The organism is Deefgea chitinilytica, assembly GCF_016881405.1.
In the GTDB taxonomy this organism is placed as follows: domain Bacteria; phylum Pseudomonadota; class Gammaproteobacteria; order Burkholderiales; family Chitinibacteraceae; genus Deefgea; species Deefgea chitinilytica.
Window position 1 is genome coordinate 1 of the sequence record NZ_WOFE01000009.1, and the last position, 57,671, is coordinate 57,671.

General features: G+C 49.3%; 47 protein-coding genes and 3 tRNA genes (1 of these 50 running past the window's edge). 22 read left to right on the top strand and 28 right to left on the bottom strand.

Annotation, left to right across the window (positions count from 1 at the left end):
• Window positions 1-215 precede the first annotated feature (215 nt).
• Window positions 216-1,064 (top strand): 23S rRNA (adenine(2030)-N(6))-methyltransferase RlmJ, encoded by an 849-nt coding sequence (locus GM173_RS13595; RefSeq protein WP_203571934.1) that lies wholly within the window; start codon window positions 216-218, stop codon window positions 1,062-1,064.
• A gap of 75 nt (window positions 1,065-1,139) precedes the next feature.
• On the opposite strand, the gene GM173_RS13600 is transcribed toward GM173_RS13595, so the two are convergent.
• From GM173_RS13600 to gloA, 5 genes are all read right to left on the bottom strand, one after another.
• Window positions 1,140-1,940 (bottom strand): inositol monophosphatase family protein, encoded by an 801-nt coding sequence (locus GM173_RS13600; RefSeq protein WP_203571935.1) that lies wholly within the window; start codon window positions 1,938-1,940, stop codon window positions 1,140-1,142.
• Between the two features lie 206 nt (window positions 1,941-2,146).
• Window positions 2,147-4,549 carry a phosphoketolase family protein gene (locus GM173_RS13605; RefSeq protein ID WP_308439603.1) on the bottom strand — a complete coding sequence of 801 codons (2,403 nt, stop codon included), beginning with the start codon at window positions 4,547-4,549 and terminating at the stop codon, window positions 2,147-2,149.
• Window positions 4,550-4,828: 279 nt separating this feature from the next.
• On the bottom strand, window positions 4,829-7,261 hold the full coding sequence (locus GM173_RS13610) for a response regulator (RefSeq protein ID WP_203571936.1): 2,433 nt from the start codon (window positions 7,259-7,261) through the stop codon (window positions 4,829-4,831).
• A 177-nt stretch (window positions 7,262-7,438) separates the two neighbouring features.
• Window positions 7,439-8,830, bottom strand: coding sequence for a sodium:proton antiporter (locus tag GM173_RS13615; protein WP_203571937.1), 1,392 nt, complete (start codon window positions 8,828-8,830; stop codon window positions 7,439-7,441).
• An 80-nt stretch (window positions 8,831-8,910) separates the two neighbouring features.
• The gene (gloA, locus tag GM173_RS13620; RefSeq protein WP_203571938.1) at window positions 8,911-9,291 is read right to left on the bottom strand and encodes a lactoylglutathione lyase; all 381 of its coding nucleotides are present in this window, start codon (window positions 9,289-9,291) and stop codon (window positions 8,911-8,913) included.
• 158 nt (window positions 9,292-9,449) lie between these two features.
• Between gloA and GM173_RS13625 the strand changes: the two genes are divergently transcribed.
• The 3 genes from GM173_RS13625 (at window position 9,450) to GM173_RS13635 (ending at window position 9,708) form a co-directional block, all read left to right on the top strand.
• A tRNA-Lys gene (locus GM173_RS13625) sits at window positions 9,450-9,525 on the top strand.
• Between the two features lie 11 nt (window positions 9,526-9,536).
• Window positions 9,537-9,612 (top strand) — tRNA-Lys (locus GM173_RS13630).
• Between the two features lie 23 nt (window positions 9,613-9,635).
• Window positions 9,636-9,708: transfer RNA gene (locus GM173_RS13635), tRNA-Lys, on the top strand.
• A 155-nt stretch (window positions 9,709-9,863) separates the two neighbouring features.
• Here GM173_RS13635 and GM173_RS13640 read toward each other — a convergent pair.
• Together GM173_RS13640 and GM173_RS13645 are read right to left on the bottom strand one after the other, a co-directional pair.
• A complete protein-coding gene (locus GM173_RS13640; protein ID WP_203571939.1) occupies window positions 9,864-10,862 on the bottom strand; it encodes a patatin-like phospholipase family protein in 999 nt (332 codons plus the stop codon).
• A gap of 75 nt (window positions 10,863-10,937) precedes the next feature.
• The gene (locus GM173_RS13645; RefSeq protein WP_203571940.1) at window positions 10,938-11,321 is read right to left on the bottom strand and encodes a hypothetical protein; all 384 of its coding nucleotides are present in this window, start codon (window positions 11,319-11,321) and stop codon (window positions 10,938-10,940) included.
• A 253-nt stretch (window positions 11,322-11,574) separates the two neighbouring features.
• Here GM173_RS13645 and GM173_RS13650 point away from each other — a divergent pair, with 253 nt between their 5' ends.
• On the top strand, window positions 11,575-12,558 hold the full coding sequence (locus GM173_RS13650) for a glycosyltransferase family 2 protein (RefSeq protein WP_203571941.1): 984 nt from the start codon (window positions 11,575-11,577) through the stop codon (window positions 12,556-12,558).
• Window positions 12,559-12,660: 102 nt separating this feature from the next.
• Here GM173_RS13650 and GM173_RS13655 read toward each other — a convergent pair whose 3' ends face one another.
• From GM173_RS13655 to GM173_RS16070, 4 genes are read right to left on the bottom strand one after another with little or no spacing between them, the layout of a single operon-like run.
• Window positions 12,661-13,101 carry a PilV family protein gene (locus GM173_RS13655; protein WP_203571942.1) on the bottom strand — a complete coding sequence of 147 codons (441 nt, stop codon included), beginning with the start codon at window positions 13,099-13,101 and terminating at the stop codon, window positions 12,661-12,663.
• On the bottom strand, window positions 13,091-14,557 hold the full coding sequence (locus GM173_RS13660) for a pilus assembly PilX N-terminal domain-containing protein (protein WP_203571943.1): 1,467 nt from the start codon (window positions 14,555-14,557) through the stop codon (window positions 13,091-13,093). The genes GM173_RS13655 and GM173_RS13660 overlap by 11 nt, the downstream gene beginning before the upstream one ends.
• The gene (locus GM173_RS13665) at window positions 14,554-15,303 is read right to left on the bottom strand and encodes a prepilin-type N-terminal cleavage/methylation domain-containing protein (protein ID WP_203571944.1); all 750 of its coding nucleotides are present in this window, start codon (window positions 15,301-15,303) and stop codon (window positions 14,554-14,556) included. Before GM173_RS13665 ends, GM173_RS13660 begins: the two co-directional genes overlap by 4 nt.
• Window positions 15,294-15,860, bottom strand: a complete 567-nt coding sequence (locus GM173_RS16070; RefSeq protein ID WP_239078530.1) for a GspH/FimT family pseudopilin — start codon at window positions 15,858-15,860, stop codon at window positions 15,294-15,296. The genes GM173_RS13665 and GM173_RS16070 overlap by 10 nt, the downstream gene beginning before the upstream one ends.
• A gap of 322 nt (window positions 15,861-16,182) precedes the next feature.
• On the opposite strand from GM173_RS16070, the gene GM173_RS16325 reads away from it, so the two are divergent.
• Window positions 16,183-17,850 carry an LTA synthase family protein gene (locus GM173_RS16325; protein ID WP_203571945.1) on the top strand — a complete coding sequence of 556 codons (1,668 nt, stop codon included), beginning with the start codon at window positions 16,183-16,185 and terminating at the stop codon, window positions 17,848-17,850.
• Window positions 17,851-17,971: 121 nt separating this feature from the next.
• Here GM173_RS16325 and GM173_RS13680 read toward each other — a convergent pair whose 3' ends face one another.
• Genes GM173_RS13680 through GM173_RS13690 form a run of 3 tightly spaced genes read right to left on the bottom strand, consistent with a single transcriptional unit; the run spans window position 17,972 to window position 20,467 of the window.
• Entirely contained in the window at window positions 17,972-18,898 is a 927-nt protein-coding gene (locus tag GM173_RS13680; RefSeq protein ID WP_203571946.1) for a Dyp-type peroxidase, read from the bottom strand.
• Between the two features lie 10 nt (window positions 18,899-18,908).
• Window positions 18,909-19,496 (bottom strand): YqiA/YcfP family alpha/beta fold hydrolase, encoded by a 588-nt coding sequence (locus tag GM173_RS13685; protein WP_203571947.1) that lies wholly within the window; start codon window positions 19,494-19,496, stop codon window positions 18,909-18,911.
• Window positions 19,493-20,467 carry a quinone oxidoreductase family protein gene (locus GM173_RS13690; protein WP_203571948.1) on the bottom strand — a complete coding sequence of 325 codons (975 nt, stop codon included), beginning with the start codon at window positions 20,465-20,467 and terminating at the stop codon, window positions 19,493-19,495. The genes GM173_RS13685 and GM173_RS13690 overlap by 4 nt, the downstream gene beginning before the upstream one ends.
• A gap of 235 nt (window positions 20,468-20,702) precedes the next feature.
• Here GM173_RS13690 and pta point away from each other — a divergent pair, with 235 nt between their 5' ends.
• From pta to GM173_RS13710, 4 genes are all read left to right on the top strand, one after another.
• Window positions 20,703-22,757, top strand: coding sequence for a phosphate acetyltransferase (gene pta, locus GM173_RS13695; protein WP_203571949.1), 2,055 nt, complete (start codon window positions 20,703-20,705; stop codon window positions 22,755-22,757).
• Window positions 22,758-22,931: 174 nt separating this feature from the next.
• On the top strand, window positions 22,932-23,747 hold the full coding sequence (locus tag GM173_RS13700; RefSeq protein WP_203571950.1) for a substrate-binding periplasmic protein: 816 nt from the start codon (window positions 22,932-22,934) through the stop codon (window positions 23,745-23,747).
• A 233-nt stretch (window positions 23,748-23,980) separates the two neighbouring features.
• Window positions 23,981-24,919, top strand: a complete 939-nt coding sequence (locus tag GM173_RS13705) for a sodium-dependent bicarbonate transport family permease (RefSeq protein WP_203571951.1) — start codon at window positions 23,981-23,983, stop codon at window positions 24,917-24,919.
• 9 nt (window positions 24,920-24,928) lie between these two features.
• Window positions 24,929-25,231: a P-II family nitrogen regulator gene (locus GM173_RS13710; RefSeq protein WP_203571952.1), complete on the top strand. Its 303-nt coding sequence runs from the start codon at window positions 24,929-24,931 to the stop codon at window positions 25,229-25,231.
• Between the two features lie 103 nt (window positions 25,232-25,334).
• Here GM173_RS13710 and GM173_RS13715 read toward each other — a convergent pair whose 3' ends face one another.
• A complete protein-coding gene (locus GM173_RS13715; protein WP_308439604.1) occupies window positions 25,335-26,075 on the bottom strand; it encodes an NAD(P)H-dependent oxidoreductase in 741 nt (246 codons plus the stop codon).
• Window positions 26,076-26,125: 50 nt separating this feature from the next.
• Between GM173_RS13715 and GM173_RS13720 the strand changes: the two genes are divergently transcribed.
• The 3 genes from GM173_RS13720 to GM173_RS13730 all read left to right on the top strand — a co-directional run bounded on the left by GM173_RS13720 (window position 26,126) and on the right by GM173_RS13730 (window position 29,410).
• Window positions 26,126-26,959: a substrate-binding periplasmic protein gene (locus tag GM173_RS13720; protein ID WP_203571953.1), complete on the top strand. Its 834-nt coding sequence runs from the start codon at window positions 26,126-26,128 to the stop codon at window positions 26,957-26,959.
• Between the two features lie 161 nt (window positions 26,960-27,120).
• Complete coding sequence (locus tag GM173_RS13725) at window positions 27,121-28,599, top strand: alpha-amylase (protein ID WP_203571954.1); 1,479 nt, start codon at window positions 27,121-27,123, stop codon at window positions 28,597-28,599.
• A gap of 73 nt (window positions 28,600-28,672) precedes the next feature.
• A complete protein-coding gene (locus GM173_RS13730) occupies window positions 28,673-29,410 on the top strand; it encodes a substrate-binding periplasmic protein (protein ID WP_203571955.1) in 738 nt (245 codons plus the stop codon).
• Between the two features lie 131 nt (window positions 29,411-29,541).
• On the opposite strand, the gene GM173_RS13735 is transcribed toward GM173_RS13730, so the two are convergent.
• Window positions 29,542-30,147 carry a LysE family translocator gene (locus GM173_RS13735; RefSeq protein ID WP_308439605.1) on the bottom strand — a complete coding sequence of 202 codons (606 nt, stop codon included), beginning with the start codon at window positions 30,145-30,147 and terminating at the stop codon, window positions 29,542-29,544.
• Between the two features lie 195 nt (window positions 30,148-30,342).
• Between GM173_RS13735 and GM173_RS13740 the strand changes: the two genes are divergently transcribed.
• Window positions 30,343-31,308: a YcjF family protein gene (locus tag GM173_RS13740; RefSeq protein WP_203571956.1), complete on the top strand. Its 966-nt coding sequence runs from the start codon at window positions 30,343-30,345 to the stop codon at window positions 31,306-31,308.
• A 57-nt stretch (window positions 31,309-31,365) separates the two neighbouring features.
• Here GM173_RS13740 and GM173_RS13745 read toward each other — a convergent pair whose 3' ends face one another.
• On the bottom strand, window positions 31,366-32,877 hold the full coding sequence (locus GM173_RS13745; protein WP_203571957.1) for a sensor domain-containing diguanylate cyclase: 1,512 nt from the start codon (window positions 32,875-32,877) through the stop codon (window positions 31,366-31,368).
• Window positions 32,878-33,243: 366 nt separating this feature from the next.
• Between GM173_RS13745 and GM173_RS13750 the strand changes: the two genes are divergently transcribed.
• The 5 genes from GM173_RS13750 to GM173_RS13770 all read left to right on the top strand — a co-directional run bounded on the left by GM173_RS13750 (window position 33,244) and on the right by GM173_RS13770 (window position 38,831).
• Window positions 33,244-33,891, top strand: a complete 648-nt coding sequence (locus tag GM173_RS13750) for a YiaD family glycine zipper/OmpA-like lipoprotein (protein WP_203571958.1) — start codon at window positions 33,244-33,246, stop codon at window positions 33,889-33,891.
• Between the two features lie 230 nt (window positions 33,892-34,121).
• Entirely contained in the window at window positions 34,122-34,652 is a 531-nt protein-coding gene (locus tag GM173_RS13755) for a DUF3302 domain-containing protein (protein ID WP_203571959.1), read from the top strand.
• Window positions 34,645-35,787 carry an HlyD family secretion protein gene (locus GM173_RS13760; RefSeq protein ID WP_203571960.1) on the top strand — a complete coding sequence of 381 codons (1,143 nt, stop codon included), beginning with the start codon at window positions 34,645-34,647 and terminating at the stop codon, window positions 35,785-35,787. Before GM173_RS13755 ends, GM173_RS13760 begins: the two co-directional genes overlap by 8 nt.
• Before the next feature lie 13 nt (window positions 35,788-35,800).
• Entirely contained in the window at window positions 35,801-37,198 is a 1,398-nt protein-coding gene (locus tag GM173_RS13765; protein ID WP_203571961.1) for a TolC family protein, read from the top strand.
• Window positions 37,199-37,487: 289 nt separating this feature from the next.
• Window positions 37,488-38,831: a GGDEF domain-containing protein gene (locus GM173_RS13770; RefSeq protein ID WP_203571962.1), complete on the top strand. Its 1,344-nt coding sequence runs from the start codon at window positions 37,488-37,490 to the stop codon at window positions 38,829-38,831.
• 73 nt (window positions 38,832-38,904) lie between these two features.
• Here GM173_RS13770 and fabI read toward each other — a convergent pair whose 3' ends face one another.
• From fabI to GM173_RS13785, 3 genes are all read right to left on the bottom strand, one after another.
• Window positions 38,905-39,672, bottom strand: coding sequence for an enoyl-ACP reductase FabI (gene fabI / locus GM173_RS13775; protein WP_203571963.1), 768 nt, complete (start codon window positions 39,670-39,672; stop codon window positions 38,905-38,907).
• Window positions 39,673-39,855: 183 nt separating this feature from the next.
• On the bottom strand, window positions 39,856-40,296 hold the full coding sequence (locus GM173_RS13780) for a hypothetical protein (RefSeq protein ID WP_203571964.1): 441 nt from the start codon (window positions 40,294-40,296) through the stop codon (window positions 39,856-39,858).
• Window positions 40,297-40,383: 87 nt separating this feature from the next.
• Window positions 40,384-40,728, bottom strand: a complete 345-nt coding sequence (locus GM173_RS13785; protein ID WP_203571965.1) for a hypothetical protein — start codon at window positions 40,726-40,728, stop codon at window positions 40,384-40,386.
• Between the two features lie 197 nt (window positions 40,729-40,925).
• Here GM173_RS13785 and metH point away from each other — a divergent pair, with 197 nt between their 5' ends.
• Window positions 40,926-44,660: a methionine synthase gene (gene metH, locus GM173_RS13790; RefSeq protein WP_203571966.1), complete on the top strand. Its 3,735-nt coding sequence runs from the start codon at window positions 40,926-40,928 to the stop codon at window positions 44,658-44,660.
• A 213-nt stretch (window positions 44,661-44,873) separates the two neighbouring features.
• Here metH and GM173_RS13795 read toward each other — a convergent pair whose 3' ends face one another.
• The 5 genes from GM173_RS13795 to GM173_RS13815 all read right to left on the bottom strand — a co-directional run bounded on the left by GM173_RS13795 (window position 44,874) and on the right by GM173_RS13815 (window position 53,632).
• Complete coding sequence (locus GM173_RS13795; protein ID WP_203571967.1) at window positions 44,874-47,513, bottom strand: NACHT domain-containing protein; 2,640 nt, start codon at window positions 47,511-47,513, stop codon at window positions 44,874-44,876.
• 1,054 nt (window positions 47,514-48,567) lie between these two features.
• Window positions 48,568-50,460 carry a chitinase gene (locus GM173_RS16255; RefSeq protein WP_275412357.1) on the bottom strand — a complete coding sequence of 631 codons (1,893 nt, stop codon included), beginning with the start codon at window positions 50,458-50,460 and terminating at the stop codon, window positions 48,568-48,570.
• 556 nt (window positions 50,461-51,016) lie between these two features.
• Window positions 51,017-52,138 carry a carbohydrate-binding protein gene (locus GM173_RS13805; RefSeq protein ID WP_203571969.1) on the bottom strand — a complete coding sequence of 374 codons (1,122 nt, stop codon included), beginning with the start codon at window positions 52,136-52,138 and terminating at the stop codon, window positions 51,017-51,019.
• Between the two features lie 228 nt (window positions 52,139-52,366).
• Window positions 52,367-53,071 (bottom strand): glutathione S-transferase family protein, encoded by a 705-nt coding sequence (locus GM173_RS13810; protein ID WP_203571970.1) that lies wholly within the window; start codon window positions 53,069-53,071, stop codon window positions 52,367-52,369.
• A 111-nt stretch (window positions 53,072-53,182) separates the two neighbouring features.
• A complete protein-coding gene (locus tag GM173_RS13815) occupies window positions 53,183-53,632 on the bottom strand; it encodes a hypothetical protein (RefSeq protein ID WP_203571971.1) in 450 nt (149 codons plus the stop codon).
• A gap of 230 nt (window positions 53,633-53,862) precedes the next feature.
• Here GM173_RS13815 and GM173_RS13820 point away from each other — a divergent pair, with 230 nt between their 5' ends.
• Window positions 53,863-54,132: a hypothetical protein gene (locus GM173_RS13820; RefSeq protein WP_203571972.1), complete on the top strand. Its 270-nt coding sequence runs from the start codon at window positions 53,863-53,865 to the stop codon at window positions 54,130-54,132.
• A gap of 50 nt (window positions 54,133-54,182) precedes the next feature.
• Here GM173_RS13820 and GM173_RS13825 read toward each other — a convergent pair whose 3' ends face one another.
• Window positions 54,183-54,782, bottom strand: coding sequence for an FMN-dependent NADH-azoreductase (locus GM173_RS13825; protein WP_203571973.1), 600 nt, complete (start codon window positions 54,780-54,782; stop codon window positions 54,183-54,185).
• Window positions 54,783-54,878: 96 nt separating this feature from the next.
• On the opposite strand from GM173_RS13825, the gene GM173_RS13830 reads away from it, so the two are divergent.
• Entirely contained in the window at window positions 54,879-55,778 is a 900-nt protein-coding gene (locus tag GM173_RS13830; RefSeq protein ID WP_203571974.1) for a LysR substrate-binding domain-containing protein, read from the top strand.
• Window positions 55,779-55,868: 90 nt separating this feature from the next.
• On the opposite strand, the gene sstT is transcribed toward GM173_RS13830, so the two are convergent.
• On the bottom strand, window positions 55,869-57,113 hold the full coding sequence (gene sstT, locus GM173_RS13835; RefSeq protein WP_203571975.1) for a serine/threonine transporter SstT: 1,245 nt from the start codon (window positions 57,111-57,113) through the stop codon (window positions 55,869-55,871).
• Window positions 57,114-57,421: 308 nt separating this feature from the next.
• Window positions 57,422-57,671, bottom strand: the 3' portion of a protein-coding gene (locus GM173_RS13840) for a transporter substrate-binding domain-containing protein (RefSeq protein ID WP_203571976.1). Its footprint extends 557 nt past the window's final position; 250 of the gene's 807 nt are visible here — the last part of the coding sequence; the start codon falls outside the window, past its right edge; its stop codon occupies window positions 57,422-57,424.

Consider the following 57,671-nt stretch of genomic DNA (forward strand, 5'->3'; position numbering starts at 1 on the left):
CACGTCAACACCTGAGTGCAAAGAAAACCCAAGCAAGATGATAAGTTGTTGATTTAAATAACACTCAAGATTAGCAACTAAACTTCAAAAAACTAACAACGAATACCAAAAAGCCCGATTAGCGGTTTTAATTCGCTACTAGGGCAATCAAAACCATAAGGAAAACGCATGAAAGAGTACAATTAGTGCATTCAAGCTCTTTTTATGACGTATATATGCTTAGTTATCGCCACGCCTTTCACGCCGGCAACCATGCCGACGTTCTCAAACACTGCATTGAAGTGATGCTGCTCGATTATATGAACCAAAAAGACAAGCCTTGGTGGTATATCGATACGCATGCGGGTGCGGGCGTGTATTCGCTGACGCAAGGCTATGCGACCAAAAACGCCGAATTTGAAACGGGTATCGCGCGACTATGGCAGCGCAATGATTTGCCGACTGCGTTGCAACTTTATGTGAATATCGTGAAAGATTTAAACGCTGGCAATGCACAGCTACAGTTATACCCTGGCTCGCCATACGTAGCGCAAGCACTCCAGCGTAGCGACGATAAATTGCGCTTATTTGAGTTACACCCAAGCGACAGTAAATTATTGGCGGAGAACTTCCTCGATGCTGGCCGAGCTGCAAAAGTAATGCAGGCCGATGGCTTTGCTAGCATTAAGAGCGTACTACCACCGCCGCCGCGCCGTGGCCTGACACTGATCGATCCGCCTTATGAAGAAAAACACGATTATGTGCGCGTCGTTGATACCCTAAAAGCAGCACTAGAGCGCTTTCCAACCGGAAGCTACGCAGTGTGGTATCCGCAGCTTAGCCGCGAAGAAAGCAAACAACTGCCAGAAAAATTAAAGAAACTAGGGGCAAAAAGCTGGGTACACGCTGCACTCACCGTGCATGCGCCGCGCGCTGATGGTTTTGGTATGCACGGTAGTGGGATGTTTATTTTAAATCCGCCGTGGACTTTGGCGAACGAGCTCAAAGAAATCATGCCGTATTTGGTACAACACTTAGGTATTGATAAAGGCGCGAAATACATATTAGAGCAACTCGCCGCCTAAGTTCAGACTCGCCAAATAAATAATGGCTAGGTATATTCATCCAGCCATTATTTTATCTTTGCTTCAATTAAATACCTATTTATTTGCTTGTACCCAAGCTTGCCACGCTGCATAAAGTGACGGCGTTCGCGCGGCAACAGCGCTGCGATGCCAAGGATTTTCTTGCCAATAGTCGGCATGAAAAATAGCACCAACCTGACCGCCAGACTCCAACAAGATCAATACACCAGCAGCGTAATCCCACAGTTTTTGCGCACCATGCAGCATGACATCGGTGCGTCCTGCTGCGAGCCAGCACCAATCAATAGTGGAAGCGCCATAGTTACGGTGACTGTGATAAGGATTGACGGTGACAATTCGCGTCGCCAAATGACCAGAAAGCCATTTGGTTTCCACCGCGGCCATCGCGTGCTTTAATTGTTTATCGTCGCCCAAAAATGGTAACCGTTGCTGATTCAGCCAAGCGCCCTGTCCAGCTTCGGCGGCAAAGCATTCATCCAAAACGGGAACATACACCACGCCGAGCACAGGACGATGCGCCCGAAACAAGGCAATCGAAACCGCAAAGTAGGGCAAACCATGCGCGAAATTACTAGTGCCATCGATGGGGTCAACAATCCACAAGCCATCGGTGCAGGTCTCCCACAGCATTTCTTGCTCGTCCTGCGCCATCTCCTCACCCAATACCGGGCAATCGACCAATGCAGGCAACAGCTTTTGCAATGCTCTTTGTGCAGCTAAATCAGCCTCAGTAAACAAGCTACCGTCGTGCTTTATTTCGGCGACTACTTTTTGGTAGCGCGGCATCACTTCGGTGGCAGCCACTTGGCGGGCGATGGCACATAAAGCGTGTAGTGTTTCGCTAGGCTGGGACACGGATCAGTCTCTTTCTTCAAAATATCTGGGCAGCATTTTTTGCTTTGCAGCATTGTATCGGAGAGCGCTGCTCTCTGCTGCGGGGGATTTACTTTAGTACTTATATTTACACTTCATTTTATCCAAGACACCTAAGAAGAAAAAGCCCGTGCAGATTGCACGGGCTTTGTTCAACTTAGCGAACACCCATTACTGGGTGAGATTGCTTAGTAAGTCCATTTCCATTCTTTCACTTCTGGCATGTCATCGCCGTATTGAGCAATGTATTCTGCATGCTCAACCAACTTGCCAACCAATTTCTGACGTACATGCGCACCAATTTTTTGCAGTGCAGGTACACGGTCAATCACGTCGATGGCCAAGTTGAAACGATCCAACTGATTCACCACAACCATGTCGAACGGAGTCGAAGTCGAACCTTCTTCAATGTAACCACGAGCATGGATATTGCTGTGGCCGTTACGACGGTAAGTCAGACGGTGAATCAACCATGGGTAGCCATGGAAGGCAAACATCACTGGTTTGTCAGTTGTGAAGATCGCGTCAAATTCGCGGTCAGACAAGCCGTGTGGATGCTCTTCTTCGGGTTGCAAGGTCATCAAATCGCAAACGTTAACGAAGCGGATTTTCAGATCTGGGAAGTGCTGACGGAGCAAATCAGTTGCTGCCAATGCTTCCATCGTCGGGATTTCACCAGCACACGCCATCACTACGTCTGGCTCGCCACCTTGGTCGTTCGATGCCCAGTCCCAGATACCCAAACCAGTCGTAGCGTGTTTAATCGCTTGGTCCATAGTGAGGTATTGCAGCGCAGGTTGTTTACCCGCAACGATCACGTTCACATAGTGGCGTGAGCGCAATACATGGTCAGTTACTGACAACAAGGTATTGGCATCAGCTGGCAAGTAAACGCGGATCACTTCAGCTTTCTTATTGATCACGTGATCCAAGAAGCCTGGATCTTGGTGCGAGAAGCCGTTGTGGTCTTGACGCCAAACGTGTGAAGTCAACAAGTAATTCAATGACGGAATTGGTTTACGCCAGTTGATGTGTTTCGTTGTTTTCAACCATTTTGCGTGTTGGTTAAACATTGAATCAATCACGTGGATAAACGCTTCGTAGCAGCTAAAGAAGCCGTGACGACCGGTCAAGTTGTACGCTTCGAGCCAACCTTGGCAAGTGTGCTCAGACAAGATTTCCATCACGCGGCCATCTTGGCGCAGCTTGTCGTTATTGTTTACATTGTCCACTTCAAAGTGGTTGGCCAACCAAGTTTTACCAGAGTACTCAATCGTTGCGTTCCAACGGTTAGATGCAGTTTCATCTGGACCGAAGATACGGAAGTTTTTCTCTGCTTCATTTTCTTTCATGACGTCGGCAAGGAAATTGCCCATTACACGTGTCATTTCAGCGTTTTCAGTACCTGGTTTCGCAAATTTAACTTCGTAGTTGCGGAAGTCTGGCATTTTCAAGTCTTTCGATACTTGACCATGTACGATTGGGTTAGAACCAAAACGGCGGATGCCTTTCGGTGCCAAATCAACCAACTCTTGTTTCACGCTACCATCATCGTTAAACAAGGTTTCGATTTGGTATGAACGCATCCAGTTTTCCAAGTTGGTCACATTCTCGCCGTCGATATCAGAGAATGGCACTTGGTGGCTGCGCCAGTAGTCTTCTACTTTTTTGCCTTTAATTTCTTTCGGACCAGTCCAGCCTTTTGGCGTGCGCATTACAATCATTGGCCAACGTGGGCGAGTGATTTCTTGACCTGCGGCTTGCTCTGCAATCGCTTTTGCGCGGATGGCGGCGAATTTATCCATACACAAGTCCATCGCTGCTGCCATGTCTTGGTGGATGGTGTCGAAGCTTTCTGGTTGGTCGTTGAAGGTTTCTGTTTTCAATTCAACAAAAATTGGCTCGTAACCGTAACCTGTAAACAGTGCAGTTACTTCTTCTTTGTCCATACGGGCAAGCAGCGTTGGGTTTGCAATTTTGTAACCGTTCAGGTGCAAGATTGGCAATACAAAACCGTCATTGATCGGGTGAATGTATTTAGTTGAGTGCCAAGATGCTGCCAATGGGCCAGTTTCTGCTTCACCGTCACCCACCACTGCGATGACCACTTGGTCTGGATTATCCAACGCCGCACCGTAAGCATGTGAAACGCTGTAACCCAATTCGCCGCCTTCGTGCATAGAACCTGGAGTTTCAGGTGCAACGTGTGAAGGTATGCCGCGTGGGAAGCTGAATTGCTTAAATAAGCGCTGCATACCTGCTTCAGTGCGGTCGATCGCAGGATAGAATTCTTCGTAAGAACCTTCAATCCAAGTATTCGCAACAAAACCAGGACCACCATGGCCAGGGCCAGTGATGTAAATCATAGAAACATCGCGCTCAACAATAACGCGGTTGGCGTGAACGAAGATAAAGTTCAAACCCGGAGTCGTACCCCAGTGACCCAACAGACGTGGCTTAATGTGCTCACGTTTCAGCGGTTGTTTCAACATTGGGTTGTCGAGCAAATAAATCTGACCAACAGACAGGTAGTTCGCTGCCTGGAAGTAACGATGCATTTTACCAATTTGTTCTTTTGATAGTTGAGCCACGGTTAAACCTCTTCTGGGTTGTGATAGTGTAATTGCTCGGTGATTGGCTGAATCAGTAAATCACCTTATGTAATGCAGTATACGGAGACAGCCAAACTGGCTACTGATACAAATCAAAGTTGCGACAGGACAGATAGATTTCGGCTATTTCTATTTGATGCAAAGCAAAAAAAACCAAAATCAGCACCATCTGAGGCCGCCATCGGCAATGTCCAAATAAATACTAACAGAAGAAGTAAAATATGCTAATGACAAATCAGTGATAATTTACGGCAAAAATTACACTGACTTGATGAACTTAGAAACAACCAGACTCAATCGCTCAAAATTGACGGGTTTGCTCAGATAATCATTCATTCCGGCCAGACGACACGCCTCCTCATCACCTGACATCGCATTGGCCGTCATCGCGACAATCGGAATCTGGCGCTGCCTGACTCGGCTCTGCGGACTGCGAATCGCACGCGTTGCCGACAAACCATCCATCTCTGGCATATTGATATCCATTAACACCAGATCGTAATCGGCATTTTCCAGCATATGCAGTGCTTCCAGCCCGTTCTCGGCACTTTCAACCTCGCAGGCTAAACGACCCAACATGGCGCGCGCCACTTTACGATTGACGGGGTTATCTTCAACCAATAAAACCCGAAGCAACGCTGGCGGTTGTGGCAACACCACACGCGATTCTTGTGACGCACGAGGTATCGGACTCAATAACACCTGACAAATGCATTCCTGCAAGCGTCCTAACTTAATCGGCTTCGTCAAACTGGCGTGATATTGCGAAGAGCTAGGCAGCGGAAACTGATGCGTGGTCATGATCACAATCGGAGGCAACTGAATCGTCACGGCGTTCATTTGCTGAACAAAGTCGCCTTCTCCCACCAAAGGTAAATCGCGTTTAAGTAATATCAACCGAATCGCCTGCTCACTGCGCTCAGAGCGCTGCAAGGCCATTTGTGCCTCAGCCACATTGGCCGCCAAATTGGCTTTTGCGCCCAAATGCCCCAACAACACGGCCAATTGAGCACGGCTATATGCGCCGTCATCGACCACCAAAATTTCAACGCCGAGCAATGACTCAGGCAGCTGTAAAGGTGGATATAAAGCGGCGGTCACGCCGACCTGCACCGTAAAGGTAAACCACGCCCCCTCACCCAACTGACTCGCCGCGTGTAACTCCCCCCCCATCATTTGCACCAAGCGTCGGGAAATCGACAAGCCCAATCCTGTGCCGCCAAAACGCCGAGAAATTGAGCTATCTGCTTGATTAAATGCTTCAAACAGTGACTCTAGCTGATCGGGCGCCATGCCGATGCCGCTGTCCCGCACACTAAATTCAATCGTCGCCTGATTATTATCCTTCGCCAACAAACGGGCGAATAAGGCCACATCGCCCCGCGCAGTAAACTTAATCGAATTACCAAGCAAATTAGTTAACACTTGTCGTAATCGAGTCGGATCCCCCATTACCTTCACCGGCAACCGTGGGTCAATATCACACATCAACTCCAAGCCTTTTTCTTGCGCCCGCAATGCCAGTAAGTCAGTCACCTCTTCGAGCAATTCCCGAAAATCGAATTCCAAACGCTCAATCGACAACTTACCGGCCTCGATTTTGGAATAGTCCAGAATATCGTTGAGTACGGTCAACAAGGCGTCGGCACTATGCCGAATAATCGTTGCGTACTCTTGTTGCTGCGAATTCAAAGGACTATCGAGCAGTAATTGGCTCATCCCGATGACGCCATTCATCGGTGTTCTCACTTCGTGACTCATATTGGCTAAAAAGGCACTCTTTGAGCGGGATGCGGCCTCTGCGGCTTCTTTTGCAATCGCTAAATCGAGCATCAGTCGCCGCCCACGACGATAGCCATACAGCAAAAGCGCAACACAAGCCGAGAGTAATCCCGTTAAACCCCAGCCCACGTAACGAATTCGATTAATTCGCTCGGCCAAACCGACTGTTGCAGGTATCTTTAACCACAAACTCCAATAACCGCCAGGCACGGCAATCGCCATCTCGACTCGCTCATGCGGATCAACGCTGTGTAAGGCCCCCCAAATCACTTCACCATCGACTCCTTGGGCATCTTTACCACGCAATAGCACATTTTGTTTGTTCCCCGCATGCAAGCCCACGGAACGCAAAAACGGCTCAAGATCAAGTACCGTGCTAAAAAGCCCCCAATACTGATCTTCGGCAGTAAACACCGGGATACGATAAATCAACCCATCACCGCCCTGCGCCAACTTCACAGGACCAGCTAAAAACGGTTTTTTCGATAAAATAACCCGCTCAACCGCTGGCCACTGTTTTTGATTATCGGGGTAGTACAGCCCAAGCGCTTGCTCATTTCCTTTTAATGGGTAGATATAACGAATGCGATTATTCGGTGCGATTCCGATATTGCGAATATTACTGCCGCGAAAATAGATATTGGCCAACATCCGCTGCAGCTCGACTGACTTATCTGGATGGTAAGCGGCACGAATATAAGCCTCGATGCCAGACGCCAGATATAAGGTTCCACTTAATTCGGTTTCAATTCGAGAGCGTAATGCCGCAGCATCACCAAGCACGCGCTCTTTTGACGTTTCCCATGCTCGCGTTTTTTCTTGCTCAACGATGTACTCGGTACCCAGTACCCCACTGACCAAGATCAAAACTGGCAATAAAACAGCAAATCGCAACACAATTAAAGGCATCGCCCAGCGCCCAAACATCCACAGTGTATTCACTATAGAAGTTGCTCGTTAATTCGCAGACTAAACTAGACGCTGTAAATATTTGCCCAACAACCACGCTGCTCATCACTGCGCGACCCAGTCGGCGCGCAATAAAAAAGGCCAGCAAAGCTGGCCTGATTTAATTGTTTAAACCAATCAAAAGAACACAAAAGTCATTACGAAGAAAATCGGTAACAGGCACACGCAAGACCAAGCCATATAGCCAAAAAAGCTTGGCATTTTCACGCCACGATCTTCTGCGACAGCTTTCACCATAAAGTTAGGTGCATTACCAATATAACTGAGTGCGCCCATAAAAACGGCACCGACAGAAATCGCCAATAATGTCTGTGCCATCGGCCCCATCAAGACAGCCGCATCACCATGAGCAAGGTTGTAAAACACCAAATAGGTTGGCGCATTGTCGAGGAAGGCAGACAACAGTCCCGTCATCCAGAAATACATATAATTGATCGGAGTCCCATCGGCGTTACTCACCATATCGACCAATTCAGCCATTTCGCCTGCTGAGCCGGCGCGCAAAATCGCAATCGCAGGTGCCATCGCGATAAAAATCGCGGCAAATAATTTCGCCACTTCGAGGATCGGGTTCCAATTAAACTCATTGCCTGCACGCACTTGCTTTGGAGTGAACCTCAAAGACAGCAAGGCAATCACAACCAACAACACATCGCGCACCAAATCTTGCAGCGCCAACTCAGAGCCTAAAATGTGCCACGAAATGCCTGGTCGCCACACACCTGACATCACCACGCAACCCACAATCGCCGCGATCAACGCAAAATTCCACAAGCCAAAAAACTGCAGTTTGCTATCCGGCGTTTTATCAACAGGCAAAACGCCCTCTTTCTTATAGTAATAACTATCGATGACGTAAAACATCACCAATAAAATGCTCGCAGCAAAAGCAACTGGCGCCAACATGTGCTCGACGGTCCACAAGAAATCAACGCCTTTTAGGAAGCCCAAGAACAAGGGCGGATCGCCCAGCGGGGTTAAACCACCGCCAATATTGGCCACCAAGAAAATAAAAAACACCACCACATGCACATTGTGTTTGCGGTTATCGTTGGCTTTAAGCAAGGGGCGAATCAACAACATCGCCGCTCCGGTTGTTCCCATCAACGAGGCAATCACCGTACCAAACGCCAAAATCCCAGTATTGAGTGCGGGCGAGCCATGCAAATTACCCCAGACCAAAATCCCGCCCGATACCGTATACAAGGCAAATAAAATCAAAATAAACGGTATGTATTCATCCAACAAAGCATGGGCCACAATCCCGCTCGCTGGCGCAATCCCGTACACCACTGTAAACGGCAACAAAAAAGCCGCCGCCCAAAACGCGGCAATTTTGCCAAAATGGTGATGCCAGCAACCTGGCGCAAAAATAGGAAATAAAGCAATCGACAGCAACAAACCCGCAAACGGTGCCGCCCACAGCAAAGATAACTGGGCTCCATCAAAATCAGCCGCCATAGCCACACTGGGCAACAGCGCCAACAAGCCTAATAATTTTTTATTCATCAAAACACTCAGTTAAATTCAAATTTCATTATGTATAGCTCGAAAAGCATTATTTTATAATGCACAAAAGCCAATACCCCTTAACGCTGAATAAACTCAATTTTATAACCATCGCAATCTTCGACAAACGCAATCACCGTCGTACCATGCTGCATCGGGCCCGGCTCACGCACCACTTTGCCACCTTTGGCACGCACCGCCTCGCACGTTGCCACAATGTCGTCGGTTTCAATGGCTAAATGACCAAAAGCAGTACCCAATTCATACGACTTCGTATCCCAGTTATGGGTCAATTCAATCACGCTGTGCTCAGATTCATCGCCATAGCCGACAAAAGCCAAGGTAAAACGACCCGTAGGATAATCTTGTCGACGCAATAAACGCATTCCCAACACATCACAGTAAAAAGTAATTGAGCGCTCTAAGTCCACCACGCGCAACATTGTATGCAATAAACGCATTTACGATTTCCCCTTAAATCAAATTGTTAGGCGATTGTACGCGAGGTTGCTTTGAGATTGCAGTGTCATTTTACTGTCACATCGACAATGTTTTTTGCAAAAAGGGGTTGACGATATTTTAAAACCATCTATAATCGCTGTCTCTGAACGAAGCAGTTGGGTCGTTAGCTCAGTTGGTAGAGCAGCGGACTTTTAATCCGTTTGTCGCAGGTTCGAATCCCGCACGACCCACCACCCCATCAAACGGGCTGTTAGCTCAGCTGGTAGAGCAGCGGACTCTTAATCCGTAGGTCGACGGTTCGAACCCGTCACAGCCCACCAGTAGATGTAGTACCCCACTCGTTGGGTCGTTAGCTCAGTTGGTAGAGCAGCGGACTTTTAATCCGTTTGTCGCAGGTTCGAATCCCGCACGACCCACACCCAATACCAAAGCCCAGCTGCAAAGCTGGGCTTTTTGCATTTCCACTGTCATGATGGTGTTATTCTTCACCTTACCCGCGTTCGGCAAAGCCAGATGGTATATGGCTATAAATAATATTTTTCAATAGCTATACGTGCATACCTAGTAAAAATCAAAGATACTGCTGCGCATAGGCCTTACCTGTTTGGTAACCTAACTGATACAGCGTACTCAAATTACTGCGCGACCAATCAAACACATCAGGCAAATCATCGGCTGCAATCGCGTCCAGCAGCGGCACCTTGTGTAACTTGATTCGCCCATCGGCATTATGCAAAGCCTCGAATAATTTCACGTCATCGCGAGCGATTTCCACCAATGGTGTAATAATGGACATCACCCACGCATCATACAAATCACGCGGTGGGCGTAATAATTTTTCCGCGCCGAGCAAATCAAAAATCACAATTTCCGCCAAGTCACCGTCGTAGTGATCGATCAAAGCTTTGAAATTCAAGCAATCAATCGCCGCGCCTTCAATAAAATAATCGTCGCCAATCTGCGTCGGTGGATACAAATAAGGAAATGACAAAGCTGCTTGCAATTTTTGATTATCGATCTGTTCGCCTGACCAATTCACCATCTGACGTTGGCTCAAGTTATACGCATTAACCCATAAATCGGCCTTGCAATTAGGCAGTTCAGCAAAATCGATCAATTGCTCAGCAAACGGCACATGCGCGCACAAGCCCAATGATTGCGGAGACAGATCACTCGGGCAAGCGCTAGCGAGCAATAACTCTGCGCCGTCTTTCACCGTTTGTGAAACTGGATCATGCACCGGCCAACTCTGCAATGCCTGCACCAGCGGATTGCTCGCCAGCAAATTGCGATAAATTTCAGCCAATGGCCCGGGCTTATTGAATACTTTAAAGTTAACAGGAAAGGCGCGGTAGAGAAAATCAGCAACCCCCATTTCCTGCATCCCGCGTAAGGTCTGAATGGCATCGCCATTTTTGGGTGCGCTATACATCAGCCCGAGCAGAGCTCCCGCTCCTGCCATCGAAATAATGTCAAACTCAAGACCTAGCTCAGCAAAGGCCTCAAGTGCGCCCGCCACTAAAGTCGCGTTTGGCGCGCCACCGCTGATAATCAGTGCTCTTTTGCTCATGCAATATCCTGCGTAAAGTGGAAATGTCCATTTTGGATCGTCAAGCAGCCATCGCTTGGCGCACCCTAGCAAGTATTATTGAATCATTCTTTGATGATTGTGTCGCGCAATTTTGCGGCGAGTTTTCGCGCCCATGGCATCAAATAAATATTGCGCCAGTTCGCGTGCCTGTTGCTCTTCATTCAATGACAGCTTATACGCAATATCGTGTCGGCGTATTGCTTCTCTCAAATGCTCATGCCCTGCCTGCAATGCCTGCTGCCCAGCGCGTACGTCAAAGCCAAACATCATAATCAAACAATGCCACATCCAAGCTTCTGTGTATTGTTGAGCCGCCTGCGCTTGTTTGGCCATTTCTTTCAGATGACCAACGTGCTCAACGGAATGGCGTAACAGGGATAAATAGAACGAATGTTGATCTCGAACGAAAACAGGCTGCTGTTTATGCTGCAATTGCATGATAAAACGACCTCAAAATAAGCAGTGACTCTCGAATCCACGCTAAATACGCTCGCCGCGCAAACGCAATGGCGAAACCCAATATTTACTGCGCCAAGCATAGCTAACAGGCGTTGCAATTTGATGCCGCCGCGATGAATAAATCATGACAAATCAATACAATTAAACCCTGTGCTGCGCTGTATTGCAGGCAAAGCCAAGCAACACAGGTAAACTCAACGCTCGAACTTCTCTACTCAGGCATTGCGAACCGATGAAACTCAGCATCATCATTCCTTTTTTCAATCCTCATCCTGCGCATTTTTCCGCGATGCTCACAGGTTTACGCGATGCCGACTACACTGGGTTTACGCAAGTCGAAGTCATCTTGATCAACGATGGCGGCGCTTATTCTGGAGAGACGGAGATCAGCGCGTTTAGCGCCGACTTTCCGCAAGGCACCACCCAACTGATTACGTTACCTACAAACCAAGGCGTTTCGTGCGCCAGAAATGCAGGCTTGGCTGCCGCAACGGGAGACTGGATTGCCTTTCACGACGCCGACGACATCAGCCTGCCGCAACGGTTTGTGCAATCAGCACAATTTTTACAGCACCACCCAGAAGTAATTGCTATCGCGGGTGATATGCATGTTTTTGACGATCACAATCCACTCATTTCAATCCGGCTTTTTCCACTGAGTCACAGTGAAATTTGCGTCGACAATCTGTTTTATTGTGCGATGGCTCAACCTGCACTGATGCTCAATCGCCAGCGCTGGCAAGCCAGCGGCGTGCTGTTTACGCCCAAAATGGATATGGCACAGGATTGGGATTTTCTGGTTCGATTAAGCCAATATGGGCAATTGGCTAATTTAGGACAAGCACTGGTGCGCTATCGCCAGCACCAGCAGCAACGCAGTAGCGGCATCCAGCGCGAACATGCAAATCAACACGTGCGTAAAATCTGGCAAAACCAATTGCAAAGTCTGGGCATTACCGTAACACTCGAGTTATTACACACGCATGGCTTATTGTCGCCGTATTGGCTTTGGAATATCACCGATCTGGATGGCGCATGGGCACTCAGTGCCGCCGACGTGAACGACTGGCGCGAAGCGCTGATTCAACATAATCATCGTTCAGGATCTTTAGAGGAAACCCTCTTAGCGCAGCGCGTTAATCAGATTGTACGCCACTGGCAGGCATGGCAAACCAGCGGCAAACAAGCCATTCGGCTGCAACAACTTTTTACTTGAGTGATGATCGGAGGCCGCTTGCGTTACAGATAGACCCAACAATAGACAGATGTATATGCCCGTAAACATTGATAATTAATACCTACAAAGCAATACTATTGATTATTTCATTGTTAGCAAACGACTCAAGCTCACATTATTTCGACCGCCTGCGGCGTCATCCCAATACACCACTACATCAACCCGCAGTACATCGCAAGCAGACGCACAACTGGTATTGTTATTAAAACTACTCGGACTGGCGCTTGATTTGGTTACCGTAGTCCAATGCAATTCATAGGTGGCATTCACCCCATTGACTCGCCCAGTGGTACTGGAATTCGACGAAGACGGCTTTGCGTTTAAAGCGCCAACCAATTCATTCATCTGCTGTTCGGCGAGCAACGTCGCTTCGGCGCGCTGCATCGCAATCGCTTGATTTTGCGTTAATTGCGCTTGAAACCGCGTCAGTGCCAAAAAACCGCCGGCTAAAATCAGCAGGGAAATCAAAACTTCAATCAAACCGACACCGATTTGCGCACGATAGCTAGGCTTATTGCACATAATCACGCCAACGCCCCGCTTGTCTGGACACGGAAAAATTCGACAAAATATTCAAGCCCTGCAAATGGCGTAATTCAGTCTTCGTCGCAAACGAACCATTGCCGATTAAATCGCCCTCTACAATCCCTGCGCCATTAATTTGCATTGCACCTGTGAAATTCAAATTGCCTCGTATATAGCTAGCACCATAGGTCAATAACCGTGATTTAGCTGGCAAGGTCAAATTACCATCAAAAATCAACGTTACCCCACGATTGTAGGAATAACCCGCAGCTAAAGCAGCATTGCCAATCGCCGGATCGCCTGCCGCCAACGGAATAAAATCAGCGCCAGATAAGCCAGGCACTGGCGTGCCAGGAGAACCGGGCAAAGCGCCGGTGCCGTTGTCGGTTGTTAAGGTTTGGCTATAACCAGCGATACAGTTTTGTCCCGCAGTGAGATTGATCTGCCCACCCGAACCCGCATCCAACGAAGGATCAATCCAATACACCGCACCACGTGGCGTCTTAGTAAAGCTAGCATCAGGACCTGCGACATAGCTCGGCGTGTAAGAGACCGGCTTATAAGGGCGCCTCAACTCGCTATTTTTGTTTTGGCACTCGGCCAAAAATTCAGCCACGCTCAGCCGACGATAAGTGCTGTTATCGTACGCAGCGGTCGTTTGCCCGCCCGATGTTTGATAACGCGTAAATTTGCTAGGGTCTAGATATTGACTGGGTTGTTGACCAAAGACGCTGTAAAACAAATCGCCATTACTGGTACTGGCCAGCGTACTGTCATTTTTTTTGCTGTCATCGGCCCAGCCTTGCTTTTCATTGCGAAACTGCGCTGGCGCCCCCGTGGCCGTACTCCCAGTATTGAGCGTAACCCCTTTGAGCGGGGCATCGGCACGCATACTGACATCGACAGCGCCCCATACATCAACGCGTCCTTTCACCGTCAATGAATTTTCCAAGCCTACCGCCGCCAGATTCAAATCCTGCGTAATCACCACTTTAGCTGAACACGCATTAGACCAGTTGGCAAACGTACCGCTCGGCGCACTGCAATCGGCAAAACCAGTACTGGCAATCCGCAGAGTCTTGCTATCAATTTGATATACCTGAAAATAAAATGCGCTAGCACGGCCCAAGGCGCTCACACTACCCAGCACTTTATTTTCAGCAAAAACAATGTTGCCATTGGCATCAAGGGCTGAGTTTTTCGCCGCAAGCATTACATTATTACTATCCAGATAAATCGTCTTATCACGCTGAATATTGGCGATAAAATAACCGATACCGGCTTCAGCAGCCTGCTTTGCTTGTAAATTCCATGTTTGATTGGAAATCGATTTCTGTTCAATAAATAAGCCACGGTTGAGATAACCCAAAATCCCAGTCAGCAACACCAGAATCATGATGCTGGTAAATAAGGTCACCATACCTTGTTCGGATTTGCGCATCATCGCTTTCATGGCAAGGCCACCACTTGATTTTCTAGGCTAATCTTGGTCGATAACTGCCGCACCTCACCCGGTTTGGTTTTCAAGCGACCGCTAATCGACACATTCAAGGACAGCAAGGGTGCGCCACTAGGCCATGGACATTGGCTCACGGGCGGCGTTGTACCACTACACACAGCATCGCCATTACTAAAACTCAGCGCGGTAATTTCAATCAAGGCGGCATCGGTTAAATCACTCCAAGTTCCTGCCGAGCAACTGGTGTAAGAGCACGCTACGCAAGAAGTTCTGACCTGCAATACGCCATCATTAAGCCGTATTCCAGTTAATTCGCCATCGTCATAACGATCAACCCGATTACCACCAATTAAATTGCCATTTCGGTTATAGGCATACAGTAAACAACTGCCCGCTGGCGTAGCACTCGGTCGATACATACGCAAAAACGTATCTGGATTGACCGAAGCATTAATCACATTGATACCATTGCCAGTAATACTAGCGGCAGCCAGCGCGGCTAAATCTGCGCTATCTAAAGAGGGTTTGCCTTGGTAATAGCCCGCGCGTTTCACATCATTACTGATAAATTGCAGCGCCATCCGCAGCTCAGCATCAAGCTTATTGCGCATGAGATTATTGCCCGTGCTTTGCAGCATATTGACGAAAAAGGTACTCGCGCCAAGCAACAAAATCATGCCTATCGCCATTGCGACCATTAACTCAATCAAATTAAAACCACGCGCTCTAACTAAGGGCATGCAGGAAACCCCGTCATTGCAGTCTTGCCACAGGACTTAACCCGTCCAACTGGATTGAGGGTGATGGTAATCTGCATTTGGCCATCATTTTGATGCGTTAAGGTAATCAGCTGATTACTCGTCAACACCGTTGCGCTTTTACTCAAAGGAAAACCGCGTACCGGATCAAATTGAATTGCATCAAATCCGGTTTTAGCCAAAGTAGTATTTTTGCCATCTGCCACGGTGTAATTAAGCAAATCGCACACGGTCGCCGCCCCTGGTTGGCAGCTGCACGGACTACTGGGTGTGCCATTGACACGCGCGACCCCAACACACCACGCCGTACCACTATCGACCACCATATAGCTATTTCGATTGGAACGAATCGCTTCACTGCGCGCCAAACTGATCGCCGATAGCACCGCTTCGGCGGCACTCATGGTATTTTTTTTGGCCATCATTTGCGCAAAAGAAGGCAAAGCAATCGCCAGCAATACCCCCAAGATCGCAACCACAATCATGGCCTCGATTAAAGTAAAACCACGAGAGAATTGACGACGTGCACTTTGCAACATGCAGCACTCCAAAAGGATGCTCAGAGAAAGCCAAGGTATTTCAACATAGACCGATTTGTATGGTGCAATTCAAAAAACACACCTATGGCACGCGGGAGCAGATAAAAGGAATTGAAATTGCCCAACAACCGCGTAAAGGCTAAAGGCAAGCGATTGATTATACCGAGCCAGCACTCACCAATCAGTCAGTACTAATCCTTACAAACGAATCTGAATCTGGCAGCAGTAACGAACGCCTTTAATCAGAACGACTTATTTCACAAAACAAAATCTTCATCAAAGCTTTATAATTTCGACTTTATATTGTCACGATTTATTGATAGTGAAGTCACCCGCCCTTTTCTCAACGCCGCTCGCGCAGCGCATGCTCCAAGTCGCGCTGCCACTATTCGCACTGGTTGCTGGTCGTATTTGGGTTGATACGCAATGGAATATGCCGCGGATTGCGTTTTCCATGCTGCTGTTTTTTTTCTTGGCAGCCTTGTTACAGCGCTGGGCTGCGGTAGTCGCGGCGCTGGCCATCGAAGGGCTGTTGCTCAATATTTCTTATCTGAAAGAAGACGCCACCAGCGAGCCCTTGCTCGGCGTCGATTTATTCGAAGTCGGCCAAGGCATGGCGCTCACCGGCTATATGGATTGGCACATTTGGGTCTATGGGCTCATCACAATTGCAGCGCTCGGCTACGGGCTGTGGCGACACCCCAGCTTTAGCAAACGGCGCATAGGCTTGGCGCTGATTTTGTGTATTTTGATTGCCATGCAGCTTGATCGAACCGGCAAAATGTCGGCCTATGCTCAGCCATTGATGACGCAATATTTAGGTAGTCATTACTCCAATTACAATTTCAGAGTGAATGCCAAACACAATGGCATTTTGGGGCATTTGTTACTGACAGCCGAAACCGCGCACAAGCCCAAAGCAGGACAACATCAGTTTTATTCACAGACACTTGCGAGTGCGGAGCAGCCGAGCAGCCCCGACATCGTCGTGGTGATGTGCGAATCGTGTTATACCGAAGCACGTTTGCCGACCAAGATGGCTGAATTAGCGCAGGCTGGATTTAGCGAAGCACGCGTGATTAGCCCCGTCTACGGTGGTGGAACGGCAGAAGCCGAATTTGAAGCGCTCACCGGCTTGTCTGCCTACACCTTACCTGGGATTGATTTCCAAAATTTCGCCGGGCAATTTAGCGACAAAATCAACGCGCTACCGCATGCATTAAGCGATGTCGGTTACACCACAATCGGGATGCACAATTATTTTGGGACATTTTGGAAGCGCGAAAAAGTCTATCCGAAAATGGGTTTTCAACGCATCGCCTTTGTCGACCAAATGTACTGGAAACGCAGCGATGGCTGGCCTAAAGACTTTTCGCTGTACAACCAAGCACTGGCGCACTACAACGTAGCGCCTGCAGGTAAAAAGCAATTTATGTTTTTGGTAACAGTCAACACGCACGGCCCATTTATTCAGCAAGATGACAGCGGAATTGGTCAATACCAAGTACGACTAGGCCAAGCGATGGACGACTTTCAAGCGTTTGTCCAACAAATCGAAGCCAGCGCCAAAAAGCGTAAACGTGACGTGATTATTGTGATTTTTGGCGATCACAAGCCAGGATTGAATCAAGAATTTTATGAGCGCGGCATTTTCGACAACGGTTTTTTCAGCAATCGTGACCCAAAAAATTTGCAGTTTAAAAATATTTTAAATCCAGAACAAACACGAATTCGCGGTGATGTACCGCTGTTTATCAAAGACAGCCGCCACCCAGAACAAGCAAAAGTGTTAGCCGAAAAATTGCAAAACCGCCCACTTTTTTGCCTACCCGCCGAATTAGCGCGACTCACTCAAAATAGCGATCCATTTTATGACGCCGTGGCACAGCACTGTGCGGAGAATACTGCTTTTTATACGCAAGATTTATGGTGGCGCAGCGTGTTTCCCGAAGCTGTTTATGCAGAGCGTTTGTTTGCCGAAGTAGAATAATTAACAAGGGTATCAGGCTGAATTCAATATTTTTAAATACCTACAGAGCAATACCTATAAAAAAGCCGCTTAGTCATTGCACTAAGCGGCTTTTTAATATTGATTGAGATTGAACTCCGACTTATTTTGCCAACCGCGCTAACGCCTCACGGCTAGGCACGAAAAACGCCGCGCCACTGACCGCTCGACTGAAATTCAGCAAATGATCAACGCGACCATCAGAAGTGGGAGCAACCATTTTGGCGAGCATTTTTTCAAAATTGGCTGGTGTTTTACAATACGACGCAAAATACAATCCTTGATCGCCCCCGGGCGTGCCGTATGGCAAGGAGTGGCGTAAGATTTCTAGCTCTTGCTCATTTTCTTCAATCACCACACGGCTGATGTGCGCCGTGAGTGGTTTGTCTTCATCTGGCAGCTCTTCATTGCTTTCTTTAGTGCGACCAATTACGGCTTCTTGCTGCTTCACCGGTAATTTATTCCACGTTTCCATCCGATGAACATAACGCTGCACATGTAAATAACTACCGCCAGCCCAAGGCGCATCTTCCGAGCCCACCAAGGCAACACGGGCGCGATCCTCATTTTCAGGATTTTCGGTGCCATCGACAAAGCCAGTCAAATCACGACTATCACGGTAGCGGAAACCATGCGTGGTTTCGATCACGTCTAAGCAATGGCTGCTCGCCTGCACAACTTGATCGGCAAATTCATGGAGCAAATCGTAGCGCTCAGCGCGCAAATGCAACATCACATCGGCCGACGTCGACGGCGCAGGATGAATTGCCCCCGGAATGCGCGGAAAACTGCGTAGCAAAACTGGTTTTTCACCCGGGTAAAACTCAGGCCAAACTTCCGCCCCAAAACCGATGACCGCATAAAATTGCGAATCGGGATTAGCTGCGGCGAGAGCATCGGCTTGAGCTGGCAATGAGGCAAATAAAGCTTTTAACTCCGCATCAGCGCGGCGCCCTAAACGGCGGCGAAATAATAAAAATAAACCATGACTTGAAGCTGCGGGCAAAATACCACTTTGCGGTGTCGACATGCCTTTCCTCTTATTCTGATGATTTCAAATGCGTTGCAGTTGCAAAAGCCCAGATAGGTGCCAACCACTCGGAGTAGCCAATAAAACCATGGTCACCACCGGGTAAAATCGTTTGTTGGCAGCCCGCATACCAGTCGACAGCGTCTCGATAATCAAGCACTTCATCGCCCGTTTGTGCCAGTAACCAATAGCGACTCAAATCGCTCGGCCTCGCCTCAAGCTGACAAAGCTTATCAGCAAAAGAGGCGTCAATGAAATGAATCTCTCCGGTTTGATAATTTTCTTGCTCACCTAAATACTGATTAATCAGCGTATATGGGCGCACCGCTGGGTTAATCAGCACCGCCCGACCACCAAATTGCTCAACCGCCCATGTGGCGAAGAATCCACCGAGCGAGCTACCTACTAGGCAAAAATCCCCGTGCAACGGTGCCAATAAATCGGTCAGCATAGCGGATGCCGCTGTTGGTTCCATCGGGATGGTTGGACAAAGATAATGCGCCGCTAATCCTTGCTCGGCCATCCAAGCCGTGGTTTCTTGCGCTTTTTGCGACAATGGGCTCGATAAAAAACCATGTAAATAAATGAGCGTAGTCATGGCAATAAAATGGTCGAGCCGGTCGTACGGCGCGCAGCCAAATCCAAGTGCGCTTGCTGTACATCTGCCAACGCATACGTTTGGCCAATCTGCGGCGTGATCCATGATTTAGCTAATGCGGCAAAATAATCTTGCGCCGTTTCCACCAACTCGGCGCGATTGCGCGTGTAATGTGCCAAAGTGGGCCGCGTAACAAACAAAGAGCCTTTTTGCGCCAATAAACCCAAATTAAAGCTCGACACCGCCCCCGAGGCATTGCCAAAACTGGCCAACAGACCGCGTACCGCCAAACAATCAAGTGAACCGGCAAAGGTCGCCTCACCGACCCCATCGTAGACCACAGATACGCCTTGGCCTTCTGTCAATTCACGCACTTGTGCCACCCAGTCGGCATCGTGGTAATCAATCACATGATCACAATAGGCACTGGCTTGCACCGCTTTCTCTTTCGAGCCGACGGTACCGATCACGGTTACCCCCAAAGCTTGCGCCCACTGGCAGGCAATTTGCCCAACGCCGCCCGCTGCGGCATGAAATAAAATCGTTTGCCCTGCTTGTACTGGAAATGTCCGTTTCAGCAGATATTGAGCAGTCATCCCTCGCAACAAAGTTCCCGCAGCAACAGCATCGGGTATTGCCTCAGGTACCAGAACCAGCTTGTCTGCAGCAACAATACGGTGCGTAGCATACGCACCTACCGCGCCGCCAGCGTAGGCCACACGGTCGCCTATTTTCAGGTCATGAATACCATGCCCTACCGCCTCAATCACCCCGCATGCTTCTAAACCCAAACCCGATGGCATCGTCAATGGATACAGCCCGCTGCGATGATAGGTATCGATAAAATTAACGCCGATTGCCAAATGTTTCAGTAATACCTCACCTGCGCCCAACTCAGGCAATTGAGCCGTCACCAGCGCCATTTGTTCTACGCCACCGTGCTGCGTAATTTCAATTCGCGTAGTCTGCATTGGCTTCTCCAAAATGAGCTTTTATCTTATTCCAGCATTTTGCCTACTGCCCAATTAAATTTGCAACCGTGCAATTGATTCAATCAAGGCTAGCATTCAACCGCCTCTGAAAACCGGGAAAAATACCACCAAAAAATGCAGCAAATTTAGAGCTGTGTCATATAAAGAAAGCCTCAGCCAAGTTATAGTCACGCCATTGCTCACAGTCCGAGCACCCAAATACTAGGTTTAAGCTATGCAAACATTCTTTATCGCCCCAACCCGCCTCAATGTCGGCCTCACTTCGGTGACGCTTGGCGTTGTCCGCTGCCTGCAAAATCAGGGCTTAAAGGTTGGTTTTGTCAAACCCGTCGCACAAGATCAGTCCGCGTGTGAAATTGAACGTTCAACCCATTTTGCACGGCAAATTTGTCAGCTTGATGTGCCAGATGCGCTGCCAGCCAACTATGCGATTGAACAAGTCTCCATCGACGAAACCGATGATTTGCTCGAAGAAATCATCACGATGAGTATGACGGCAGGCAAAGACGCCGATGTGTTAGTCGTCGAAGGTCTACATCCCGATCCAAGCAACCCATTCACCACGCAATTGAATACCGAAATGGCGCTCGGCTTACAGGCCACCGTCATTATTGTCACCGATGCGAGCGCCAAAACCGCGGCCGAAGAAATTCGCGTTACAGAACGACAATTTCGCAATGAAGGCATTACCGTTGGCGGCGTGATTTTCAATAAGGCCGGCGAGCAATTTGATTTAGCCGCGATGCAAGCCGAAATCGGTGAGCTAAAAATCTGGGGCGTCGTAAAGTTCGATCCGAAATTGCTGGCGCCACGTACGCTCGATGTGGCAATGCATTTAAATGCCGAAATCATCGTCAAAGGCGAGCTCACCAAGCGCCGCGTCAACGAAACCGTGGTCGCCGCGCGCGCCGTACCCGAAGTGATTCGCCGCCTGAAAGCCGGCGCTTTAATTGTGAGCTCGGGCGATCGAGATGACGTCATTTTGGCCACTGCGCTTGCCGCCAGCAATGGCGTCCAACTCGCGGGACTTGTGCTCACCCACAATACTGAGCTGAACGAAACCGTGCGTACCTTCACTGAAATGGCCTTCCACACTGGCCTTCCTGTGCTGCGTACCGATGGCGATAGCTTTGGTACCGCTTTGGCAATCAGCACCGTACCAACTGCCGTACCCGCCGACGACAAAGACCGCATGACCCGCGTGATGAATTCGGTTGCCGAGCAATTAGATACTGAAGCGCTCAATATTGGCGTCAAGACCAAATCAGCGCACCATCTGAGCCCGCCCGCATTCCGCTACCAACTGATTCAAAAAGCCCGTAACGCCAACAAACGGATTGTGTTGCCCGAAGGCGAAGAACCACGCACCATCAGCGCGGCAATCGCGTGCGAAGAAAAAGGCATCGCGCGCTGCGTGCTACTCGGTAAACGTGCCGTGATCGAAAGTATCGCCGCAACACAGGGACTGACGATTCCAGCCTCGCTCGAAATCCTCGATCCCGATGAAATTCGGGCGAAATATGTGGCTCCGATGGTTGAATTGCGCAAATCGAAAGGCCTCACCGAAATCCAAGCCTTGCGCCAACTTGAAGACAATGTCGTACTCGGCACAATGATGTTGGCCATCGATGAAGTTGACGGTCTGGTTTCCGGCGCGATCCACACCACCGCCAACACGATACGCCCAGCACTGCAGCTGATTAAAACTGCGCCTGGCTCGTCGATTGTGTCGTCGGTGTTCTTTATGCTGATGCCTGAACAAGTCTTGGTGTACGGCGATTGCGCGGTGAATCCAAACCCTGATGCTGAACAACTCGCTGAAATCGCCGCACAAAGCGCATATTCAGCCAAAGCTTTTGGTATCGAGCCTAAAGTCGCGATGATTAGCTATTCCACTGGCCAATCAGGCACTGGCGTCGACGTTGATAAAGTACGCAGCGCAACTGAAATCGCAAGAGCGCGTCATCCACAATTGATGATTGATGGGCCATTGCAATATGACGCAGCCTCAGTCTGGGAAGTCGGTCAGCAAAAAGCCCCTGGCAGCTTGGTCGCTGGTCAAGCCACGGTATTTGTATTCCCGGATCTAAATACCGGCAATACCACCTACAAAGCCGTGCAGCGCAGTGCCGATGTCGTCAGCGTAGGGCCAATGTTGCAAGGCTTACGTAAACCCGTCAACGACTTATCACGCGGCGCCTTGGTCGATGATATCGTGTTTACCATTGCACTGACGGCGATCCAAGCCGAGCAAATGATTGGTCAATAGTATGACTCTCTAGGCATTATTAGAATTAACGTTTAATTAAATACCCCTGCCAAAAGCAGGGGTATTTTGTATTGATCGTCGCTATTTTTCACCACGTGTAGATTCGTATTTGCAATTGAGCACAAAACGGTAATAGTGTAAGCAACAAGCTCCAAAAATCTAAAGGTGCGTGCCATGCTCAATCGCTCTATTCTCTGCAGCTTTTTTGTCACCACCGCCCTGCTCAGCCTGCCTGCGCTGGGCTGCAGCAAGCCGATGAAAATGACCATCGAACAATGGCCACCGTACATCTATACCAATGCCCAAGGCCAAGCAGCTGGACTCGATATTGAACTGGTGCAAGCGATTTTCAAAGAAGCGGGTTGTACGCTCGAGATTGGCGCCGAAGTTCCACGCAAACGGCGGCAATATATGTTTAGCAAAGGTGAAATCGACGTGATGCTCGCGGCATCGAAAACACCGGAACGCGAGGCGTTTAGCTACTTCACCAGCCCCTATCGCAATGAATCAGTCAGTTTATTTACCGCACCCAAAAAGCTAGAAAAATACCAAGACATCGATAACTTTGCGACGATTTTAAAACAAAGAATTACGCTACTTGCGCCCAATGCCGGCTGGTATGGCGAAGACTATAAAACGCATTATTTCTGGCTGAATGAAGCCAATTTATTATCGCCGTTTGAAAGCTTTGCTCAAGCGATCAAAATGTTTGAGGTCAATCGTGCCGAGTTATTGATGGGCGATACCGGTGCCTTGGTGTATGAAGCCAAACAAAAAAACGTCGCACTGGCCGCTTTGCCTCACTTAGTTCACAACGACACCGTGCGCTTGATGCTCAACAAAAAAAGTACCACCGAAGCCGATGTGAAGCGACTCAATGCTGCCATAGCGCGCCTGGAAAAACGCGGTACGCTAGAAAAAATCCGCAATCAGTACGGCATGAGCTTGAGCGATACGCCACGCCCTAGCACAGAACCAACGTCGAAATAAATCGCCCACAGTCCGCGCTCAGTGCCGACGATGCATTCTTGCGCACGCTTGGCGATACCACGTTCAATCAGCGCGAGTCGCGCAATTCAAAAATTTGCCCGATGCCAGTCACCTCGGATTACGTAATTTGACTACATTTAATCCTACTAAAAACCCTTGTTTTTATATGTTTTTTCTTTATTAAAAATGTAGTACATTCGATTCTACGATCAATAATATAGAAACATTCCTACATGCAAATCGATCCTGTTGTGCTATTTTTCTTGCTCGGTTTAGCGGCGGGCTGGGCCAAATCCGACCTCAAGCTGCCGAGTGCCTTGTATGAAACATTATCGGTATTTTTATTACTTGCCATCGGTATCAAGGGCGGCCTGATTTTAGCGAAACAGCCCATCCTCACCATTTTGCCGCAAGCCGCGCTCGTACTCGTCATGGGGGCATTGATTCCCCTGCTGATTTACCCACTACTCAGACTCAAACTCAGCCAAGTCGATGCCGCCAGCATGGTCGCGCATTATGGCTCGGTGTCGGTAGTGACATATGCCGTCGGCGTGGCATTTCTGGGGCGACAAGGGATTGATTACGAATCGCAAACCACACTGTTTTTAGTTTTATTAGAAATGCCAGCCTTGATGGTCGGTGTTTTGCTGGCAAGAATGGGGCCGAGCGCCGCCAAGTCAGGGCATGGCTGGGGCAAATTACTGCACGAAGTATTTCTTGGCAAAAGTATGGTGCTGTTAATCGGCGGATTGTTGATTGGTGCGCTGGCAGGGCCCGAGGGCATCAAACCGCTCGATAAATTGTATATCGACCTGTTCAAACCCGTACTCACGCTATTTTTGCTGGAAATGGGTTTGGTGGTGGCGGGGAAATTGGGCATCTTACGCAAGCACGGCATTTTAGTGCTAGGGATTGGCATTGGCTTGCCGCTGGCGCTCAGCTGGATCGGTATCGCATTTGGCCTAATGATGGGGCTTTCGCTCGGTGGATTGACCTTGATGGCGATTTTGGCTGCCTCTGCATCATACATCGCCGCACCCGCCGCGATGCGAATGGCGCTGCCGGAAGCCAATCCTGCGCTCTCGCTCGGCGCGGCGCTGGGGGTTACTTTCCCGTTTAATATCTTGGTGGGAATCCCACTGTATCTACAATTTGCGCGCCACGTCGCCTAAGGAGCTGTGATGAATTTTCCAACTCGAACTTTGCTCACTATCGTGACCGAAGCGGTGCTTGAAAATGATTTAATTGAGCTATTTGAAAGCCAAAAAATACGTGGCTGGACCATTGTTGCCGCGCGCGGTAACGGTGCGCACGGCGAAAAGCATGGTAATTTTGACGCGAATGAAAATATCCAAATCGAGCTGATTACCGACACCGCCAGCGCCGAGCAATTAGCCAGCAGCGTGCAGCAGCAATTTGGCTCGCACTATGCCTTGGTGCAATGGCTCAGTGAGGTGCGCGTATTACGTGGAGAGAAGTTCTAAACAGATAAAGCATGGATGTATTGCTCGCTAGCTATCATTTAAAATAAGCTAGCGAGCAATACCCAGAATCAAAGCAATAAAGAATTTGCTCATTAACACCAAACTACGCCGTCACTTCACGCGTTGCAACGGGCTGCTTGGCTGAAATATGCGCGACTAAATGTTGCCGATAGCGCGCAATATCACCCGCAATATCCGGCTGTTTAATCACGTCATTACACATAAACGTCGGCAATGCGCTCATCCCCAAAAATTCATTGGCTTTATGAAATGGCAGATACACGCCATCGACGCCAACGCCGGCAAAAAAGTCATCGGCGGCGTCAAACGCACTAAGGGGCGCATTCCAAGTCACCGACAATAGATAAGTTTTACCTTGAATCAGGCCGCCAGAGCCATATTTTTTGGTGGCATCGCTGCGACTACGACCATCGCTGGCGTACAAGCGGCCATGGCCGGCGGTAAAGACTTCGTCGATGTATTTTTTCAAAATCCACGGCGCGCCCATCCACCACGCTGGCATTTGATAAATCACGGTATCTGCCCAGAGATATTTATTTACCTCTACTTCAATGTCATACCCTTGATCAACATCGGTAATTTGTACGCTATAGCCACGGTGTAGCAAGGTTTCATGCGCCACATCCGTCAAGGTTTGATTCAATTCGCCATTTGAATGACCAAATTGCTTACCTGCATTAATAATTAAAATATTTGCCACAATGTCACCTGTTGAATAAATCAATATGCCAATAGAATAGCAATAATCTTGGGCAAATAATCGGTAATAAGTACCGTATTGAATGCCAAATTGTGCATACCACATCACTAATTCGATTTGCATAAATCGCAAGCAATCGGCGAATTGACGCTGCATTGAAACAAAGATGTCATATGATTCACTTGCGCCGTGCTCAGCGATTTATACTCAGCGCGCGGCCATTTTTTCAATCGCCATCATGCCATCTAGCCATGCTCAATTTATTCCGTGCAGCCGCTGTTGTCCTGTCGTTCTGCGCCGCAGCCAGTTTTGGCGCGCCACAAACGATCGCCTTAGCCAATGGCGAGTGGCCGCCATTACTGGGTGAACATTTACCGAATCATGGGTTTGGTAGCCAAATCGTCAGTCGGGCTTTTGCACTGAAACAAATCCAAGTGAACTATCAGTTTTATCCGTGGAAACGCGCGCTGGAAGAAGCGCGTTCAGGGCGAGTGGCTGGCACCTTACTTTGGAGCAGTAATGCCGATCGGCAAAAAGACTTTCTAATTAGCCAGCCGGTCTATCGCAGTAAAACCATGCTATTTTTTAACCGAAGTCGGCCAATCGATTGGCAACAACTTCGCGACCTCAAGGGCAAAAACATCGGCGTAACCAATGGCTATAGCTATGGTGAAACGTTCAATGGCTTGATCAATAACCGCACCCTCCTTGCCGACCAAGCCAATACCGACGAGCAAAACTTTGCCAAATTGTTGGCCAATCGGATTGATGCGTTTCCCTGCGAAGAAATCATCGGCATGCATATTATTCGCAGCGAATTTAATCCCGAAGCTCTGCAACGCATCAACATCAGCCCCAAGCCGGTGCATGAAGAGCCGATGTATTTATTAATTAGCCGCCGCCACCCCAACGCCGAGCAATTGCTGCATAGTTTTAATGCCGGATTGGCGCAAATGAAACGCAACGGCGAACTCGACGCCATCCTCAAAAAAGCCTTCCAACGCTAAAGTTTGGTTTGTAGGTCGCGTCAACGCTCCGATGAAGCTGAGGCAAGTCACGCAGTCCATTTAGCGCGTAATCCCTTTGATATCTTCATCAACTCGTCATCTAACAATCGTGTTTATTGCGTAATATGAGATTTTCCTAGTAGATCGACGGAGTTGGACTGATGGCGGCGACAAATGGCGTAATGATGCAGTACTTTCATTGGTACAACCCCGCCGACGGCTCGCTGTGGGATGAAGTCAGCCGCAACGCCAGTGCCTTAGCCCAAGCCGGGATTACCGCACTGTGGCTACCGCCCGCCTACAAAGGCAGCCTTGGTGCAAATGATGTGGGTTATGCTGTTTACGATCTATACGACTTAGGTGAATTTGCACAAAAAGGCAGCATCCGCACCAAGTACGGCAGCAAAGCCCAATATCTCGCGGCAATTCAAGCCGCGCACACAGCAGGTCTGCAAGTCTATGCGGATGCGGTACTGAATCACCGCATCGGCGGCGACATTGCCGAACCCTGCTGCGCCACACCGTTTCAGCAAAACAACCGCCTCAATCCTGCTGGGCCGATGCGCGAAATCAGCGCCTACACGCAATTTAATTTTGCCGCTCGGCAAGACCAATACTCCAATTTTCGCTGGAACCACACGCACTTTGACGCCGTTGATTACGATGCGCTCAATCCAAATGAACGCAACACGATTTACCTGCTCGCGGGCAAACAATTCGACGATGCCGTCGCGCTGGAGGCGGGCAATTACGCGTATTTAATGGGTTGTGATGTAGATTTTCAAAATCCGTCCGTGCAAGCCGAACTCATCGAATGGGGTAAATGGACACTCGACACCACCGGCGTTGATGGCTTTCGCCTTGATGCAGTCAAACACATCGCCGCGTGGTTTTTCCCGACGTGGATAGACGCGATGGAACAACACACCGGTAAAGATTTATTCGTCGTCGGCGAATACTGGACGCCGGACGTTGCCGAGCTCGTGGCCTACGTCGACCGCCTTGGCGGGCGAATCGCCGCTTTTGACGTGCCGCTACATTACCAATTTCACACCGCTAGCCGCCAAGGCGCCGCCTATAACTTATGCCAACTGGGCTTTAATCATCTCAAACAACGCCGCCCCGATCATGTGGTGACCTTTGTCGACAATCACGACTCGCAGCCGCTGCAAGCCTTGGAATCGCCCGTAGAAGCGTGGTTCAAACCACTGGCGTATGCGTTTATTTTGCTGCGCCAGCACGGCTATCCGTGCATTTTCTACGCTGATTATTACGGCGCAGAATATTGTGATGCCGATAAAAGCGGTGATATCCAGCAGATTCAGTTAGTCAGCCATCGCTTTCTAATCGATCGTTTCCTGCACGCTCGACAGCATTATGCCTACGGCGAACAAATTGATTATTTTGACTTTCCCAACTGCATCGGCTGGACGCGCTTGGGCGACGTTGACCATCCTAAAGCAATGGCAGTCGTGATGAGCAATAGTCTCGCTGGCTACAAACGCATGTATGTTGGCCAAGCCAACGCCCGTTTTGACGATCACACAGGACATCACAACGAGCCCGTCCGCAGCAATCTTGATGGCTGGGCCAGCTTCCCCTGCCCAGCAGGGTCGGTTTCGGTGTGGTTGCAGCACTAAAGCCATCAATCTCACCTAGCTCTAAGACATAAGTTAGCTACACTCAAGTTTTAGACGCTTCATTGATTCAACTATGCGCTCACTCTGCTCTTACCTTGGCATGTTATGCATCAGTGCACCACTCTATGCTGCACCGACACTGACTATCGCATTAGGCGAAACAAAAATGCCGTATGTTTCAGCAGAAACGCAAAGCGGCATTGAATACGACATTACCAAGCAAGCGCTCAACCTTGCTGGCTATCAAGTAAAGATCGATTTCTTGCCCAATAAACGCGCCCAGCTCAAATTACAAGAAGGCCAGCTTGATGCCGCCATAGGCAATACTGGTCAATACCTTTCTGATCCCTATATTGCCTACCAAAATATGGCAATAACACTATGTAAGCGTCAAATTCTCATCAATTCAGTACCCGAATTGGCCGCCTTTCAAGTGGCGGCATTCCATAATGCCAATCAATATTTGGGGGCTGAATTTGCGAAAATAGCCAGCAACAAAAGTAATTACCGCGAACTTTCACCGCAACAACTCATGAATCGCATGCTCTTAGCCGCGCATATCGATGTCGCAATTAGTGATATCAATATTTTTAAGCACGAACACGAAATATTAGACCCGAGCGCAAATCACACCCTATGCCCTTTTGCAATTTTCCCGCCTACCAAATATCACCTTGCCTTTCGAGATCCCAGCGCACGGGATCGATTTAACGTAGCACTCAAAACTTTACGTGAGCAGGGGTTTTACGAACAACTTGCGAAAAAATACGGTATGCCACTTGATCATCACCAGCCTTATTTCAAACCCTAATCCGTAAAGAACAGTTCAGCGAATCACATGACCGCAGCGAGCCACACTGGCGCGATTGCACTTGCCGCCAGATTGGGCGTATACCTATACAGCCATTTAATATCAATGCTTTTATAGTAATACCCAATACATCAAACCAGAGAAACCAACTCATCGTACAACAAATAAAACGCCGTCAATGCCATCAGCGTGGCCATAGTGCCGTTGAAGATTTTTAGATTTCTTAGCTCCAATAAATGATGGCGTAATGCATCACCCAACCATGCCCAAACGGCAATACAAGGTAAATTAATCGCCGCGCACAGCAGCGCCAAGCTCAAAGCCGCTTGCCCATTTTGTTGGCCAGCCGGCAAAAATAAAATCACCGTATTGAGCACCATCACCCATGCTTTAGGATTGATCCACTGAAAGGCCGCCGCTGCGATGAACGACATGGGTCGGGCAACTTCTTTGCCCTCTGGTGACGCTGAACGCCAGATTTTCCACGATAACCACAGCAAATAACCACAGCCGATCACCGCCAAAATCGGGCGAACACTGCCGAGCATTGCCATAATCCACGCCAAAAATAAACCGACCAAAAACACTTGTAGCGCATGGCCTAAGCTAATGCCGAGCATATGCGGCAGCGTACGACGAAAGCCGAAATTACCGCCCGACGCGGCGAGCATCAGATTATTCGGCCCCGGCGTGACCGACATAATCGCCACATAAGTAAGAAATGCAAAATTAAGCACAAGCGCCTCGCTTCAAGAATAAGCGTTGATAGTAGGCAGTATTCGGCGAGCATTACAGTGGCATTCCGACTTCAATTTGACCGATACAGTATCAAAAACCAACGATTACAGTTGCAACTGTTATTGTTAATTCCACAAATGGAACCAAGCCAGCGCCGCTTGGTCTAGTACTGATCTATTGATTGTGAGCGCATCATGCAAATAGCCCAACAACAAGCGATTTTAACTATTGCCCTGCTGGCCGCCTTTGCCGACGGCCATAACGATGAACGGGAACGCGAGCATATTCGCGGGCTGGCGCAGTCTTTGGGGCAAGATAGCGGGCTGGATTTCAGCCGTCTGTATCAGGATGTGTTATTTAAACGCGTCGATCTCGCCAGTGTCTGCGCGCAATTGACCGACCCTGCCGAACGGCAATTTGCCTATGAAATGGCCGTCTGCGTCTGCGATGCCGACGGCAGCACCAGCGCGGCGGAAAGCGCTTTTTTAGCTGATTTAAAAATCCGCCTCGCGCAAGCGACCGTTCCTACATCAACCTTATTCCAGCGCGATGCCGATACGCTCGCCAAAGCGGGGCAAAGCATCGTGCCAATCCAAAGCGCAACGCCGCTGGCGCAGCAAGTGCCAAACAGTGCGGCCATAGTCAATACCGCCGAAATTGACAGCAGTATTTTGAAAGCGTCGATTTTAAATGGCGCGCTCGAGCTATTGCCGCAAACGTGGGCGTCGGTGGCGATTATTCCGCTGCAAATCAAGCTGGTGTACAACATCGGCCAACGCTATGGCTACGAACTCGATCAAGGACATATTCGCGAGTTTATTTCGACGGTGGGCGTGGGACTGACTTCGCAATACCTCGAACAATTTGGCCGTAAATTGATGGGTGGCTTGTTTGGTAAAGTTGGCGGCAAATGGGGCAAAACGATAGGCGGTGCAGCAACCGGCATGGCATTTTCTTTTGCCAGCACCTATGCGCTAGGCCAAGTGGCGAAACGCTATTACGCAGGAGGCCGCACCATGAGCGCCGACTTGCTCAAGCAAACTTTCCAAGAAACACTGGCACCAGCCAAAGATTTGCAAACCAAATACCTACCCGAAATCCAGCAACGCGCCAGTACACTCAACGCCGCGGAGATTATGGCGCTGGTTAAGGGCAAATAACCAAAGGGTATTGCTTGAAAGCAAATAGTTAAAAATACTTAGCAAGCAATACCCGTGCTATATTTCCACTTCTCGATTGCGAGTCGCCACCTTATGCCGATACATTCGCTGGTCAGCCAACTGCAATAACTCGCTGACACTCTGAGCCTCAGCCGGATAGCTGGCGATACCAATACTGGCAGACAATGTTAAAGTTTGTGCTTGCCAAATAAATGGCGGCGCTAGAGCGTCCAACAAAGCTTGCCGCAACGCCGCGCAGCGCTCCTGATCGCTCAAACCGAGCACCAAAATCGCAAATTCATCCCCGCCCCAACGCGCGACCAAGTCTTGGCTGCGCACGGTACGACGCAAGCGCTGCGCCACTTCGAGCAGCACCGCATCTCCAGCTAAGTGACCATATTGATCATTAATCGGTTTGAAATAGTCTAAATCGAGATACACCAAGGTGAAGGGCGTCTCACTTTGACTGGCTATGCTCATCCGTTGATCAAAGTTTTGTCGATTCGCGCAGCGCGTTAAACGATCTTGCGTCGCCCAGCGGTGCAGCTGATTTTTATGCCGTTGTACCGTAATTCGCCGCAAGCGTTCACTGTACTGCCAGCGCAGTGCCAGCAATAAAACCAGTAACAAAAATGCCGCCATCATCAGCGGTACCATGCCCAACCAGCTCTGCCAACGCAATTGTTGCTGCGTGTATAATTTAAACGGCTGCGAATCCGAGGCGATCGGCGAAGCGATTTCAATCTGAGGTAATAAGCGATCCAGCCATGCCAAGGAACCCGCAGCGCGCACATTAAATAGTTCTACTTGTGCTGCGTTGGCGACGCCAATGTATTCCATCCGTACTTGCCAGCCCGGCGGGAAATCTTGCAATTTCGCGATGATATCTTTGGCTTTAATCACTAAGCCAGCATATAAGGGCCAACTGGAATCTGGATTTTGTCCTCCCAGCTGATAGACCGGGATAGTTAGGCCATATGCAATGTCTCCCTCAATCAAACGAAAAGGCCCCGTACTCCAGCCTTTTACCTGTTGACCTGAATTCTGTAACTGCGGACTTAAAAAGTGCACCGCATTGACGTCCAAACCCAGCACTTGCTCTGCTTCGCGCGGTAATGGCGCCATAAATACAATCGGAAAGTGCACCGCACTCACTTTCAGCGGCAACGATTTACGGGTTTTATCATAATCAAAATCATGCACCTGAAACCCACGGTAACCCGCAGCACGCATCGTCCGCTCCAGCCCTGCGACTTCAGAATGCGTCACGCGCTGCACCGTTTGTAAGCAATAAATGTGTGGATTGCGTTTTAATAACAACTCGGCAAATGGCCGAATTGTTTTGTCTTGCGTCAATGTGAGTCGAGATTGAAATGCGGCAAAACTTTCTAACACCGTGTCGGCCTGCGCTTGCAGCTGGGCAATTTGCTGCGCGATTTGATTGTGCTTTTGCGTATGCAAAATATGCTGATTTTGCCACCAAAACAAAGTGTAAAGACTATAACTGAGTAGCAGTAAAGCCAGCCATGCCAAATAAATAAAACGCTTTGATTTGAGGGGCTTAGGCATTTTCTTTCATGGCGCGAAAATTGTATCCGTCGATAGTATCAACACTTGTAATATAAAGTAAGTATTTTAATAATTTAGACCACCATCAGCATGAATTTGCCAATGACGTTTGTTTATGTTTTGCCCTGAGGCTCGCCTCGAAGCGCTCCACATCGGGGATCAAAGACGACAAACCTGATGGAGAAACAGCACCACTGAATAAATCGAGTAAATCACCTTTACCACAAGCTGCAACAGCGTACCGCAATACGATTACCTGCCAACGTGTGAGCAAAGGCACCTTCGTTTTGGTATTTTTTGATAGCAAGATGGCATAAATCTATGGTCTGATGATGGCATCAACTGCAAAGACAACAGGAATCAATCATGAAACGTGCTTTATTACCGAGTTTATTAGCTTTAAGTCTGGCGATCACTGGTTGCTCAAATATGTCGACGACTGAAAACACCCTGCTGGGCGCGCTCGGCGGTGCCGCCGTCGGCGCAGGGATTAGTAAAGCGTCCAAAGGCCATCACACAGGCCGCGATGCTGCGATTGGTGCCGCGGCGGGCGCACTAGGCGCGTATTTATGGTCGTCAAATATGGAAAAGCAAAAACAAGCGATGGAACAAGCCACCCAAGGCACTGGGATCGAAGTGAGCCAAACGCCAAATAATGAATTAAAAATCGAAATTCCTGCTGATTTCTCATTTGATGTGGGTAAAGCAAATATCAAACCGAATATGCAGCCCGTACTCAATCGTCTGGCGCAAACCTTGAATCAAAACCCGGTAACTCAAGTGCGTATTGTCGGCCATACCGACAGCACGGGTACGGATGCGATCAATAATCCATTATCAGTGAATCGTGCCGCTGCAACGCGTAACTACCTTGCAGGTTTGGGTGTGGCTAGTCAGCGGATGAGCATTGACGGCGTGGGGGCAACTCAACCAATCGCAAGTAATGATTCTGCTGCTGGTCGTGCGCAAAATCGTCGTGTTGAAATTTTCGTTGCCGAGCCCGCACAAAAGTAAGGCAATCCTAAAACAAAAAGCCCCACACAAAACCTTCATGTGGGGCTTTTTTTATTAGGGTCTGTCAAAATCAATATGCCACACTCCATTAGCTCCAGCTAGATACTCTATTTCGATTTGATTTATAGTTCAGTGGCTAAACAAAAACCCGTATAGATTGAATGGCCTACCTCGCCATTTACATTTAAATAAACCAACCAATCGAATAGCCTGATTTGGAATCTTCAAAAATGAAACGCAACCCCATGTTTTTGCGTAGCATCCCGCTCGGACTTGCTGCACTACTTTCAGTATTGTCATCCTCTGCTTGGGCAATGGCGGGCATGGAAGAACAAATCGCTGATGTCATGGTCTGGGTCGTCATCATTTTAGTGCCGCTGGCCGCGATATATTTGTTCTGGAAAGTCCATGTATTACCGGAAGTGATTGCTGAAAAGCGGCATCATCCACAAAAAGGCGCGATTCAAGTGCTTTGCTTGTTGTCACTGGCGTTTGGCGGGATGTTGTGGCCGATTGCATGGTTGTGGGCGTTCACCAAGCCGGTTACTTACAAAGCCGCCTACGGTACCGATAAGCATGATGATTATTTCCTCAAGCCCGATGGCGAGCATGGAAATAAACCAATGGATTTAGCGATCGTCGATGATGAAATCATGCTGCTGAAAGAAAAAATGGAAGGCTTGAGCAAAAAGCGCGAGCTGATTTTAGCTAAGCAAGCGTCAACTCAAACGAGCCATACAGAAGGAAACAGCCATGCTTGAAATTATTATCGGCGGTTATGCATTTCTAGTTTGGCTGCTGTGCATCAAACTCAAAGTGATTCCTTGGAATATTAAAACCCAAGTCGGCGCAGTCAGCGGTGGTTTGGCTTTGGCTGCGACGATTATTCTAACCATCAATGTAGTAACACCGTCATCAAGTGATGTACGGGCGATTAATTATGTGGTGGAAGTGGTGCCACGTGTATCCGGTACAGTGACCCGTGTGGCGATTGAAGGCAATCAACGCTTGAAAAAAGGCGATGTTTTACTTGAAATCGACAGCACACCATATCGCTTGAAAGTGAAGCAGCTCGAAGCCCAAGTGGCAGATGCAACCGCATCAGCAAAAACGCTATGGCAAGATTTAGACAGCGCGAAAACCCAAACCATTGCCGCACAAGCGCATTTGGACTTGATGAAAAAACGGCTAGGCCAAGCCCAAGAGTTGGCCAAAGCAGGGGCAGGTAATCAGTTTGACGTGGAAAACTTCGCGACCGAAGTGAAAAAAGCCGAGTCTTCGGTAGCGAATGCAAAAACCGCAGAAGCGCGCGTGACGACCAAGCTTGAAGCAGTAGTGGGTCCTGATATCGCTAGCGTCGCGCAAATCAAAGCGCAACTTGAGGCGGCCAAATACGATTTGGAATCGACCATCATTCGCGCGCCAACCGATGGTTATGCCGTCAACGTGGCTGTTCGCCCAGGTAATTTTTTGACCGCAATGCCATTTCGCCCGGCGATGAGCTTTGTTGAACACGAGCAGCGCATCGTGGCGTTCTTTGAGCAAAATGAATTACGTTTTATCAAACCGGGCGATAAAGCGGAAATTGCATTCAAAACGCTGCCAGGTGATGTGGTGCGAGCCAAAGTAGACTCTATCGTTTGGGCAAATTCACAAGGCCAAACAATGCAAAGTGGCGCGGTACCGAATATGCCAATGGAGCATTTAAACGCGCCGCTAGCGCAAAAATTTGCGGTTAAATTAACAATTAATCCAGAAAACAAACCATTCATTCCAATGGGTGCACGTGGTGGTGCGGCGGTTTATACCGAGAAATTAGCACCGTTGCACTTATTAAGAATGGTGATGATTCGTGCTCAATCGCTGATGAATTATCTCGTACTGAAACTGCACTAAGGAATACGAGACAATGCACCCGCAATTCCAAGGTATAAAAAAGGCAGGTATTGCCTGCACTATATGCTTAACATTAGCTTCGTGCGCAATACCCACTGCACCGAGTCGAGAAGACTTGCATCAGCAAGCTTTAGCCGAGCTGAAATTTCCTGCCAAATGGCAACACAGCCAAAGCACCGGAGAATTTGACGCTGCCGCTCTGGGTTTTACTTTACCAAGCGAAGTACTAGCTTTAATTGCCGAAGCGCAACGCAATAATCCAGATTTACGCCTCGCGGCTCTGCGCATCGAACAGTCACACAGCGCAGTCAAAGCTGCAGGTGCGGCCTTGCTGCCTTCGCTGGCGATTGGCGGCCAAGGCGGCGAATCGGCCATCCCGACTTCATCGATGGCGATGAACGGTTTGGCGCTGATTGCACAGTGGGAAATCGATGTTTGGGGTAAAACCCGCAGCGGGCAAGCCGCCGCGCGCGAGCAAAGCGTCGCTGCAGAACTCGATACATTGTATGCAAGGCAATCAATCGCTGCGGCGATTGTGAAAGCCTGGCTGAGCGCCACAGAAGCGACTCAGCAAATTCGCTTGGCGCAAGAGATGGTGCAGTTGGCAGAGCAGCAGTTGGCTTTGATTCAAACCGGGCAAAAAGTTGGCCGCAATACGCAGCAAGATGTGTTGCTCAATCAATTGGCGGTGAAAAACTATCGCGCCCAATTATTGCAAAGCCAACAAGCACTCAATCATAGTCAGCGTGCGCTGGAAGTCTTAATTGGTCGCTATCCGGCAGCTGAAATCACCGTAGCCAGTGCCTTACCCGCTGAGCCAAGCCCAATTCCTGCCGGACTACCGTCAGCACTAGCCGAGCGTCGCCCCGACTTAAAAGCTGCAGAAAGTCGCTTCCGTGCCGCGTTCTTTAATGTCGAAGTCGCTAAAAAAGCATATCTACCCACCATCTCACTCACGGGGGGTTTGGGTGTTGCCGACAATCAGTTGTTTAAATTACAAGACGATTTAAATAATCCGATTTGGGGTATCACCGGTAAATTTCTGGCGCCAATATTCACGGCGGGTCTGATCGATGCACAAGTTGAAATCAAGACGGCTCAGCAACAAGAAGCGACGGTGCAGTACGCGAAAGCGATGCTCAATGCGCTCAATGAAATTGAAGGCGGTTTGTACGCCGAGCAAAAGCTCGCCGAACGCTATCAATTGCTCAAAGGCCAAGTGAATGACCAACAGAAATTGATCGGGCTACAAAAAGTGCAAATCAAAGTCGGTAAAAGCGATTATTACCAGCTCTACCAGCAGCAGTTGAGCCTCGCCAGCTATCAATTCAATCTGCTGCGCTTGCAAAATGAGCGCTTAATCCAGCGCGTTAACCTGCATTTGGCGCTAGGTGGCGTCTATCCAATCTAAGTACAAAGCCGGGCTTGCTCGGCTTTTTTGATGGCGACAATCAAAGTCTTGCATCAACTGACCCGCAATGAACTAAGCTGAAAATCCAACGATTAATTCGCTTTGATGATTCAATCATGTTCAATTGGCATAAGCCCTTACCCTGGGTAGCAATCACTCATCGACCGCCTAGACACAAACCGCGGCGCAGCGCCATGCGACAATTGCGCTTATTGAAAATCAGAACCGGATTAGATACCAAATTAGATAACGCTGTAGTTTTTAACCCCACTTCAAACAGGCAAGCAAGATGCAGTGGCTACCCGCGCTAAGCATTTACGCCACATGCTCGCCGACGATCAAGCTGCGAATTTACTTCGTATCGGGCTTGCTGATTTTTACGGTGACCCTCTTGCTCTGGCATCACTGGGGGATGAATCGCTATTTGCGGCTAGAGCCAAAATCGTTCAACGCCATCGCCACCGTCGAGCCTGCCGCCGAAGGCGCTGCCTATAGCCGCAGCGTATTAAATTTAAATCCCGACGGCTGGCACATTGACTGTGAATTGATTCCCTCCAAATACCCACCTTATTGTGGCTTAGACATCGTATTTGATACCCAGCAGCAAGGCATGGATTTATCGCGCTTTGATCAAATCAAAATTCGTTATTTATTTACCCCGCCAAATGAACATCTGAGGGTTTCAATTTTTAATTACAGCGATACATACAGCCGAGCCAACGACTATTTAAGCCATAAGATCGAAGACGCCGTACTGTTAGCTCAGCCTAACTGGCAAGAAGTCAAATTCCCGCTCGCAGCTTTTAATATTCCGGCATGGTGGATCATTCAGCAAAACGTGCACCCTGCCGATGCCGGCACCGAGTTTGACCGCGTGATGCAAATCCGTGTGGCGACTGGCTACAATGTCAGCGAAGGCAAGCAGCAATTTACCGTTGCTTGGCTTGAATTGAGCGGAAAATGGATCAGCGCAGAAAACTTGCGCCTGATGTTGATCTTTATGTGGCTGATTGCCGCGATGCTGTGGATTTTATGGGAATGGTGGCGCAATCTAAGCCGACTCAATCGTAGCCGACAACGTCAGCGCTGGCTGGAAAGCACCAATCAATCGCTCACCGAGTCAACTCAAGCACTGGCGCAGCGCGTGCGCGTTGATCCATTAACCCAAGCACTCAATCGTGAAGGGCTAGCTGAATTTCTGACCACGCACTGCAGCAGCCATGAATATCCAATTAGTGTGATTTTTTTAGATATTGATTACTTTAAAAAAATCAACGACCAGTACGGCCACGCCATGGGCGACCTAGTATTACAGCGCTTTGCCCAGCACATTCAACAGCAAATTCGCCCAAGCGACTGCTTGGTTCGCTGGGGAGGCGAAGAATTTATCCTGTTATGTTTACACACCAAATTAATGGGCGCGGCCGCATTGGCCGAAAAAATACGCAACAGCTTAAATCAGACCACCTGGCCCAATGACATTACCGTCACTTGCAGCGCTGGCGTTGCTGAAATGGCCGAAAACGAAGCCTTTGCCTGCATGGTCGAGCGCGCCGACGCCGCGCTGTATCACGCCAAAGCCAATGGCCGAAATCGCGTCGAACTGGCGCAGAGTCAGCCGTGCAATCAATAGTCTGAACAAATCAATCTATATTGATGTATATGGCTGTAGCAATTTATTATCAATAGCTATAGCCATATACCTACTAAGCGAGGATATTCATCCCGCCATCAACATAAAAAGTACTACCAGTTAAACGCGCCGCGCCGTCTTCGCACAAGAACGCACTCGCTTCGCCCACATCATCAATATCCGGCAATTCGCGCAATGGCGCGCTGCCCGTGGCATTGCTGATCAGCAAATCAAATTCACGAATCCCGCTCGCCGCGCGGGTTTTCACTGGGCCGGGCGACACCGCATGCACACGAATTTTTTTGGGGCCGAGCTCTGTGGCCATATAGCGCACTGCGCATTCCAGCGCCGCTTTCACCGGCCCCATCATGCCGTAATTCGGCACCACTTTTTCGGCGCCGTAATAACTCATCGCCAGCAAAGTACCACCACGCGTCATCAATGGCTCGGCATGATGCGCCATACGGATAAAAGAATGGCAAGACACATCCATCGCTAGCGCAAAACCCGCTGCCGAGCTATCGACCACCCGGCCATGCAAGTCATCTTTTTGCGCAAAGGCAATTGAATGAACGCCAATATCAAGTTGACCGTATTTTTGTTTGATCGCGGCAAACAATTGGCTCACCGATGCCTCATCCTGCACATCACACAATTGCGTAATGCCGGGCTGCAATTCATCAAATAGCGCTTGAATGTACTTCAGCGTTTTTTCCGTTTGATACGTCAAAATCAATTCGGCACCACGCGCTTTTAATGCTTTAGCCACGCCATACGCAATCGAGCTTTCGTTTGCCAAGCCCATAATCAGCGCCACTTTACCTTCCAGTGAACCTGCCATCTTGCTTCTCCTGATCATTTAGAAAAAAGGACAATTCCTGCTGCGTTGCAGCAATCATACTCGCTCAATCAACAGATCAACATGACATTTTTTCGGTCAGTAGGCCCAACTCAATACAGCTTGCGTTGACGCAAAAAAACCAGTCACGCAGACTGGTTTTTGCATTTGGCGGCCGGATTAAAATCAGGCAATCGCTTTAATTGATGTCGTTGGCTTTTGCTCTATGTCTGTTCGAGGCTCGGGTTTCGGTGCGGGATCAGCTTGCGCTTGCTGTTGGGCATACTGTGCAATCGCCGCCGCTGTTTGCCGATTTTGCACCGTCTGCACGGTATCAAGCGCTTGCTCGGTGCTCACCCCAATCGGATTGGCCGAGCTGACCGACGCATTCCCAGTATCGTAACGCTCCGCCGCGCTGGCAGCGCTGGCGACATAAGTATCAAATTGCTGTTGTGCTTGCTTGGATATAAACACTTGCTCAGCAACAGGCTTAACCGTTTCGCGTGTGGCTTGATTTTGCTGCTGCAATTGCTTTTGCAACTCTGCCGCGCCCACTGCAGTATTACTAGCACCGCTGGGTGGCGCAAGCGGGACATTACTGATTGATGAAGAAGTAATCGGCGACATAAGAAAAGCTCCCCAGACTCACTGATAATGACAGCATACACCGCGCTTGAGAAAAACACAGACTAAAAAAGACCAATGGAATCAAATTCATGCCAGCATATCAAAGCCTTGACCGAGCGCTAGCTCATGATCCTGCTGCGCTAAATCCGCCATCGCTTCATATTCCTGTACCCGCGCCCCAGACACTGTCCGCATCGGCAGCATTTGCATCATCGCAATGGTTGAAATATGCGGAAACACACTCTGAATATTCATTTCGACTGGCTGCTGGACAAGCGCCACTTCTTTGCTGATTTTCCGCACGTGCTGCGTATGAGACTCGTACTGTGCCAGCTTTTTATTGAACTCATTTTGACCCGCAGCGCGGTGCATCGCACTTGTCAGCGACAAGGGATTCACTTTGCGAGAAGACAAAACAATTGAGGCCGCCATGCGTATACAACTCCAAGTTCAATCTGCCTAGCTTAATCAAATCATCGTGCCAAAAGTTGGTAAAAATCGGCAAACATATTGGCAATTAATGCCAATTTATCAATCACTAAAGCGCGATATCGACCATTGGCAGTAAGGCAATTCGCTTTGCTCATGGTAAAATGTCAGGTTACACCGTATTGATTTCTGGATTATTCATGACCCGTCTCAAACAACTGCAAGATTTACTCGAACAACGCATCCTGATTTTGGACGGCGGCATGGGGACGATGATCCAGCAATACAAACTCACCGAGGCGCAATATCGCGGCGAGCGCTTTGCCGATTGGCATACCGATGTGAAAGGCAATAACGATTTGCTGGTGCTAACACAGCCACAAATTATTGGCGAGATTCACCAGCAATACCTCGATGCTGGCGCCGACATTATCGAAACCTGCAGTTTCAACGCCACCTCGATGGCAATGGCCGATTACGAGATGGAAGGCCTAGTGTGGGAGATCAACCACGCCGCCGCCAAATTGGTGAAAGACCTGTGCGTGGCGCAAACCGCCAAAGACCCCAGCAAGCCGCGTTTCTGTGCCGGTATTCTTGGCCCCACCAGCCGCACCGCGTCGATCAGCCCCGATGTAAACGACCCCGGCTACCGCAATGTCACCTTTGATGCGCTGGTCGAGGCTTACCTCGAATCGATCGACGGCCTCGTTAAAGGCGGCGCCGATATTTTGATGGTCGAGACGATTTTCGACACGCTGAACGCCAAAGCCGCCGTGTTTGCGATCAAGAAATACTTCGCCGATCGCCCAGAGCTCGAAGAGCTGCCGATCATGATTTCTGGCACGATCACCGATCAATCCGGCCGTACGCTCACCGGCCAAACTACCGAAGCCTTTTACAACTCGCTGCACCACGCCGATGCGGTGTCGTTCGGCCTGAACTGCGCGCTGGGCCCTGATTTGCTGCGCCCGTATGTGGAAGAAATGAGCCGTATTTCCGATACCTATGTGTCGGTGCACGCCAACGCCGGCCTGCCGAACCCGCTCGCGCCCACCGGCTATGATTTGCTGCCCGAAGACATGGCGCCGCAAGTGCGCGAATGGGCTGAAGCGGGTTTGGTCAATATCATCGGTGGGTGTTGCGGCACCACGCCGGCGCATATCAAGGCGATTTACGAAGCTGTAAAAGACCTACCTCCGCGCCAGCTGCCCGAGATTGAGCCTAAATGCCGCTTGTCTGGCCTTGAGCCCTTCAACATCGGCGATAAAGATTTGTTTGTGAACGTTGGCGAGCGTACCAACGTTACCGGCTCGAAAGCCTTTGCCCGCCTGATTTTGGCCGGCGATTATCCGGCCGCGCTAGAGGTCGCCCGCCAGCAAGTAGAAAACGGCGCGCAGATTATCGACATCAATATGGATGAGGGCATGCTCGATGCCCATCAGGCCATGGTCACCTTCCTGAACCTGATCGCCGCCGAGCCGGATATCAGCCGCGTGCCGATCATGATCGACTCATCAAAATGGGACGTGATCGAAGCCGGCCTGAAATGCGTGCAGGGCAAGTGCATCGTGAACTCGATCTCGATGAAAGAGGGGGTCGAGCAATTCAAACACCACGCGCGCTTGCTGAAAATGTACGGCGCGGCGGTGATCGTGATGGCCTTCGACGAAGTCGGTCAGGCCGATACCTACGCGCGTAAAGTCGAGATTTGCGAAAAATCCTACCGCATCTTGGTCGACGAAATCGGCTTTAATCCGGCCGACATTATTTTCGACCCGAATATTTTTGCCGTGGCGACTGGTATTGAAGAGCACGCGCGTTATGGCCTCGACTTTATCGAAGCCACCGGCTGGATCAAGCAAAACCTGCCGCACGCCAAAATCAGCGGCGGTGTATCGAACGTGTCGTTTAGTTTCCGTGGCAATAACAAGGTGCGCGAAGCGATCCACGCCGTGTTCCTCTACCACGCGATTCAGCGCGGGATGACGATGGGTATCGTGAACGCTGGTGCGCTGGAAAACTACGACGAAGTGCCGGGCGAGCTGCGCAACGCCATCGAGCGCGTTGTCCTCATGGAAGGTGCGGACCCGATGGCGGATACCGACGCGCTGATCGCGCTGGCCGAGTCATTCCGTGGCGATACGGCGCAAAAGTCGGGTGAAGATCTGAGCTGGCGCACGCTGCCGCTGCAAGAGCGGATTACGCATTCGCTGGTGAAGGGCATTACCACCTACATCGTTGAAGACACCGAAGAAGCCCGCCAATCCGTCGAGCGCCCGATCCATGTGATCGAAGGCCACTTGATGAACGGCATGAACGTCGTTGGCGACTTGTTTGGCGCCGGTAAGATGTTCCTGCCGCAGGTGGTGAAATCGGCGCGCGTGATGAAAGCCGCCGTGGCGCACCTCGAGCCCTTTATCGAAGCCGAAAAAATCGCCATGGGTCTGGCCGATGCGCCAGCCAAGGGCAAGATCATTATGGCGACGGTGAAGGGCGACGTGCACGACATCGGTAAAAACATCGTTGGCGTGGTGCTGCGCTGTAATAACTATCAGGTGTTTGACCTCGGCGTAATGGTGCCGTGCCAAACGATTCTGGATAAAGCCCGCGAAGTCGGCGCCGACATCATTGGCCTCTCCGGCCTGATTACCCCATCGCTGGAAGAAATGGCGCACGTCGCCAAAGAAATGCAGCGCCAGGGCTTTGACATTCCGCTCTTGATCGGCGGCGCGACAACGTCGAAAGTCCACACCGCGGTGAAGATCGAGCCGCATTACCAAAACGGCCAAGTGATCTACGTGGCCGACGCCAGCCGCGCCGTGGGTGTGTGCTCGAATCTGCTGTCGGACGATCTGAAAGCGCCATTCGTGGCGGAAGTGAAGGCCGAATACGCCAAAGCGCGTGAGCTGTTTGAAAACAAAGATCGCACCAAACTGATCAGCATAGCTGAAGCACGCGAATTTAAATTCAAACAAGACTGGGCTACGTATACACCGAAAGCGCCTTCATTTACTGGCGTACGTGAATATACCCAATATGATTTAAATGAGCTGGTACCGTATATCGACTGGACTCCGTTCTTCCAAAGCTGGGAGCTGTATGGCCGCTATCCGGCGATTTTAAACGACGAAGTCGTCGGCGAAGCCGCGCGCCCGCTGTTTGAAGACGCGCAAAAAATGCTTAAACAAATCGTCGAAGAAAAATGGCTGTCTGCCGCTGGCGTAATCGGCTTCTTCCCCGCCAATGCGGTCAATCACGACGACATCGAAATCCGCGACCCAGCCACGGGCGAAACCGCGATGCTGTGGCACAACCTGCGCCAGCAATTGCCGAAGGCCAAAACCGACGAGCGCAACGCGGCCGATGTGAAGCCCAACTGGTGTCTGGCCGACTTTGTCGCGCCGAAAGAGACGGGCATCACCGATTACATCGGCGCCTTTGCCGTCACCGCCGGCATCGGTATTGATGAGCACGTCAAACGCCTTGAAGACGCCAACGACGACTACAGCGCCATCTTGCTCAAATCGCTGGCGGATCGCCTCGCCGAAGCCTTCGCCGAGCACATGCACGCCCGCGTGCGCACCGAGCTATGGGGCTACGCGGCCGACGAGCAGCTGGATAACGAAGCGCTGATCGATGAAAAATACACCGGCATCCGCCCCGCCCCCGGCTACCCAGCCTGCCCGGACCACACCAGCAAGGTGGAGCTATTCAAACTGCTGAACGCGCCAAACATCGGTATGACGCTAACCGAAGGCTACGCGATGCTGCCCACCGCAGCGGTCAGCGGCTTCTACCTCGCGCACCCCGAGTCGCGCTACTTTGGCGTGGGCAAAATCACCAAAGATCAGGTGGAGGATTATGCTCAGCGGCGTGGGGTATCGGTTGCGCAAGCCGAACGTGATTTGGCGCCGAACTTGGGGTATGTGGCGTGAGACCTTGTTGGATAATGGCTGGGTAGTGATACCTAATAAAAAGCCCCGCGGATGCGGGGCTTTTTTGCGCCGTGCTGCGACGGTACTGTAGGTGCGAATAGCGCAGAGTATTCGTACGAATGGAGGTTGAAACATGCTACAGCTCTGGGCAACGCAGCCTTAGCGCAGCTTACAAAACGCCTAGGCTGCCATGCTAAAGTACACAACACAGTCTCAGATGCTGCTTCTTTTTTGAGCCATTCGCTCTTCTATATCTATCAATCTTTTTCCTAATAGGAATTTGCCTAAGCGATTTTCGCAATAAAAATAAAACAATAAGGTGGTAAGACTATCTGGGTTGGAGAGTATACTAACCTCATTAGGTAAAAATATTTTGCGTATTCTAATTGGCTTTAGTAGCACTGAAGCAGCTAGGCAATAATAAAGAAACGAAGTGAAAATAATAGATAAAATCAAGGAGAAAAATCTAGTTGCGCTTTGGGTTGAGATGTCTATTTCTTTGAGATTAATGCTTAGGCTAATGTTTTTTATGCTGCCTAGGTCTGGTAGTGAGGTTGCCGTCAATGGTGGGATTTTTAATATTAAAAATATAGTGCAAAAAGTGATTAAAAGAGCAGAAACCTCAAATGGAATTGCGAGTAATCTTCTGGGTGGGTTGATTTCTGAGGCAATTAAAGTTAGGGGGTATTTGACTCTTAATTCACTTTTTGATGAAATGCCGATGCAGTCCCTGAGTAAACCCTCGCCCACTATCAATTGTTTTCGCCATTTGTTCTCGCTTAGTTTTTCAATGTGTGTCCTCCAAGAAGAAAACGAACCCTTATTTTTTAATGACTGTGCAACAATAGGCGATCTTAGTGCCGCTTCAGTTAATATGCATGCCCATTCTTCGGTTTTGTCATTGCTGACCGCTGCCATCTCAAGTATCATTTCTAGAAATGGTTCTTGGTCGCAATTTTTGTATACAATTTCAGGTGCGTCGCTTGCTACATCAATATTATTTAATTCGGCAATTCTTAGCGCTGCGACGGCATCCTGCTTTGCATAATTTTCTATCAGCTTTGCTATGATATTTTTATTTTTGCCTAGGAATTTTCCATAGAAAAGCTGAATGTCTGGGGTGGCTCTAGACTTTGACAGAATTGGTAAACAAATAGCAGCGTCTAGGCTGGTTATATTAAAAATATGTAACTCGTCGAGTCTTGAAGTTGTCCAATCGCTTTCTGCCAAGTTTAATAGGCTTGATTCCCATTTTGCATAAAAATTGGTCCACGCGTCGCAGTCATAAAATTTAGACTCAATAAAGCATTTGCCTATTAAATTATTGTCGCCATCCTCAATTAATGATGCTAGTGTTTTTTCTAGTTCTGAGATGTCATTTCTGATTTTAAGTAGTCCGCAGGCAAAAGGAAATAACTCAGTCAGTCTTGTCTTTAGGCTGTATAAAGATTGATTTTCTTTATTTGTTTTAATTAGTTTTTCTAGTTTCTCATTGTTGCCAATTGTTGCTTTGGCAGCAAAAAACTCACAAAATGTAAGATGTATAAATCTAAGTGTTTCTCTTTCTTTTTCTTCCGAAATTAAGCCTGTTTCTTTAATGATGTCTAGTAATATTTCGGCCGCATCAGCTGCATCACATTTATTGACGGCTTGAACGATGAGGATGGCATCACACCAATTTACAGTATTTGCTGGATTTGTGTTATCAAGTAAATGTTGATAAGAAATCTCGGAAAGAACTGCCATGCGTTGCTGTTTTATTATATCGGGGGCATGTTTTCGGCCTGTTTGGCTTGTTCGTCGCTTGATCAGTAACTCATCAGTCACTCGCTCATAAAATTCTGTTCTTGTTTCTGGGGTAAATTTACCTGCACTAGCTTGGTCCTCTGAAACATACATTGATAGAACTAATGGGTTGCTACACATTTCTCTTAATGATGCACGATCAGTCAAGTCCTTATATATTCTATTTATGTGTTGTTGTGAGTTTTCATTGTAAGGCCATTTTGTAAGAAATTCATAGATGTTCGATGGGTTAAACGGCATTAAACGCATTATTGCGCCAAATTCTCTAATGCTGTTTTTTATGGATTTGTAAAACTGAGAGCGCATCGTTAATATAATCTTATTATTTGTACCTAGGTTATTTAATTTGTCACTTGTATCTCTAATTCCTTTAATAATCAAGCTTAAATCTTTGCTGGCTACTTCATCCAGGCCATCAAAAATTAAAATAATTCCATTGCTTTCGCAGAAATAATCGAAACACTTGTCCATGTTATAAGAGTTTTTTTGTGTAACATGCGTCTTCGCAAGATCAAATAACCACGATTCTTTATCTTTTTCAGGCGGTTTTACATTTTTTAACTCAATTAGTATTGGCAATCTCGCTTTTCCAGGTGATCTCATCGAAAGTTCACATTGTTCTAGCACGATTTTTTTTGTTAACGTTGACTTGCCTGAGCCAGGGTCTCCAATTATTAATATTCGAGTTGAGTCATTGTCTAGGAAAGAACATTCTTTTTGAAGTAGTGTTTGATTCTTCTCGTCTTCCAATGTTGCGCTTATGAAGGAGTCTTTAATTTTTAATCTTATATCTTCGTTGCCGGGAACGAACATGTATTTTTGGTGATCTTCATTTGAAATTAGTGTTGAGTAGCGCTTTAAGGATAGTTGTGCTGCTACCTTTCCATTTATTTTCAATAGCAGGTTAAATATGATGCCTTTTGCGATAAATGCAACAACAGAATTGAAGTGTTTTTTTACTAGTACGCCTACAAATACTATTGTTGGTAGTCCCATTACGCCAATTAGCATGGATCTTAAATCCAGTGTTACATTAAGTATTTCCATGATTGTCCATTTTTAAATTGATAGTCCATGTGTTTTTAAAAAATATACACTGTGCGGGGTTGTGGTTCGTACATTGTTTGAATCACTCAATGGCGTATTGCAACTTCGCATCGAATGCACCCTACCGTTTGCCGAGCTTCAATATCTTATCTAATTGACAAATTAACGTCAGCTGTTCGATGGAAAATGTTAGCTTTGATTGATGAAAAGCGAATCTGGCGCAAGGCTACGGTATGGCGAGCGGTGGTTTTGTGTTTGAGCGGGATTGGCGGCTGTGCGCCGCGGCACTCACTTCTCTTGCTTCGCCAAGAAAAGTAAGCAAAAGGAGGCGACCCGGGCGAAAAGCGCTCCGCGCTGTTAGCCTTAGGCCACGGCCTACGCTAAGACAACAAGTTGCCAAGCTCCGTCACGCCTTGCTGCGTCCTTCATAACTGGCTCCAAACGATACTGCCGTTTGTCTCTCTCCTTGCTGCGGTTTTCGCTACACGGGAATTCAAGCCCCAGACCGACCATCGTGACACATACATGCCGTGGTGTTGTTCTGAAGATGATTCAGAGATTGGCTTTGGTAGATATACCCGTAGGGTCAACGTTAGCTGACCTTGTTGGGTGTGTCTGGTCGGCTAAAGCCGACCCTACAACGGCTGCTTATTAACACGGATTGCTCGTGGAGACGCGCCGCTTTCAAAAGTCATGGCGAGGCATGGCGTAGCTACAGCAAAACAACCAAACTAGAAATTTTTCACCGCTTGCTGTACGCGCTCGACTTGCTCGATGAGCTCGGTGACAAGGCTGTCGGTCACGTCTAGATCGCCTTCGTACTCGGCCAGATTGCGTTTGCTGTGCGCACAATTGAAAGACTCATATTGGGCATGGTCAGGTATTCAAAGCCATTCTGGGTTTGATAACCCCAAATTGGTTTTTTGTAAGGCGGCGTTGAGGGCGGTGCTTGATGGTTCGGGTCGGCACAGATGCAACGACCGAACAATAAAAACCGCCGTGCGGATTCAATCCAGAATCAGCACGGCGGTTGTGGTGGTGTTACTAAAGTGGCTTATTTCGGTAGTTTGTCAAAGTAAGCACGATGCTGGGTGCTAAATTCAAAGTTGTTGAATTTGTCCCAGTTAATTGACCAAGTCATCAAGCCACGCAGGCCAGGATAAACCGCGCTTGGTTTGTAGCTGCCGCAGCTAGTGCCTTTCATCAGGCAATCAAGTGCAGTGTGTACATCGCCCACGGTGGTAAAGCCGCCGCCCGCATTGGCATTGGCGGGTAGGCCAATCGCAACTTGGTCGGGGCGCAGCGCTGGGAATACGAAGTTCGTGCCAGATACTTTAAAGCCTTTGAGCAACATGTCGGTCATCGCCACATGGAAATCGGCGTTGCCCATCGTGTGGTAGGCATTATCCAAGCCTGTGATCGGGCCTGAATTGTAGTCTTGCACATGCAGCAGCGTGATGTCGTCGCGCAGCGCGTAAATCACCGGCAAATAAGCTCCGGCACGCGTGTCGCAACCCGCACAATTGCCACCGTAGAACGCATAACCCAATTGCACGAAGAAGGTTTCTGGCGCCATCGTCAGCGTGAATTTGCTGCCGTATTTGGCTTTCAGCTCTTTCAACGCCGCAATCAGATTAACGATGACGGGCGATTTCGGATTGGCAACATCGTTGTCACCAGCGTTCAATTGCAGCGAGTGGCCTTCGAAGTCCACATCCAGCCCATCCAAGCCATATTTGTCGATGATGGCAGATACTGAGCGAACAAATGCATCTTTCGCTGCGCTGGTTTCGAGGCGAACTTGACCATTCGCGCCGCCGATCGAAATTTGGACTTTTTTGCCTTTGGCCTGTTTGGCTTTGATTGCGGCAATAAAATCGGCTTCCGATTCGACATTCGGGCACTCAGTCGATGGGCAAAGTTTGAAGGCGACTTCACCACTGGTGGCCGAAGTTGGCTCAGCGAACGACAGATTGATGTAGTCCCATTTATCCGATACATCATTCATGCGGATATAGCCAGAACCATTAGCAAAGCTGGCGTGCAGATAGCCGATCAGCAATTTGTCGTTGGCTGGCGCTGGCGTCACACTCGGCGTAGGCGTCACCGTTGGAGTAACTGATGGCGTCACCGAAATCGTTGGGGTTGGCGATACCGTGACAGTCGGGGTAGCGGTAGCAGTCGGGATTTTATTCCAGCCGATAATGCAACCGTTGCCATCGTAAATCGGCTCAAAGCGATAACCTGGAATACCGGTTGGCATCGGCATCGGCAAACAAGTCGGCTTACTGCTCGGGGTCGCAGTCGGCGTTGCGGTCGCGCCAACACTCACCAGTTTCCAAGGGCCCCATTCGCTAGCACCAGGCACATCGCCTTGCGTCCACCATTTGGCTTCATAGATAGAGCCGTTGTAGCTAATGCGTTGACCGCCAGTGTAGACCGTCGCTTTATCCCATGCAGGCTGGATCGGATCACTTGGCACACATTGATTGGAAACAAAGGTCGAGCCAATTGGACAAACCCCTTTCCAACCCTCAATGTTGCAACCATTGCTATCTTTACCAATTATCGTAATGCCCCAGCTAGCCGGTGGAATCAAGACCACTGCAGGATAGGGAGGCGGCGTGACTTGTGGGCATTGATAAGTCGTTGGTGTCGGTGTAATCGTAGGTGTGACGGTTGGGGTGATGCTAATAGTCGGGGTGACGCTAACAGTCGGTGTTACGCTGCCCGTTTCTTTCCACAAGGTCGGCGCTGCGGCGGGGTTCCAGCCGGTGCCCACGTATGCAGTGTGCGAAACAAGTGCGGTGTAGGTTTTGCCGTTGTAATCAACGACGGTGCCAGCGGTGTAGGTATTGCCTTCCTGCCAGCTTGCGGCGTGCACGCCACTGGCAAGGACAAGCCCAGCCAGCAACGACGCCAGTGTAGCGCGATTGCGTTTTATCATTGTCTTCTCCATCCTGTTGTATTCGGCGGCGCATCAAGCCACTGCGGCTCTGACGGCCGGCTTTTGCCCTGGATAGGGGCAAGAACGGGTTGATTGTAAGTCAAACCGCTAGAATGGCGAATGAAGTTAAGTGATTGTTGTAAATAAGGAATTGATGTTTTAAACGCAGTTGGTAGAGCCACAAGTTCGGGGTTGGGTATTCGGCTAACAGGATTGATTTTGTAAGATTGCAGGCATTTACCCAGCAGGAGTATATGGGAGTTTTGCCAGAAATTACGGTGCGGCGCAGTGCACGTGTTGGGTAATTTTCGCTTCGAATTGCATCTAAATTCGCAGTGATGCTGTGAAGTGAGTCACGCTAAACCCGCGCAGCACCCGCCCTTTGCTTCGCCAAACCAAAGCGCCCCTACAAGACGTTTCAATTAAATCTGTATGGGCAGAGATGCAGCAAAGTGCGTCGCGCTATGAAAGATCCCCCCCATTCAGGCACAACAAAAAAGCCCCGCATCAGCGAGGCTTTTGATCAACAACGAATCAGCTAAACAACCATCCATTCTTAATAAATATAGTTGTACGGCAAATTGAATTTGTACGCGCGTAATAGCGATGATGGGCGGCAGAGGTCGCCATTGCATAGCCATACACTCAAATAATTACCCTTCGCCTGCTCTGCCGTAAGCTTGAGCGAGCCCATCACCACGCCGCCGCGCGGTGCATTGAAGCTATTTACTACCGTGCCTTCGGGCAGGCTACAGCTGCCATCGGGATTGCGGGGAATCGGCTGCGGCGCAGGTGGGGCAACGCCCGGTACTGGCATTAAGTAAGGGCCTTGCTGCGTGGCGACCACCTTGCCGTCCACATGCACTTCCCAACGCTCAGTGCGTGGCGGCACCATATTGGCGGGTTGCTCACCTTCCTGCAGGATATTGACGCTACACGATGCATTCACGCGATAAACGTATTTGGTGTAATAAATGAACGAACCTAAATTCACTTGCACATCGACATCGCCACTGGCTTGCTGAGTAACATTGGTCGAGAACAATGCAGGGCGCATTGGGCTAACTGGTGCGCTGCCTTTATCCTCCCATGGGCTGCCAGCTTGATCGGGTTGATTGTTTTGCGTCCACCAACGGGCTTGATATAGACGACCATTGAAAATCGCTAAATCGCCAGCGTTGTAGACCTTGCTATTGCTCCATGCTTGCGGGCCCGATAGCGCGGATTGCTCTTCCCATGCGCCCCAAGCTTGGCCTGGTTTTTCATTTTGCGTCCACCACTTGGCCTTATAGGTGATGCCTTCATAGCTCACCAAATCGCCCTGAATGTAGGCGGTGCTCGGATTCCACGCGGCAGCAGTGGGCACCGTCGCTTTGCCGTATACCGCATCGGTATCGGCATCACTCAAGGCCGACATGGTGGCGGTATTGCTGTATCGATCACCGGTTGAGCATGTCCAGATTGGGGTCGGGGTTGGCGTAGGGGTTGGTGTTGTATTGGGTGCTGGGGTAGCCGTTGGGACTGGTGTTGGTACCGTGAGTTTGTCCGGATTCACCGTTGGCAGTTTGCCGTCTAATCCTGCAGGTAAAGCCGGCGCTGGGCGCGGTGCGAGACAAGCTTGCGCGACTTGACCGGCCAAGGCTGCGCCGAGGGCCAGTGCCATCAAAGAAAGTTTCATGGTCTACTCCATCTTATTTTTTCTGATTAGCTGCACCTATCTTGGTGCAGGCGCTACTGCGTAGCGCAATTGACTATCAGCAAAATAATATGACGCGTCAATACTTTACGTTTGCTTGTCGCACAGAAGCTGCGGAATTGATTTTGAAACTGCGAGGCGGGAAAGATCTGCGCTGGATGACATCAACGCGGCTTCGCCCACACAACACGGTGGTGGAATTTCTGCCGATTACTCCACCGCTGGAAAATACAGCGCATGCATCCTAGCCACATAGGCCTTGAGTGTCTCGTGGCTTTCGGCGGCGGTGCGTAGCGATGAAGTAAAAGCAGGATTGAGCGCGGTGTTAACAAAGGCGTAGACACTGGCGTCATAACCACAAGGCGTGTCACCCAGTAGAAAAGGCTTATCGCCCAGCAAGGCGGCCAGTGCGGCTAAATCACGCTGTGCGAACACGGCGCGTTCGGCGTCACTATGCCGACCCATGCCCTGCGCCTTCAACGCGGCGAGCATTTTCTTGCGAAAATGATTGCGCGCCAAAGCGCGCATCGGCCACGGTATACGGTTGAACAGTTTGCTAGTGGTGGTATTGAAATTGTAATCATCGGCCCAGCGAGCATACACGCCGAGCCAATACAGATGTTCTTCGAGCATTTTTTCAACGGTCCAACCTAGCGCAAGTTGCCCCGCGTCATAGCCGCCCGAAAAATCGCAGCCGTGCTGCTGCTCCAGATGCAGGCGGATAAAGGTCGAGTCGGCGATAGCTTGCTCTCCGTCTTGCAGCCACGGCAATTTACCTTTGGGCGCGCCTTTGATGCCTTGGCGGCGAGTCTCAAACGGCAGGCCACTCATTTTCAGCAGCACCAGTGTTTTGGTGACAAAAGGGCTTAAATCGGGCAGGCCAAAAGCGGCACCAAAAACATTGAGTGTGAGCATGCAACAGTAACCTTGCAAAAAAAAACAGCAAATTAAAAGAAAATTACTACAAGAGTCAACCTGAACCTCGCAATCAGCCATGAATGACAGCAGAGACTGCGCCCAGCCCAATTACTGATTGTTTAGTTTCGCCGCTTCATGCCGCTTAATAAAATACTTCGCTGCAGCGTCCATCCCCAAATAGGTGGACGCCAAGTAAATCAGCAGGAATTTATTAATCAGCTGCGAGACTTCGGCCGAAATCAGAAAATCTGGATTGATATTTTCCGCCGAGAAATATATCTCCAGCACGAAATAAATTGCAGTTAATAAGTAAATGCCAAGCTTCATCAGCGACGAATAGTAATCAATGCAGCTGCGATTGAACTGAAATTCGTCGGCCTTATGCGTCAGCAAATGTCTGACGTAAAAAAATGCAATGATAGCAGGCAGAAATAGCGTCACACCCAGAATGAAGGGGTAGGCCTCGGTAAAGAAGATCAGCGCCAGCCCGATTAGTAATAACAAAATAGAGATCAGTTTAATCCGGAATTTTTCTTGTTTACTCAATATCAATGCCATTGCTACGCCTAGATGCGGTGAGGTTGGGAATAAAGCGTGTTGAGCATGATTTTATCTTGCCAATATGACAGTGCTTGCAGGTGCTTAAATTGGCAAAAATCAGGGTATTTAATGTGTAATTGTGCTCTTTTTTGCAAATGCCACTGTGCTAAATTGATTTGGCATTTTTAAGCCAACTTGGTTCATTAAACCCAATGCCGTTCACAGGGCTAATTTCAAAGAGAAAAACCATGAAGACCGCGAAAAAAATATCGTTGATTCTGCTTGCGATCAGCCTGTTGCTACTCGGCAGTGCCTACCACATCCGCCAAGACGTACTCGATACGCCGCTATCGTACTTTGGTACCCATCAGAGCACCAAAATCAAAGCCAAACTACTGCTCACTGCAGATGAATTGGCGCACATTCAATCGTTTAGCGCGGATAAAAACGACAATATTGATAAATATATGCGGATTATGAATGGGGTAAAACTGCGTGAAGCAATTCAAGAAGGCTAAGCGCCGCCTGCACGGTGGCAAGGCGGCTTAGTTTAGGCTAGCAAGACTAATTAAGCGATATGGCTCAGATTTTCGCGGGCGCTGGCCAGAGCAGGATCACGAACCTCAGGCCCCATATTTAAGCCTTCAGCAGCAATCACGCGTATATCGCTAATGCCTAAAAAGCCCAATACCACGCGCAGGTAATCAATATGCGCAACGCCGGTCGCGGTGCCTTGATGCAGGCCACCGGCAGTAGCAACGATAATGGCGCGTTTACCCTTGGCCAAACCTTCTGGGCCATTCGAGCCATATTTAAACGTTACACCGGCGACGGTAATCATATCAATCCACGCCTTGAGCTGGCTGGGCACCGAAAAGTTATACATCGGCGCGCCAATGACCAGCACATCGGCCGCCAAAAATTCAGCCATCACCGCTTCTGATAAAGCCACTTGTGCGGCTTGCTCCGCATTGCGCGCTTCGGCAGGGGTGCCTTTGGCGGCTAAAAATACATCGTCCAGCTGCACATTCAATTGGCGGGTGACATCGCGATAGACCACGTTCACCGTTGGCTCGGCCAGGCGAATGCTTTCGACCACTTCGCTAGTCAGTTGGCGTGATACCGAATGTTCGCCCAAAATGCTCGAATCAATATGGAGTAGGTTCATGATGTAGTCCTTTGCAGTAATAAGTTAGATGCAGCCATCTTATATTTGGCGCAAAATCATAACTAGACAGCAAAATCAGGAAGGATTGTCCTATTTATGTTAACAATTGATGTAGATTACAACGACTACAGCTATTTTGCCTATGTGGTCGAGTTTGGTGGATTTTCGGCGGCGGCACGGCATATTGGGATTCCAAAATCGCGTTTATCGCGGCGAATTGCGGCGCTCGAAGAACGACTCGGCGTGCGCTTGCTGCAGCGCAGTACCCGCAAACTCACGCTGACCGATGTAGGGCAGAAATTTCTCAACCATTGCCAAGCACTGCAACGCGAGGCCGAAGCCGCCGAATGCATCGTTGCCAGCGTCAAAGCCGAGCCATCGGGCCGCGTTCGTTTGAGCGTGCCGCCGGGATTACTCGATCATTTAACGCCGGTCTTGCAGCGTTTTATTACTGAACATCCTAAAGTCATCCTCGAAACCATCACCACCACACGGCGAGTCGATTTGCTCGAAGAAGGCATCGACGTGGCGCTGCGTGTGCGCGCGACCGACGATGAAGATCCACAATGGGCCACGCGCCGCCTGCGCGCTACACGCGGGATGTTGGTCGCCAGCCCTGCTTTGGTCGCGCGTTTAGGTGGTTTAAGCACACCAGGCGCACTCGCTTTGGCTCCTGCGTTGGGTACAGTGGCGGCCGATCAGATGATTCATTGGCGGCTGGTGAATGCGGCAGGAGAAGTGCGCGAATTTGTGCTGCCACCGCGCTTGGTCAGCGAGCATTTTGGCTTGCGCCGCCAAGCGGCGATTGATGGGCTGGGCGTGACGATGTTGCCGATGGAAAACGCCCGCGCAGATATCGAGGCGGGCTTATTGGTTGAAGTGCTGCCCGAATGGCGCTTTCCGCTCAGCCATTTACAAGCGGTCTACGCCAGCCAACGCGGCTTATCCCCAGCTGTGCGAGCATTATTGGATTTATTGGTCGAGACGATGGTTTGATAATTTGAACTACTCAACAATGCCGACAAAAAAGCCTCGCGACTGCGAGGCTTTTTAACTGAAACTAGCCTAGTTAGGCAGCAATTACGCTTAAACGCGTTCGCTCGCCAACTCGCCAGCAACTGCAGCGGTATTTTCTGCGGCCATACATGCTGCCGCAGTAAACAGCACGTCGGTTGAGCTATTGAGTGCCGTTTCAGCAGAATCTTGTACCACGCCGATGATGAAACCCACCGCCACCACTTGCATCGCCACATCCGCATTCATACCAAACAAACTACATGCCAACGGAATCAGCAACAATGAACCACCCGCTACACCCGAAGCACCACAAGCGCCAATCGCCGAAATCACGCTGAGCAATAGCGCCGTTGGTAGGTCAACTGGAATACCCAAAGTATGTACCGCAGCCAGCGTCAAGACCGAAATCGTAATCGCGGCACCCGCCATATTGATCGTCGCCCCCAATGGGATCGACACTGAATACGTATCTTCATCCAAACCCAGCTTTTCACACAACGCTAAATTCACCGGAATATTCGCCGCCGAGCTGCGGGTAAAGAACGCCGTCAGCGCACTTTCGCGCAAGCACGTAAAGACCAAAGGATAAGGATTGCGGCGTATCATCAAAAAGACGATCAGTGGATTAACGACCAGCGCCATAAACACCATTGCGCCGACCAGCACCAGCAGCAAGTGTGAATAACCGAGTAGCGATGACAAGCCCGTCGTTGCCACGGCTTCCGCCACCAGACCAAACACACCAAACGGCGCAAAGCGAATCACCATCTGCACCACTTTGCTCACCGCGCCCGCCATATCATCGAGCGCCTGTTTGGTGCTGGCGCTCGCACGCTGCAAAGCCAAGCCCAATGCCACAGCCCAAGCCAAAATGCCGATGTAATTGCCGCTCGATAACGCTTTGACTGGATTCTCGAAAATCTGAAACAGCAGTGTGCGCAATACTTCGGTAATCCCGCCTGGCGGCGTAGTGCCATTAGCTGGCGCAACCAACGTCAGCATCGACGGAAACATAAAGCTCGCCAACACGCCAATCAGCGCCGCACTAAAAGTACCAATCAAATACAGAAAAATCACGCCACGCATCTGTGTTTGCGCGCCCTGCTTTTTGCTCGCAATCGCGTGCATCACCAGCAAAAACACCAAGATCGGCGCAACCGCTTTAAGGCCACTAACAAAAATCGATCCGAGCAGCGCCGCTTGCTGACCCGCCGCGGGAAAAAAGAAAGCCAGCGCAATGCCGGCCATCATCCCAAATAAAATTTGCAGCACAATATTGCCCTGCAATAGCTTATTCATCATCATCTTAAACATCACAACTCCTTATACTGCTTTGTTTTAACACGCCAAATTTCGCAGGCGCGAACTTATAGCCGTATCAGACCATGCCGCTGAGATTGTAAGAATTAGGGCTTGCACCAATGAGGAAGGATAATTTGCGCCAGCGCAAATAGGATAGGGCGTGGCGGACGTTGAGCGTAGCGGTTTGCAATGCAACGCTTTCAAATGGAGCCGCATTGGATTTATCTCGCTCATTTTTGAAAATAAGCGAGATGAGTTTAACCCTAAGTATTACTAGATAAGTATTATTCAGCAAGCGCTAGCTGGCAATACATCGACTATTATTTACTTGGGTTGATCGTGAAAATCCGCTGAATTGGCGCGCTGCTATTGGGGCCAAACCAGCGGTTAAAAATCGCCAACGCTTCGCCGCTTTTTTCCATATCGACCAAGGCATTATTGATCGCGGCTTGAAGCGCTTTTTCGCCTTTTGGAATACCGACCGCGTAAATTTCCAAGGCCAATGAAAAATCACTCAGCGCAAATCGACTGCGCTGCGCTTCGGGCATTTTATTGAGCGCCATTGCCAAC

What these genes read in the sequence shown, in the direction of transcription:
- GM173_RS16070 (WP_239078530.1), bottom strand. Translation starts at nt 15,860, where the DNA reads ATGTTGCAAAGTGCACGTCGTCAATTCTCTCGTGGTTTTACTTTAATC.
- GM173_RS13795 (WP_203571967.1), bottom strand. Translation starts at nt 47,513, where the DNA reads ATGGAAATACTTAATGTAACACTGGATTTAAGATCCATGCTAATTGGC.
- metH (WP_203571966.1), top strand. Translation starts at nt 40,926, where the DNA reads ATGACCCGTCTCAAACAACTGCAAGATTTACTCGAACAACGCATCCTG.
- GM173_RS13595 (WP_203571934.1), top strand. Translation starts at nt 216, where the DNA reads ATGCTTAGTTATCGCCACGCCTTTCACGCCGGCAACCATGCCGACGTT.
- GM173_RS13785 (WP_203571965.1), bottom strand. Translation starts at nt 40,728, where the DNA reads ATGGCGGCCTCAATTGTTTTGTCTTCTCGCAAAGTGAATCCCTTGTCG.
- GM173_RS13680 (WP_203571946.1), bottom strand. Translation starts at nt 18,898, where the DNA reads ATGTCGACACCGCAAAGTGGTATTTTGCCCGCAGCTTCAAGTCATGGT.
- GM173_RS13700 (WP_203571950.1), top strand. Translation starts at nt 22,932, where the DNA reads ATGCTCAATCGCTCTATTCTCTGCAGCTTTTTTGTCACCACCGCCCTG.
- GM173_RS13720 (WP_203571953.1), top strand. Translation starts at nt 26,126, where the DNA reads ATGATTCACTTGCGCCGTGCTCAGCGATTTATACTCAGCGCGCGGCCA.
- GM173_RS13740 (WP_203571956.1), top strand. Translation starts at nt 30,343, where the DNA reads ATGCAAATAGCCCAACAACAAGCGATTTTAACTATTGCCCTGCTGGCC.
- GM173_RS13650 (WP_203571941.1), top strand. Translation starts at nt 11,575, where the DNA reads ATGAAACTCAGCATCATCATTCCTTTTTTCAATCCTCATCCTGCGCAT.
- GM173_RS13660 (WP_203571943.1), bottom strand. Translation starts at nt 14,557, where the DNA reads ATGAAAGCGATGATGCGCAAATCCGAACAAGGTATGGTGACCTTATTT.
- pta (WP_203571949.1), top strand. Translation starts at nt 20,703, where the DNA reads ATGCAAACATTCTTTATCGCCCCAACCCGCCTCAATGTCGGCCTCACT.
- GM173_RS13755 (WP_203571959.1), top strand. Translation starts at nt 34,122, where the DNA reads ATGAAACGCAACCCCATGTTTTTGCGTAGCATCCCGCTCGGACTTGCT.
- GM173_RS13810 (WP_203571970.1), bottom strand. Translation starts at nt 53,071, where the DNA reads ATGCTCACACTCAATGTTTTTGGTGCCGCTTTTGGCCTGCCCGATTTA.
- GM173_RS13685 (WP_203571947.1), bottom strand. Translation starts at nt 19,496, where the DNA reads ATGACTACGCTCATTTATTTACATGGTTTTTTATCGAGCCCATTGTCG.
- GM173_RS13615 (WP_203571937.1), bottom strand. Translation starts at nt 8,830, where the DNA reads ATGAATAAAAAATTATTAGGCTTGTTGGCGCTGTTGCCCAGTGTGGCT.
- GM173_RS13665 (WP_203571944.1), bottom strand. Translation starts at nt 15,303, where the DNA reads ATGCCCTTAGTTAGAGCGCGTGGTTTTAATTTGATTGAGTTAATGGTC.
- GM173_RS13770 (WP_203571962.1), top strand. Translation starts at nt 37,488, where the DNA reads ATGCAGTGGCTACCCGCGCTAAGCATTTACGCCACATGCTCGCCGACG.
- GM173_RS13750 (WP_203571958.1), top strand. Translation starts at nt 33,244, where the DNA reads ATGAAACGTGCTTTATTACCGAGTTTATTAGCTTTAAGTCTGGCGATC.
- GM173_RS13725 (WP_203571954.1), top strand. Translation starts at nt 27,121, where the DNA reads ATGGCGGCGACAAATGGCGTAATGATGCAGTACTTTCATTGGTACAAC.
- GM173_RS13610 (WP_203571936.1), bottom strand. Translation starts at nt 7,261, where the DNA reads ATGCCTTTAATTGTGTTGCGATTTGCTGTTTTATTGCCAGTTTTGATC.
- GM173_RS13760 (WP_203571960.1), top strand. Translation starts at nt 34,645, where the DNA reads ATGCTTGAAATTATTATCGGCGGTTATGCATTTCTAGTTTGGCTGCTG.
- GM173_RS13820 (WP_203571972.1), top strand. Translation starts at nt 53,863, where the DNA reads ATGAAGACCGCGAAAAAAATATCGTTGATTCTGCTTGCGATCAGCCTG.
- GM173_RS13780 (WP_203571964.1), bottom strand. Translation starts at nt 40,296, where the DNA reads ATGTCGCCGATTACTTCTTCATCAATCAGTAATGTCCCGCTTGCGCCA.
- GM173_RS13765 (WP_203571961.1), top strand. Translation starts at nt 35,801, where the DNA reads ATGCACCCGCAATTCCAAGGTATAAAAAAGGCAGGTATTGCCTGCACT.
- GM173_RS13815 (WP_203571971.1), bottom strand. Translation starts at nt 53,632, where the DNA reads ATGGCATTGATATTGAGTAAACAAGAAAAATTCCGGATTAAACTGATC.
- fabI (WP_203571963.1), bottom strand. Translation starts at nt 39,672, where the DNA reads ATGGCAGGTTCACTGGAAGGTAAAGTGGCGCTGATTATGGGCTTGGCA.
- GM173_RS13745 (WP_203571957.1), bottom strand. Translation starts at nt 32,877, where the DNA reads ATGCCTAAGCCCCTCAAATCAAAGCGTTTTATTTATTTGGCATGGCTG.
- GM173_RS13640 (WP_203571939.1), bottom strand. Translation starts at nt 10,862, where the DNA reads ATGAGCAAAAGAGCACTGATTATCAGCGGTGGCGCGCCAAACGCGACT.
- GM173_RS16255 (WP_275412357.1), bottom strand. Translation starts at nt 50,460, where the DNA reads ATGATAAAACGCAATCGCGCTACACTGGCGTCGTTGCTGGCTGGGCTT.
- GM173_RS13830 (WP_203571974.1), top strand. Translation starts at nt 54,879, where the DNA reads ATGTTAACAATTGATGTAGATTACAACGACTACAGCTATTTTGCCTAT.
- GM173_RS13730 (WP_203571955.1), top strand. Translation starts at nt 28,673, where the DNA reads ATGCGCTCACTCTGCTCTTACCTTGGCATGTTATGCATCAGTGCACCA.
- gloA (WP_203571938.1), bottom strand. Translation starts at nt 9,291, where the DNA reads ATGCGTTTATTGCATACAATGTTGCGCGTGGTGGACTTAGAGCGCTCA.
- GM173_RS13645 (WP_203571940.1), bottom strand. Translation starts at nt 11,321, where the DNA reads ATGCAATTGCAGCATAAACAGCAGCCTGTTTTCGTTCGAGATCAACAT.
- GM173_RS13715 (WP_308439604.1), bottom strand. Translation starts at nt 26,075, where the DNA reads ATGCAAATCGAATTAGTGATGTGGTATGCACAATTTGGCATTCAATAC.
- GM173_RS13655 (WP_203571942.1), bottom strand. Translation starts at nt 13,101, where the DNA reads ATGTGCAATAAGCCTAGCTATCGTGCGCAAATCGGTGTCGGTTTGATT.
- GM173_RS13805 (WP_203571969.1), bottom strand. Translation starts at nt 52,138, where the DNA reads ATGAAACTTTCTTTGATGGCACTGGCCCTCGGCGCAGCCTTGGCCGGT.
- GM173_RS13710 (WP_203571952.1), top strand. Translation starts at nt 24,929, where the DNA reads ATGAATTTTCCAACTCGAACTTTGCTCACTATCGTGACCGAAGCGGTG.
- GM173_RS13690 (WP_203571948.1), bottom strand. Translation starts at nt 20,467, where the DNA reads ATGCAGACTACGCGAATTGAAATTACGCAGCACGGTGGCGTAGAACAA.
- GM173_RS13705 (WP_203571951.1), top strand. Translation starts at nt 23,981, where the DNA reads ATGCAAATCGATCCTGTTGTGCTATTTTTCTTGCTCGGTTTAGCGGCG.
- sstT (WP_203571975.1), bottom strand. Translation starts at nt 57,113, where the DNA reads ATGTTTAAGATGATGATGAATAAGCTATTGCAGGGCAATATTGTGCTG.
- GM173_RS13825 (WP_203571973.1), bottom strand. Translation starts at nt 54,782, where the DNA reads ATGAACCTACTCCATATTGATTCGAGCATTTTGGGCGAACATTCGGTA.